The 42120-nt window shown below is 68.3% G+C and carries 36 protein-coding genes; 19 read left to right on the top strand and 17 right to left on the bottom strand.

Annotated elements, in window-relative coordinates; genetic code table 11:
- Positions 1-178, bottom strand: a 178-nt coding sequence (locus tag ACK59X_RS29460) for a formyltransferase family protein (RefSeq protein WP_409962171.1), incomplete at its 3' end; no start/stop codon positions are given.
- A 24-nt stretch (positions 179-202) separates the two neighbouring features.
- Between ACK59X_RS29460 and ACK59X_RS29455 the strand changes: the two genes are divergently transcribed.
- From ACK59X_RS29455 to ACK59X_RS29440, 4 genes are all read left to right on the top strand, one after another.
- On the top strand, positions 203-901 hold the full coding sequence (locus ACK59X_RS29455) for a YceH family protein (RefSeq protein WP_409962168.1): 699 nt from the start codon (positions 203-205) through the stop codon (positions 899-901).
- A 46-nt stretch (positions 902-947) separates the two neighbouring features.
- Entirely contained in the window at positions 948-2129 is a 1182-nt protein-coding gene (locus ACK59X_RS29450) for an acyl-CoA dehydrogenase family protein (RefSeq protein ID WP_409962166.1), read from the top strand.
- A 12-nt stretch (positions 2130-2141) separates the two neighbouring features.
- Positions 2142-3257, top strand: a complete 1116-nt coding sequence (locus ACK59X_RS29445; protein ID WP_409962164.1) for an acyl-CoA dehydrogenase family protein — start codon at positions 2142-2144, stop codon at positions 3255-3257.
- Positions 3258-3336: 79 nt separating this feature from the next.
- Positions 3337-4728 (top strand): alpha/beta fold hydrolase, encoded by a 1392-nt coding sequence (locus ACK59X_RS29440; RefSeq protein WP_409962162.1) that lies wholly within the window; start codon positions 3337-3339, stop codon positions 4726-4728.
- Positions 4729-4760: 32 nt separating this feature from the next.
- On the opposite strand, the gene ACK59X_RS29435 is transcribed toward ACK59X_RS29440, so the two are convergent.
- Positions 4761-5318, bottom strand: coding sequence for an HNH endonuclease (locus ACK59X_RS29435; protein ID WP_409962160.1), 558 nt, complete (start codon positions 5316-5318; stop codon positions 4761-4763).
- A gap of 169 nt (positions 5319-5487) precedes the next feature.
- Here ACK59X_RS29435 and ACK59X_RS29430 point away from each other — a divergent pair, with 169 nt between their 5' ends.
- The 10 genes from ACK59X_RS29430 to ACK59X_RS29385 all read left to right on the top strand — a co-directional run bounded on the left by ACK59X_RS29430 (position 5488) and on the right by ACK59X_RS29385 (position 17680).
- Positions 5488-6540 (top strand): bifunctional riboflavin kinase/FAD synthetase, encoded by a 1053-nt coding sequence (locus ACK59X_RS29430; protein WP_409962158.1) that lies wholly within the window; start codon positions 5488-5490, stop codon positions 6538-6540.
- 112 nt (positions 6541-6652) lie between these two features.
- Positions 6653-9511 (top strand): isoleucine--tRNA ligase, encoded by a 2859-nt coding sequence (gene ileS / locus ACK59X_RS29425; protein ID WP_409962156.1) that lies wholly within the window; start codon positions 6653-6655, stop codon positions 9509-9511.
- Entirely contained in the window at positions 9511-10014 is a 504-nt protein-coding gene (gene lspA / locus ACK59X_RS29420; RefSeq protein ID WP_409962170.1) for a signal peptidase II, read from the top strand. Before ileS ends, lspA begins: the two co-directional genes overlap by 1 nt.
- Before the next feature lie 128 nt (positions 10015-10142).
- Entirely contained in the window at positions 10143-11135 is a 993-nt protein-coding gene (locus tag ACK59X_RS29415; protein ID WP_409962154.1) for a LacI family DNA-binding transcriptional regulator, read from the top strand.
- Between the two features lie 37 nt (positions 11136-11172).
- Positions 11173-12186, top strand: a complete 1014-nt coding sequence (locus ACK59X_RS29410) for an ABC transporter substrate-binding protein (protein WP_409962152.1) — start codon at positions 11173-11175, stop codon at positions 12184-12186.
- Between the two features lie 5 nt (positions 12187-12191).
- Positions 12192-13007 (top strand): ABC transporter permease, encoded by an 816-nt coding sequence (locus ACK59X_RS29405; protein ID WP_409962151.1) that lies wholly within the window; start codon positions 12192-12194, stop codon positions 13005-13007.
- Positions 13008-13017: 10 nt separating this feature from the next.
- The gene (locus ACK59X_RS29400) at positions 13018-13815 is read left to right on the top strand and encodes an ABC transporter permease (protein WP_409962150.1); all 798 of its coding nucleotides are present in this window, start codon (positions 13018-13020) and stop codon (positions 13813-13815) included.
- Positions 13805-14860 (top strand): ABC transporter ATP-binding protein, encoded by a 1056-nt coding sequence (locus ACK59X_RS29395; RefSeq protein WP_409962148.1) that lies wholly within the window; start codon positions 13805-13807, stop codon positions 14858-14860. Before ACK59X_RS29400 ends, ACK59X_RS29395 begins: the two co-directional genes overlap by 11 nt.
- A 17-nt stretch (positions 14861-14877) precedes the next feature.
- A complete protein-coding gene (locus tag ACK59X_RS29390) occupies positions 14878-15705 on the top strand; it encodes a phosphodiesterase (RefSeq protein ID WP_409962146.1) in 828 nt (275 codons plus the stop codon).
- 319 nt (positions 15706-16024) lie between these two features.
- Positions 16025-17680 carry a Na/Pi cotransporter family protein gene (locus tag ACK59X_RS29385; RefSeq protein WP_409962144.1) on the top strand — a complete coding sequence of 552 codons (1656 nt, stop codon included), beginning with the start codon at positions 16025-16027 and terminating at the stop codon, positions 17678-17680.
- Here ACK59X_RS29385 and ACK59X_RS29380 read toward each other — a convergent pair.
- Positions 17667-18512 carry an NUDIX hydrolase gene (locus ACK59X_RS29380; protein WP_409962142.1) on the bottom strand — a complete coding sequence of 282 codons (846 nt, stop codon included), beginning with the start codon at positions 18510-18512 and terminating at the stop codon, positions 17667-17669. The two genes, ACK59X_RS29385 and ACK59X_RS29380, sit on opposite strands and share 14 nt — an antisense overlap.
- Positions 18509-19492, bottom strand: a complete 984-nt coding sequence (locus ACK59X_RS29375; RefSeq protein WP_409962140.1) for a quinone oxidoreductase family protein — start codon at positions 19490-19492, stop codon at positions 18509-18511. Before ACK59X_RS29375 ends, ACK59X_RS29380 begins: the two co-directional genes overlap by 4 nt.
- Positions 19493-19582: 90 nt before the next feature.
- Here ACK59X_RS29375 and ACK59X_RS29370 point away from each other — a divergent pair, with 90 nt between their 5' ends.
- Positions 19583-20482 carry a DMT family transporter gene (locus tag ACK59X_RS29370; RefSeq protein ID WP_409962138.1) on the top strand — a complete coding sequence of 300 codons (900 nt, stop codon included), beginning with the start codon at positions 19583-19585 and terminating at the stop codon, positions 20480-20482.
- Positions 20483-20498: 16 nt separating this feature from the next.
- On the opposite strand, the gene ACK59X_RS29365 is transcribed toward ACK59X_RS29370, so the two are convergent.
- From ACK59X_RS29365 to ACK59X_RS29315, 11 genes are all read right to left on the bottom strand, one after another.
- Positions 20499-23162, bottom strand: coding sequence for an EAL domain-containing protein (locus ACK59X_RS29365; RefSeq protein WP_409962136.1), 2664 nt, complete (start codon positions 23160-23162; stop codon positions 20499-20501).
- Positions 23159-24250: a TRAP transporter substrate-binding protein gene (locus ACK59X_RS29360; protein ID WP_409962134.1), complete on the bottom strand. Its 1092-nt coding sequence runs from the start codon at positions 24248-24250 to the stop codon at positions 23159-23161. Before ACK59X_RS29360 ends, ACK59X_RS29365 begins: the two co-directional genes overlap by 4 nt.
- Before the next feature lie 244 nt (positions 24251-24494).
- A complete protein-coding gene (locus ACK59X_RS29355) occupies positions 24495-25298 on the bottom strand; it encodes an SDR family oxidoreductase (RefSeq protein WP_409962132.1) in 804 nt (267 codons plus the stop codon).
- 92 nt (positions 25299-25390) lie between these two features.
- A complete protein-coding gene (locus tag ACK59X_RS29350) occupies positions 25391-26311 on the bottom strand; it encodes a DMT family transporter (RefSeq protein WP_409962130.1) in 921 nt (306 codons plus the stop codon).
- A 147-nt stretch (positions 26312-26458) separates the two neighbouring features.
- On the bottom strand, positions 26459-27763 hold the full coding sequence (locus tag ACK59X_RS29345; protein WP_409962128.1) for a DUF3422 family protein: 1305 nt from the start codon (positions 27761-27763) through the stop codon (positions 26459-26461).
- A 127-nt stretch (positions 27764-27890) separates the two neighbouring features.
- Complete coding sequence (locus tag ACK59X_RS29340; RefSeq protein WP_409962126.1) at positions 27891-29402, bottom strand: tripartite tricarboxylate transporter permease; 1512 nt, start codon at positions 29400-29402, stop codon at positions 27891-27893.
- Between the two features lie 18 nt (positions 29403-29420).
- On the bottom strand, positions 29421-29909 hold the full coding sequence (locus ACK59X_RS29335; RefSeq protein WP_409962124.1) for a tripartite tricarboxylate transporter TctB family protein: 489 nt from the start codon (positions 29907-29909) through the stop codon (positions 29421-29423).
- A 130-nt stretch (positions 29910-30039) separates the two neighbouring features.
- Positions 30040-31848, bottom strand: coding sequence for a GspE/PulE family protein (locus tag ACK59X_RS29330; protein WP_409962122.1), 1809 nt, complete (start codon positions 31846-31848; stop codon positions 30040-30042).
- A gap of 60 nt (positions 31849-31908) precedes the next feature.
- On the bottom strand, positions 31909-32673 hold the full coding sequence (locus tag ACK59X_RS29325; protein ID WP_409962120.1) for a spermidine synthase: 765 nt from the start codon (positions 32671-32673) through the stop codon (positions 31909-31911).
- Positions 32674-33222, bottom strand: coding sequence for a DNA-deoxyinosine glycosylase (locus ACK59X_RS29320; protein ID WP_409962118.1), 549 nt, complete (start codon positions 33220-33222; stop codon positions 32674-32676). It lies immediately after the preceding gene.
- A 70-nt stretch (positions 33223-33292) separates the two neighbouring features.
- Positions 33293-34153 carry a TatD family hydrolase gene (locus tag ACK59X_RS29315; protein WP_409962116.1) on the bottom strand — a complete coding sequence of 287 codons (861 nt, stop codon included), beginning with the start codon at positions 34151-34153 and terminating at the stop codon, positions 33293-33295.
- 99 nt (positions 34154-34252) lie between these two features.
- Here ACK59X_RS29315 and ACK59X_RS29310 point away from each other — a divergent pair, with 99 nt between their 5' ends.
- From ACK59X_RS29310 to ACK59X_RS29295, 4 genes are read left to right on the top strand one after another with little or no spacing between them, the layout of a single operon-like run.
- A complete protein-coding gene (locus ACK59X_RS29310) occupies positions 34253-35200 on the top strand; it encodes a S1C family serine protease (protein ID WP_409962114.1) in 948 nt (315 codons plus the stop codon).
- 30 nt (positions 35201-35230) lie between these two features.
- Positions 35231-36247 carry an AAA family ATPase gene (locus ACK59X_RS29305; protein WP_409962112.1) on the top strand — a complete coding sequence of 339 codons (1017 nt, stop codon included), beginning with the start codon at positions 35231-35233 and terminating at the stop codon, positions 36245-36247.
- Positions 36228-37232: a DUF58 domain-containing protein gene (locus ACK59X_RS29300; protein WP_409962110.1), complete on the top strand. Its 1005-nt coding sequence runs from the start codon at positions 36228-36230 to the stop codon at positions 37230-37232. The genes ACK59X_RS29305 and ACK59X_RS29300 overlap by 20 nt, the downstream gene beginning before the upstream one ends.
- Positions 37233-37252: 20 nt before the next feature.
- A complete protein-coding gene (locus tag ACK59X_RS29295) occupies positions 37253-38296 on the top strand; it encodes a VWA domain-containing protein (protein WP_409962108.1) in 1044 nt (347 codons plus the stop codon).
- Positions 38297-38300: 4 nt separating this feature from the next.
- Here the strand turns inward: ACK59X_RS29295 and ACK59X_RS29290 are convergent, their stop codons facing one another.
- Both ACK59X_RS29290 and lolD read right to left on the bottom strand, forming a co-directional pair.
- Complete coding sequence (locus ACK59X_RS29290) at positions 38301-41204, bottom strand: PAS domain S-box protein (RefSeq protein WP_409962106.1); 2904 nt, start codon at positions 41202-41204, stop codon at positions 38301-38303.
- A 139-nt stretch (positions 41205-41343) separates the two neighbouring features.
- Positions 41344-42072: a lipoprotein-releasing ABC transporter ATP-binding protein LolD gene (lolD, locus tag ACK59X_RS29285; protein WP_409962104.1), complete on the bottom strand. Its 729-nt coding sequence runs from the start codon at positions 42070-42072 to the stop codon at positions 41344-41346.
- Positions 42073-42120 lie beyond the last annotated feature (48 nt).

The following is a 42120-nucleotide window of genomic DNA, read 5'->3' as shown; positions in this document are numbered from 1 at the left end:
CCTCGGCGGCAATGCCTTCGCCGCGCGCGAAGGCCAGGCCCGGGGCATCGGCCTTGTTGCTCAGCACGGCCGCCACGCGGGCACCGTGGCGGCGCGCCCAGTCCTCCTGCTGCGCAGTGCGCACGATGGCAGCCATGTTGGAGCCGCTGCCAGAGATCAAAATCACGATGTTCTTCATAAATTGCCACGGATTATCCCAGCCATGCCCTTCGACCCCGCCAACCGCCCCCTGACCGCCAACGAAGCCCGCGTGCTGGCCACGCTGATGGAAAAGGCCCGCACCGTGCCCGACAGCTATCCGATGTCGCTCAACGGCCTGGTGACCGGCTGCAACCAGAAGACCAGCCGCGACCCAGTGATGACCCTGAGCGAGGCAGAGGTCCAGGAGGCCCTGGACTCCCTGCGCCAGCAGACGCTGGCCTTCGAGACCAGCGGCAACCGCACCACGCGCTGGGAGCACAACTTCCAGCGCGGCGTGGGCGTGCCCGAGCAGTCGGCGGTGCTGCTGGGCCTTTTGATGCTGCGCGGTCCGCAGACCGCGGGCGAGCTGCGCATCAATGCCGAACGCTGGTACCGGTTTGCCGACATCTCGTCGGTCGAGGCCTTCCTCGACGAGCTGCAGGAATGCAGCGCCGAGAAGGGCGGGCCGCTGGTCGTGCTGCTGCCCCGGGCTCCCGGAGCACGCGAACAGCGCTGGGCCCACCTGCTGTGCGGGCCGGTGGACACCACCGCCCCGGCCGCCGCCAGTGCCGCAGGGGGTGGAGCGCCGTCGGCCCTGCAGGCGCGTGTGACGGCCCTGGAGACCCAGGTGGCCGGCCTGCAGGCCACGGTGGAGCGGCTGTGCGCCGAGCTGGGCATCGCCCCGCCCGAGGCCCCGATGTCGCCACCCGGACAGGAATAAAACGAACGACCGTGCTACAAACAGGACTTCTCAGGAGACAAGCCGTATGGACCTCGCATTCACCCCCGAAGAGCAGGCCTTCCGCGAAGAAGTTCGCGCGTGGGTCCGCAGCAATCTGCCCCCCGAAATTTCGCACAAGGTGCACAACGCCCTGCGCCTGACCCGCGACGACATGCAGGGCTGGGCCAAGATCCTGGGCAAGAAGGGCTGGCTTGGCTTCGGCTGGCCCAAGGAATTCGGCGGCCCCGGCTGGACCGCCGTGCAAAAGCATTTGTTCGAAGAAGAGTGCGCACTGGCCGGCGCGCCACGCATCATCCCTTTCGGCCCCGTGATGGTGGCCCCGGTGATCATGGCCTTCGGCAATGCCGAGCAGCAAAAGCGCTTTCTGCCCGGCATCGCCAGCGGCGAAGTCTGGTGGAGCCAGGGCTACAGCGAGCCGGGTTCGGGTTCGGATCTGGCCTCGGTCAAGACCCGCGCCGAGCGCGTGGGCGACAAGTACATCGTCAACGGCCAGAAGACCTGGACCACGCTGGGCCAGCATGGCGACTGGATGTTCAACCTGGTGCGCACCAGCACCGAGGGCAAGCCGCAGACCGGCATCTCCTTTCTGCTGCTGGACATGAAGTCGCCCGGCGTGACCGTGCGCCCCATCAAGCTGCTCGATGGCGAGTGCGAGGTCAACGAGGTGTTCTTCGACAACGTCGAAGTGCCGGCCGAGAACCTGATCGGCGAAGAGAACAAGGGCTGGACCTACGCCAAGCACCTGCTGAGCCACGAGCGCACCAACATCGCCGACGTGAACCGCAGCAAGCGCGAACTGGAGCGTTTGAAGCGCATCGCCAAGGCCGAAGGCCTGTGGGAAGACACGCGTTTCCGCGACCAGGTGGCCCTGCTCGAAGTGGACATCGTGGCCCTGGAAATGCTGGTGCTGCGCGTGCTCTCGGCCGAGAAGTCGGGCAAGAACTCGCTCGACATCGCCGGCCTGCTCAAGATCCGCGGCAGCGAGATCCAGCAGCGCTATGCCGAGCTGATGATGCTGGCCGCGGGCCCCTTTGCCCTGCCCTTCATCGAGGAAGCCATGGAAGCCGGCTGGCAGGGCGACTTCCCTGGCGGCGAGGCGGCCAACGCGCCCCTGGCATCGACCTACTTCAACCTGCGCAAGACCACCATCTACGGCGGCTCTAACGAGTTGCAGCGCAACATCTTGGCGCAGACCGGTCTTGGCTAAGGAGACAAGAGCATGGATTTCGATTTTTCCGACGACCAGGAACAGCTGCGCGACGCCGTGCGCAAATGGGTGGACAAGGGCTACAGCTTCGAGCGCCGCCGTGCGGCCGTGGAGGCCGGTGGATTCTCGCGCGACGCCTGGAATGAACTGGCCGAGCTGGGCCTGACGGCCCTGACCGTGCCCGAGGCCCATGGCGGCCTGGGCCAGACCGCCGTGGATGCCATGGTGGTGGCCGAGGAGCTGGGGCGCGGCATGGTGCTGGAGCCCCTGGCCCAGGCCTTTATCGCGAGCGCCGTGCTCTCGGAGTTCGGCAGCGCCGAGGTGCAGGGCGCCTGGCTGCCGCGCATCGCCAGCGGCGAAGCGCTGGTGGTACTGGCCCAGCAGGAGCGCAAGGCGCGCTACCGCCTGGATGTGTGCGATGCCACGGCCACCGCAGCCGCGGGCGGCCATACGGTGAGCGGCACCAAGAGCATCGTGGCTGCGGGCGACCAGGCCGATGCCTTCCTGCTGCCCGCCCAACTCGACGGCAAGATCGCGATGTTCGTGGTGGAGCGCTCGGCCAGCGGCGTCGCCACGAAGGGCTACGTCACGCAGGACGGCAGCCGCGCCGCCGAGGTGGTGTTGGCCAACGCGCCCGCCACCCTGGTGACCACCGACGGCCTAGCCGCCCTGGAGCTGGCCGTGGACACCGGCATCGCCGCCACCTGCGCCGAGGCCGTGGGCGTGCTGGACAAGACCGTGGCCGGCACCGTCGAGTACATGAACCAGCGCAAGCAGTTCGGCGTGCTGATCTCAAGCTTCCAGGCCCTGCGCCACCGCGTGGCCGACATGAAGATGCAGCTGGAGTTGGCGCGCTCGATGAGCTACTACGCCAGCCTCAAGCTGGGCGCCCCCGCCGCCGAGCGCCGCGCCGCCATGGCCCGCGCCAAGGTGCAGCTGGGCCAGGCCATGCGCTTCGTGGGCCAGCAGTCGGTGCAACTGCACGGCGGCATCGGCGTGACCGACGAGTACATCGGCAGCCACTACTTCAAGAAGCTCACGCAGCTGGAGATGGCCTTTGGCGACACGCTGCACCACCTGGGCGAGGTGTCGGCGCGCATGCAGGACACGGCGGGCGTGTTTGCCTGACGCAGGCACGTAACACCCGCATGACATGCTCGTGGATCACCCGGTCCACGGGCATTTTTCATTTCTGGAGAAGGACACGATGACGACGATTTCCCTGCAACGCCGATCCGCACTGATTGCCGCAGCCGCCACAGCGCTGGCCCTTGCGGGCTGCGCCAGCCAGGCACCTTTGCAGGACAGCAGCCTTCCGCCCATCGTCTTCGTGCACGGCAACGGCGACACGGCAGCCCTGTGGCAGACCACGGTGTGGCGCTTCGAGTCCAACGGCTGGCCGCGCGAGCGCCTGCACGCCATCGACGTGCCCTACCCGCTCAACCGCGACGACGACACCAAGCCCCAGGCCGGGCGCACCTCGGCGGCCGAGCACATGGCCTACCTCAAGTCTGAGGTGGACAAGGTGCTCAAGGCCACCGGCGCGAAGAAGGTGGTGCTGATCGGCAACTCGCGCGGCGGCAACGCGATTCGCAACTACATCCAGAACGGCGGTGGAGACCAGACCGTGAGCCATGCCATCCTGGGCGGCACACCCAACCATGGCGTCTGGGCGATTCCGGGTTTTCGCGAAGGCAATGAGTTCGCGGGCACAGGCCCCTTCCTCAAGGGCCTGAACGCGCCCAAGAACGCCGCTGGCGACGAGGTCACCGGCCCCGTGCGCTGGATGACCGTGCGCTCGGACAGCAACGACAAATTCGCCCAGCCCGACGGCCTGTGGATCGGCCAGAAAGGCACGGCCACGAATGTCACGGCGGCCGGGCCCGAGCTCAAGGGCGCCACCAACGTGGTGATCCCGCGCATCGACCACCGCGAGACCTCGTTCTCGCCCACCGCTTTTGCCGCAGCCTACCAGTTCATCACGGGCAAGGCGCCGTCCTCCACGGCCATCGCCAACGAGGCGCGCGTGGCCCTGTCCGGCAAGGTCACGGGCCTCGGTGTGGACCCGCTGGACGCGAAAACCGGCAATTTCAGCAACAACCTGCCCCTGCCCGGCGCCCAGTTGGAGGTGTTTGCCACCGACCCGGCCACAGGCGCCCGCACCGGCAATGCGCTGCTGCGCACCACGGTCGCGGCCGATGGCCAGTGGGGCCCCGTGGCCGTGCCGACGGGCGCGCCGCTGGAATTCGCCATCACCGCCCCGGGCTATGCCACCACGCACATCTACCGCAGCGGCTTTCCGCGCAGCAGCGCCATCGTGCACCTGCGCGCCGAACGCATCGCCGACGCCGACACGGCTGCCGCCAGCGTGGGCAGCATGACCCGCCCGCGCGGCTACCTGGACCCGGCGCGTGACCAGATGCTGCTGGACGGCGCCCCGCCCGCAGGCGTGCCGGCCGGCGCTGGCGTGGCCTCGGCCAAGATCAAGCCCGAGGGCCCCCAGCGCAGCGTGGCCGCGCAGTTCAATGGCGAACGCGTGGTGGGCCAGACCTGGCCGGCCGCCAGCGGGCACCTGGTGTTTCTGGAACTGACGTATTGAACAGACAGGGCAGGTGCGGAGCCTGCCCTGCTCTATGCCAGCAAGCGCGAAGATTTCGGTACGTGAGCCATCAAAAATTCCATTTGATCGGCCAGGATGCGGCGGTTGCGCAGAATGAAGTCTTCCCACAGGCTGGGCACGTACGGGGCGTAGAGCAGCGGCATGTGCGCCTGCTCGGGAGTACGCGGGCCCTTCCTGTGGTTGCACGGCCGGCAGGCGGTGACTACGTTCATCCAGTGGTCCTGCCCGTTGCGGGCAAAAGGCACGATGTGCTCGCGCGTGAGGTTGTCTTCGTGGAAATGGCCGCCGCAGTAGGCGCACACATTGCGGTCGCGGATGAAGAGCTTGCTGTTGGTCAGGCCGGGCTTGAGGTCGAAGGGGTTGATGCTGGGCACGCCCTTGGTGCCGATGATGCTGTTGACCGCGATCACCGACTGCTCGCCCGTGACCGCGTTGTGCCCACCCCGGAAAAGCGCGACCTGGCCGCCGGATTCCCAGCGCACCTCGTCGGCAGCATAGTGGGTGACGGCCTGCTCCAGCGATATCCACGACTGGGGCAGCCCCTGGGCTGACAGCTTCAAGACCTTCAAAACACGCCTCCTGGAACAAGAATGAACACAAGGAATCGGAACGCGGATGTCTCGCGGACCCGGCTGCGCAGCCGGGCCCGTAGTACACAATATACTCTGTTTTCGTGACAGATTGGCGTCTGGTGCTTTACCCATATGCCCAAGCTGCTATCAAAAAGATAACAAGTCCATGAAGATCTTCCGCGGCTTCCACCACCCCGGCATCGCCCCCGCCTGCGCGCTGACCATCGGCAACTTCGATGGCGTGCACCGCGGCCACCAGGCCATGCTGGCCCTGCTCAACAGCGAGGCCGCCCATCGGGGGGTGGAAAGCTGCGTGCTCACCTTCGAGCCCCACCCGCGCGACTACTTTGCCGGGGCCCTGCACAAGCCCGAACTGGCGCCCGCGCGTGTGGGCACGCTGCGCGACAAGCTCACCGAGCTGGCACGCTGCGGCGTGCAGCAGACGGTGGTGCTGCCCTTCGATGCGCGCCTGGCCGCCCAGTCGCCCCAGGCCTTCATCGACGAGGTGCTGCTCAAGGGGCTTGGGGTGCGCTATGTGCTGGTGGGCGACGATTTCCGCTTCGGCGCCCAGCGCGCGGGCGACTACGCCCTGCTGGATACCACCGGCCAGGCCAAAGGCTTCGACGTGGCGCGCATGAACAGCTACGAGGTGCACGGGCTGCGCGTGTCGAGCTCTGCCGTGCGCCAGGCCCTGGGCCAGGGCGACATGGAGGCCGCGGCCCGCCTGCTGGGACGGCCCTACGCGATTTCGGGCCATGTGGTGCATGGCCGCAAGCTCGGGCGCGAACTGGGCGCCACGGCCGAGGGTGCGGGCGACGGCTTTCGCACGCTGAACCTGCGCTTTGCGCACTGGAAACCCGCCGCCAGCGGCATCTTCGCCGTGCTCGTGCATGGCCTGGGTGAAACGCCGTTGCAGGGGGTGGCCAACCTGGGTGTGCGACCCTCGCTGGACCCCGACGACGTGAATGGCGGACGCGTGCTGCTGGAGACGCACTGCCTGCAATGGCCCGCCGAACTGGGGGCCGAAGGGGCGTACGGTAAAATCGTCCGGGTGGAACTGCTGCACAAACTGCACGACGAGCTCAAGTACGACGGTCTGGATGCCCTGACAACAGGCATTGCCAAGGACTGTGCGGATGCGCGCGCCTACTTTGCGTCGGCCCACGCGCCCACCAACCACACCGAGACCCGGCGCCAGACCACGCGCGACCGAATTTAGGGGGCTGCCTGCGCAGCGCCTGCCCTGCAGGCCGGATACCGTCCCACCCTCCTTGTTGCTTCCCGCATTTGCTCCGGGCCTGCCCCGGAATGCCCCGTTTTAAGGCTCCCCCATGTCCGACAACGCCAGTACCCCCGAATCCACTGCACCGGATTACCGCAGCACCCTGAACCTGCCCGACACCCCCTTCCCCATGCGCGGCGACCTGCCCAAGCGCGAGCCGGGCTGGGTCAAGGAGTGGGAGGACAAGGGCCTGTACAAGCGCCTGCGCGATGCGCGCTGCGGTGCGCCCAAGTTCATCCTGCACGATGGCCCGCCCTATGCCAACGGCCAGATCCACATGGGCCACGCGGTCAACAAGATCCTGAAGGACATGATCACCAAGGCGCGCCAGCTCGAAGGCTTCGACGCGCTGTACGTGCCCGGCTGGGACTGCCATGGCCTGCCGATCGAGAACGCCATCGAGAAGAAGCACGGCCGCAACCTGAGCCGCGACGACATGCAGGCCAAGAGCCGCGCGTACGCCACGGAGCAGATCGCGCAGCAGATGGCCGACTTCCAGCGCCTCGGGGTGCTCGGCGAATGGGACAACCCCTACAAGACCATGAACTTCGCCAACGAGGCCGGCGAGATCCGGGCCTTCAAGCGCGTGATGGAACGCGGCTTCGTCTACCGGGGCCTCAAGCCCGTGTACTGGTGCTTCGACTGCGGCAGTTCGCTGGCCGAGTTCGAGATCGAATACGCCGACAAGAAGAGCACCACGCTGGACGTGGCCTTCAAGGCGCACGAGCCGGCGACGCTGGCCGCCGCCTTCGGCCGGCCCGCGCTGGCCAAGGACGCCTTCGTGGTGATCTGGACCACGACCGCCTGGACCATCCCCGCCAACCAGGCGCTGAACCTGAACCCCGAGATCAGTTACGCGCTGGTGGATGCTGGCGAGCGCCTGCTGCTCGTGGCCGAACCGCTGGTGGCCTCGTGCCTGGAGCGCTACGGCCTCACCGGCCAGGTGCTGGCCACCACCGCGGGCAAGAACCTGGGCGGCCTGGAATTCGAGCACCCGCTGTACGACGTGGACGCCGGCTACCGCCGCCTCTCGCCCGTGTACCTGGCCGACTACGCCACGGCCGACGACGGCACGGGTATCGTGCACTCCTCGCCCGCCTACGGCCTGGAAGACTTCAACTCCTGCCGCGCACATGGCCTCGCGCTCGAGGACATCCTGAACCCCGTGCAGGGCAACGGCACCTACGCGCCGGACTTCCCGCTGTTCGGCGGCCAGCACATCTGGAAGGCCGTGCCGGTGATCATCGAGGCGCTGCGCGACGCCGGCCGACTGATGGCCACCAAGGACATCAGCCACAGCTACCCGCACTGCTGGCGCCACAAGACGCCGGTGATCTACCGCGCCGCTGCGCAGTGGTTCATCCGCATGGACGAAGGCGAAGGCGTGTTCACCAAGGCCGGCGAGAAGCCCGCCAAGACGCTGCGCCAGATCGCGCTGGACGCCATCGAGCACACCAGCTTCTACCCCGAGAATGGCAAGACCCGCCTGCACGACATGATCGCCGGGCGGCCCGATTGGTGCATCTCGCGCCAGCGCAGCTGGGGCGTGCCCATCCCGTTCTTCCTGCACAAGGATTCGGGCGAGCTGCACCCGCGCACCATGGAGATCATGGACCAGGCGGCCGAGATCGTCGAGAAGGGCGGTATCGAGGCCTGGAGCCGCGTGACGCCCGAGGAGATCCTGGGCGCCGAGGACGCCGCCTGCTATACCAAGAGCACCGACATCCTGGAGGTGTGGTTCGACTCGGGCTCCACCTTCTTCCACGTGCTGCGCGGCACGCACCCCAACGTGCACCACGACACCGGCCCCGAGGCCGACCTGTACCTGGAAGGCCATGACCAGCACCGCGGCTGGTTCCACAGCTCGCTGCTGCTGGCCAGCGCACTGGAAGGCCGCGCGCCCTACCGCGGCCTGCTGACCCACGGCTTCACCGTGGACAGCCAAGGCCGCAAGATGAGCAAGTCGCTGGGCAACGGCATCGACCCGCAGGAGATCAACAAGAAGCTGGGCGCCGAGATCATCCGCCTGTGGGTCGCCGCGAGCGACTACTCGGGCGACATCGCGGGCGACGAGAAGATCCTGGCGCGCGTGGTCGACGCCTACCGCCGCATCCGCAACACGCTGCGCTTCCTCTTGGCCAACGTGAGCGATTTCGATCCGGCCACGGACACCGTGCCATTCGATCAGATGCTGGAGATCGACCGCTATGCGCTCACGCGCGCGGCCGAGTTCCAGGCCACGGTGCTCGCGCACTACAAGGTCTACGAGTTCCACCCCGTGGTGGCCAAGCTGCAGCTGTACTGCTCGGAAGACCTGGGCGGCTTCTATCTGGACGTGCTCAAGGACCGCCTGTACACCACGGCGCCCAAGAGCCTGGCGCGCCGCAGCGCGCAGACCGCGCTCTACCAGATCACGCACGCCATGCTGCGCTGGATGGCGCCGTTCCTGTCCTTCACGGCCGAAGAGGCGTGGAAGGTGTTCGGCTCGTCCGACTCCATCTTCGTGGAGACCTATGGCTCCATCGCCAGTGCCGACGAAGGCATGTTGGCCAAGTGGTCGCGCCTGCGCGAGATCCGCGACGTGGTGAACAAGCAGATCGAAGTGCTGCGCGCCGAGGGCCAGGTGGGCTCGTCCCTTCAAGCCTCGGTGGTGCTCACGGCGGCGCCCGAGGACCACTCGTTGCTCGCCAGCCTGGGAGATGACCTGCGCTTCGTGTTCATCACCTCGGCCGTGCAACTGGTGGCGGGCGATGCCCTGCAGATCAGCGTCAAGCCCAGCAGCGATGCCAAGTGCGACCGCTGCTGGCACTACCGCGCCGACGTGGGCCAGGATGCGGCCCACCCGACGATCTGCGGCCGCTGCACGAGCAACCTGTACGGCGCTGGCGAAAGCCGGGTGCACGCATGATGGCGGCCAACGGCAGCTCCTCCTCGGCCCTGGGCCGCATGTGGCCCTGGCTGGCCTGGGCGCTGGTGATCCTGGTCGCCGACCAGATCACCAAGTCGCTGATCCTGGACGCCTACCGCCTGGGCGATGCGACCCCCATCACCAGCTTCTTCAACATTGTGCGCGCGCACAACACCGGCGCGGCGTTTTCGTTCCTGGCGGACGCGGGCGGCTGGCAGCGCTGGGCCTTCACCGGCATCGGCGTGGCCGCCACGGTGTTCATCGTCTGGCAGCTGCGCGCGCACCCGGAACAGAAGCTCTTTTGCTTTGCGCTGTCGAGCATCCTGGGCGGTGCCGTGGGCAACGTGGTGGACCGCTTGATGCACGGCTACGTGGTCGACTTCCTGGACTTCTACGCACGCGGCTACCATTTCCCGGCCTTCAACCTGGCCGATTCGGCCATCACCGTGGGCGCGGTGTGCCTGGTGCTCGACGAGCTGCTGCGGATGAAGAAGGCCAAGTAACCGCCCCGCTCCCGCATTCCTGAACGGCCCTTGAGAGGGCCGTTTTTTATGGCCGGCGCTGCGCCTTGGTCACACGCGCGTCACACGGCTTCGCTCCAATGTAAACGTTTACATTGCAACGAGGTTCCATGAGCATCCAGGACGTGGCCCGCCAGGCGGGCGTGTCGGTCGCCACCGTGTCGCGGGTCTTCAACCTGCCGGACAAGGTGACACCCGCCACGCGCCTGCACGTGGAGCAGGTCGCCCAGGCACTGGGCTACCTGCCCAACGCCAGCGCGCGCACGCTGCGCACCCAGCGAAGCCGCGTCATCGGCGTGGTGCTGCCGACCCTGCTCAACCCGGTGTTCGCAGAATGCCTGCAGGGCATTGCCCAGGCGGCAGTCGGTGCCGGCTACGCGATCCTGCCCTTTGCCTCCGAGTACCTGCTGGCGCAGGAAGACCGTGCCGTGCACCTGCTGCTGGCGGGCAATGTGGACGGCATGATCCTGGTGGTCTCCGACCCTGCCACGTCCACCGCACTGCAGCGCCTGGCCGAGGCCGGCCTGCCCTATGTGCTGGCCTACAACCGGCACCCGGACCATCCCTGCGTCTCGGTGGATGGCGAGCAGGCCGTGGCCGAACTGGTGGAATACCTGGCATCGCTGGGGCACCGGCGCATCACCATGGTCAGCGGCCAGTTCTCCGCCTCGGACCGTGCGCAGCAGCGCTGGCGCGGATTCCAGCGCGGCATGGCGGCGGCTGGCCTGGCCGATGCACCGGTGCTCGAAGTGCCGTTTGTCGAAACCGCAGTGCAGGACGTCGCCACCATGCTGCAGCGCGCGGACCGGCCTACTGCGCTGGTCTGCTCCAACGACCTGCTGGCCATCCGCAGCATCCGCGCGGCCCACCTGGCCCGCCTGGCCGTGCCGCGCGACCTGAGCGTGGCGGGCTTCGACGGCATTGCACTGGGCGAAGACCTGACCCCCATGCTGAGCACCGTGGCCCAGCCCAATGCCGACATCGGCCGCTGCTGCGTGCAGTTGCTGGTGCAGGCCATGGCCGGCGGCACCCCGCTGGCGCCCGATGCCGGGCTGACCCTGGCGCACCAGTTTCGCACCGGCGAGTCCTGCGCGGCCGCCTGATTCTCCCCTCCCCACCCCCTGTCCACAGGAGTTCCCGATGACCTTCCCGCTCACCCACTTCCTGCGCGCTGCGGCGCTCGCCTTCGGCCTGGCGGCCACCGGCACGGCCATGGCCCAGACCGCCATCTGCTACAACTGCCCGCCCGAATGGGCCGACTGGGGCAGCCAGATCAAGGCCATCAAGGCCAAGACCGGCGTCACCGTGCCGCCGGACAACAAGAACTCGGGCCAGTCGCTCGCGCAACTGGCCGCCGAGAAGGCCAGCCCCGTGGCCGACGTGACCTACCTGGGCGTGACCTTCGCCATCCAGGCGCAAAAGGACGGCCTGGTCACTCCTTACCAGCCCGCGGCATGGAAGGACATCCCCGACGGCCTCAAGGACCCGGCCGGCCACTGGTTCACCATCCACTCGGGCACGCTCGGCTTCATGGTCAACGTGGACGCGCTCAAGGGCAAGCCCGTGCCGCAATCGTGGGCCGACCTGCTCAAGCCCGACTACAAGGGCCTCATCGGCTACCTGGACCCGGCCTCTGCCTTCGTGGGCTACGTGGGCGCCGTGGCCGCCAACCAGGCACGCGGCGGCACGCTGGAGAACTTCGGCCCAGGCATCGACTACTTCAAGGCGCTGCAGAAGAACGAGCCCATCGTGCCCAAGCAGACCTCGTATGCGCGCGTGCTCTCGGGCGAGATCGCCATCCTGCTGGACTACGACTTCAACGCCTACCGCGCCAAGTACAAGGACAAGGCCAACGTGCAGTTCGTGATCCCGGCCGAAGGCACGCTGGTCGTGCCGTATGTGATGAGCCTGGTGGCCAATGCGCCCCACGCCGCCGACGGCAAGAAGGTGCTGGACTTCGTGCTCTCCGACGAAGGCCAGGCCCTGTGGGCCAATGCCTACCTGCGCCCGGTGCGCGCCAGCGCCATGCCCAAGGAGGTGCAGGCGCGCTTCCTGCCCGCCAGCGACTACGCGCGCGCCAAGACGGTGGACTACGGCCGCATGGCCGCTGTGCAGAAGGGCTTCTCGGACCGCTACCTGGCCGAAGTGAAGTAACGCCCATGCGCCACGGCTTTGCTCCTTCACGCACGCTGCTGCTCGGCTGCGCAGCGCCGGCCGTGGCCTTCTTCGCGGCCTTCTGGCTGCTGCCCGTGGCCCTGCTGCTGGCCCTGCCGGCGGGCACGGGCTGGGCCACCTATTTCTCGGTGCTCACCAACGCGCGCTACCTGCAGAGCCTGCTGCAGACCCTGGGCCTGTCGCTGGCCGTCACGCTGGCCACGCTGGTGCTGGGCGCGCTGGTGGGCATCACGCTGGCGCGCCAGCGCTTTCGCGGACGCCAGCTGCTGCTGTCGCTGCTCACGCTGCCGCTGTCCTTTCCCGGCGTAATCGTGGGCTTCTTCATGATCCTGCTGGGTGGGCGCCAGGGCCTGGTGGCCGACCTGTCGGACGCGCTGGGCGCAGGCCGCACCACCTTTGCCTACGGGCTCGCAGGCCTGTTCCTGGCCTATTTGTATTTCTCGCTCCCGCGCGCCATCGCCACCTACACCGCCGCGGCAGGCGCCATGGATGCAGCGCTGGAGGAGGCAGCTCGGTCACTGGGCGCTTCGCGCTGGCGCGTGGCGCGCGACGTGTGGCTGCCCGAGCTGGCCGCCACCACGCTGGGTTGCGGCGCCATCGTCTTCGCCACCGCCATGGGCGCCTTCGGCACGGCCTTCACCCTGGCCAGCAAGTTCGAGGTGCTGCCCATCACCATCTACAACGAGTTCACCAACTACGCCAACTTCGCACTGGCCGCCAGCCTGTCGATCACGCTGGGGCTCATCACCTGGCTGGTGCTGTGGGCGGCGCGCCGCGCCTCCGGCACCCCGGCCTTCTGAAGCACCCATGATGAGAAACGCACGACAAGCCCCCTGGTCCCTCGTCGCCCTCACGGCGCTGGTGGCCCTGTTCATGCTCGCACCCATCGCGCTGTCGGTACTGGCCGGGCTGGTGAACAACTCCAGCACCGGCCTGAAGAGCGGGCTCACCCTGCGCTGGCTCGGCGAGGTGTGGGAGAACTATGGCGGCACCGTGGGTGCGTCGCTGCTGCTGGCGCTGGCTTGCGTGCTGGGCAACCTCGCCATCGGCGTGCCCTGCGCCTATGCGCTGGCACGCAGCCGATCGCGCTGGGCCCGGCTGTTCGAGGAACTGCTCACGCTGCCCGTGGCCGTGCCGGGCCTGGCCAGCGCGCTCGCGCTGATCCTGGCCTACGGCACGCTGCAGGGCTTTCGCCAGAGCCTGGCCTTCATTCTCGTGGGGCACATGGTGTTCACGCTGCCCTTCATGGTGCGCACCGTGGGCGCGGCCTTCCAGAAGGACGAACTGCGCTCGCTCGAAGAGGCTGCGCGTTCGCTGGGCGCCAGCTTCGCGCAGCGCTTTCTCGGCGTGTTGGTACCGGCCGTGCTGCCGGCCATCGTGGCGGGCTGCCTGATGGTGTTCACGCTCTCGGTGGGCGAATTCAACCTCACCTGGATGCTGCACACCCCGCTCACGCGCACCCTGCCCGTGGGCCTGGCGGACAGCTACGCCTCCATGCGCATCGAGAGCGGCTCGGCCTACACGCTGGTGTTCCTGATCGTCATCCTTCCCGTGCTGTGGGGCCTGCAGGCCGTCGGCAGCTTCATCGAGAAACACCATGGAACTTGAACGCACGCGCGTGGACATCGTCCGCTGCGCCAAGACCTATGCCGACGGCACGCGCGGCCTGCAACCCACCGACCTCACCGTGGAACCCGGCGAGGTGCTGGCGCTGCTGGGCCCTTCGGGCTGCGGCAAGACCACGCTGCTGCGCCTGATCGCGGGCCTCGAGTCGCCCGACGCAGGCAGCCGCATCGCGTTCGGCGGCTCCGACGTGACGCAGCTGCCCTTCGAGCAGCGCGGGATCGGCATGGTGTTCCAGCTCTACGCGCTGTTCCCGCAGATGTCGGTGGCCGCCAACATCGGCTACGGCCTGCGCATCCGCGGCACCGATGCGGCCGAGCAGCGCCGCGTGGTCGGCGAGCTGGTGGACCTGGTGCGCCTGAACGGGCTGGAAAACAAGCGCCCCGCCGAACTCTCGGGCGGCCAGCGCCAGCGCGTGGCCCTGGCGCGCGCGGTGGCCGTGCGCCCGCGCGTGCTGCTGCTGGACGAACCGCTCACCGCGCTGGACGCCAAGCTCAAGGAATCCCTGCGCGACGAGCTGGCCGAGCTGCTGCGCCGCCTGCACATCACGGCCATCCACGTCACGCACGACCAGCAGGAGGCCCTGGCCATTGCCGACCGCCTGGCCGTGATGCAGGCCGGCCGCATCGTGCAGGTGGGCGATGGCGAGACGCTGTACCGCGCACCGGCCCACCCCTTCGTGGCCACCTTTTTGGGCCGGGTCAACCGGTTGCAGCGCGACGAAGCGGCCCGCCAGCGCCAGGTGCTGCCGCTGGGCGGCATCGAGCTGCCCTGCCCTGCCCCCGACTCCGTACTGCTGGTGCGGCCCGAAGACATCGAGGTGCAGCCCGGCCACGCCGGTGACGGCTGGGGCCGCGCCGAGGTGCTGCGCCGCAGTTTCCTGGGCGAGCGCGTGCAGCTCACGCTGGCGGTGGACGGCCAAGGCCCGCTGCAGGCCGACGTGGCGCGCGATCACCCGGCCCGCCATGGCGAGAACGTGGCCATCCGCATCCGCCCAGAGTGCCTCATGCCCAGCCACGAAAGCCCCTGATCAGCCCTGCGACAACCATGACCACCCTGCTGCTGCAACTGTCCGACCTGCACATCCGCGAACCCGGCCGCCTGGCCTATGGGCGCATCAACACCGCGCCCTACCTCACACAGGCAGTGCAGACCATCCGGCGCCTGCCGCAGCAGCCCACGGCCCTGGTGATCACCGGGGACCTGACCGATTTCGGCCGCGCTGCGGAGTACGAGCACCTGCGCGGCCTGCTGGAGCCGCTGGGAGACCTGCCCACCTACCTGCTGCCCGGCAACCACGACGAGCGCCAGCAATTGCGGGCCAGCTTTCCTGAGCACCACTACCTGGGGACGGAGGGCTTCGTGCAGTACAGCGTGCCCGTGGGCGCACTGACACTGGTCGCGCTGGACACCGTGGTACCCGGCGCCAGCGAGGGTGGCCTGTGCGCCGAGCGCCTGGCCTGGCTGGCGCGTGAGCTGGAAACCCACCGCACGCGCCCCGTGGTGATCGCCATGCACCACCCACCGTTCCGCACGCTGATCGGCCACATGGACGACATCGGGCTGCTGCAGGGCGCCCGGGAGCTGGAGGCCCTGGTGGCCCGCTACCCCAATGTGGAGCGCATCGTCTGCGGCCACCTGCACCGCAGCATCCAGGTGCGCTTTGGCGGCACCCTGGCGATGACCGTGCCCTCGCCCGCCCACCAGGTCTGCCTGGACCTGGCGCCCGCCGCCGCCTCGGCCTGGACGCTGGAGCCCCCCGGGTTCGCACTGCATGCACTGCCCGCTGGTGGCCGGCTGGTCAGCCACCTGGTGGCCAGCGGCAGCTACCCGGGCCCCTTTCCCTTCCATGACGGCGGGCAGTTGATCGACTAGCGCGTGCCGGCCGGTCCTGTCCGAAGCGGACAACACACCGGTCGGCTCATGGGCATGCTTCCCGCGCTATGGATTCAGGAGTATGCTTGCGCGTCCGTTATATGTCATTTTTATGACAATGGCGGGTGCCTTTATTGTCTGCGAGCGCCCACTCCACCTCGGAGTCGCTCCGCGCCGCAGCCCTTCTCCGCGCCCGCCCAGGGTGCGGCAGCGCCCTGCAATCCCACAATGTGGAAATGAACGGATGGAGCCGGCCCGCGTGCGGGCACGGTGCATGCTTGGCAGTGCACGTCACAAGAAGAAAAGTTAGCGTTTACTAATGAAGCATCTCCTGAATCTGTTGGCAGCGGTTGCGCTGCTGGTATGGGGAACCAACCTCGTGCGAACGGGTGTGCTGCGCGTGTTCGGCGCCAACCTGCGGACCATGCTGGCGCGCAGCATGGGCAACCGCTTCACGGCGGCGCTCTCGGGCATGGGCGTCACGGCGCTGGTGCAGTCGAGCACGGCCACCTCTCTCATGACCTCGTCCTTCGTGGGCCAGGGGCTCATCACCCTGCCCGCGGCCCTGGCCGTGATGCGCGGCGCCGACGTGGGCACGGCCCTGATGTCGGTGCTGTTCTCGTTCGACCTGTCCTGGCTGTCGCCGCTGTTCATCTTCGTCGGGGTGGTGCTCTTCATCTCGCGCCAGGCCAGCACGGCCGGGCGCGTGGGGCGGGTGCTCATCGGCCTGGGGTTGATGCTGCTGGCGCTGGAGATGGTGGTGCAGGCCAGCGGGCCCATGCTGGCGTCGCCCATCATCAAGGCCATGCTGGGCTCGCTCAACAGCGATATCGTGCTGGAAATCTTCATGGGCGCGCTGCTGGCGGTGCTGGCCTATTCCAGCCTGGCCATCGTGCTGCTGCTGGCGGCCATGGCGGCGTCTCAGGTGGTGCCGCTGGACGTGGCCCTGGGCCTGGTGCTGGGTGCCAACCTGGGCAGCGGCCTGCTGGCCGTCTTCACCACGGCCAAGTCGGCCATCGAGGTGCGCCAGGTCACGGTGGGCAACCTGGCCTTCAAGCTGCTCGGCGTGCTGCTGGTGGCGCCCTTCATCGGGCTGTGGCTCACCTATGTGCAGCCACAGCTGCCGGGCCGGGGCCAGGGGGTGGTGCTGTTCCACCTGGGCTTCAACGTCATCATCAGCGTGGGCTTCATCGGCTTCACCCACTGGGTGGCCGACTGGGTGGCGCGCCTGCTGCCGCGCGAGAAGGCCCAGTCCGCGGCCGGCCGGCGGCCGCACCACCTGGACCCGTCGGCCCTGGCCACGCCCTCACTGGCCATCTCGTGCGCGGCGCGCGAGGCGCTGCACCAGGCCGATGTGGTCGAGTCCATGATGATCGGCCTGCACACCGTGATCCGCACCGACGACCTCAAGCTGGCGCAGGACCTGCGCAAGCTCGACGACGAGGTGGACGGCCTGTACTCGGCCATCAAGTACTACCTGACCAAGATCTCGCGCGAGGCCCTGGACGAGCGCGAAGGCCGGCGCTGGGCCGACATCATCAGCTTCACCATCAACATGGAGCAGATCGGCGACATCATCGAGCGCGTGCTGATTGACATCGAGGACAAGAAGATCAAGAAAGGCCGCCACTTCTCCGAGGCCGGCATGGAAGAGATCAACGAACTGCACGCCCGCCTGCTGGACAACCTGCGCCTGGCGATGAGTGTCTTCCTCAATGGCAACGTGCGCGATGCGCAGAAGCTGCTGGAGGAAAAAGCGCGCTTTCGCGACCTGGAGCGCGCCTACTCGGCCACCCACCTGGTGCGCCTGTCGGACAACACGGTGCAGAGCATAGAGACCAGCTCGCTGCACATCGACCTGATCAGCGAGCTCAAGCGCATCAACTCGCTGCTGTGCTCGGTGGCCTATCCGATCCTGGAGTCGGCCGGCGCGCTGGCACCGAGCAGGCTGCGGGCTGCCGTCACTCCTGATTGATTCGCGGCTGCGCCCCAGCCGCCGCGTTATCCAGGTAGCCACCGATCACCAGCCCGGCCTCCTGCGTGAACTCGCCGCGGGCCACCCGGTCCTGCACCTCGCCCAGGTCGAGCAACTCGAAACGCTCCACCTCGCCATCCTGGTTGGCGGGCACCACGCCCTCGGGCACGGTGGCGCGGAACCAGTCGATGCGCTCGACCATGTAGCCGATGCCGCCGCCCTCGCGGCTGGGCCGCGAGAACAGCACATGGCCGCCATGGGCCACGCCAGCCAGCTCGGCCGTACGCAGCCCGGCTTCCTCCCAGGTCTCGCGCGCGAGGGCCTGGTCGAGCGTATCCACGGCGGCGACCATGCCCCCCATCAGCGTGTCCCACATGCCCGGGTTGTTGGGCTTGGTGCGCGAGCGCAGTTGCACCCACATGCGCCCGTCGGGCACCAGGCCCACCAGGTGCACGGCGCGCGTGGCGATGCCCAGCACGCGCACGGCGCCACGCTCCACCGTGGCGATCACCTCGCCCTGGGCGTTGGGCACGGCCAGTTGCTCGTTGCGCCACGGGCCGCACTGGCCCCGGGCACGCAGCGCGGCGGCGATGGCATTGAGGCCGGCAGTGGCCTGCCCGGCTGGTACGTCGAGGTGCCAGCCGCCCGCCTGCCTGTGCAGGCGATGGCCGCCCTGCAGAGCAGGGGCCACCGTATCCAGTACGCCATCGGCCACCGAGCCCACCACCTGCCCTGCCACCTGCAGCGGCAGCCGGGCCTGTGCCGGCGGTTGCTGCGCGGCCACCCGGGCTGCCGCCAGCCACCCGGCAAAGGTCTGGGCGGGCGTGCTCACAGCGTGAGGATGGTGCAGCCGGTGGTCTTGCGGCCTTCGAGGTCGCGGTGTGCCTGCTGCACCTCGGCCAGCGGGTAGCGCTGGTCGATGTGGATCTTCACCTGACCGCTGGCCACCACGGCGAACAGGTCGTCGGCCATGGCCTGCGTGCTCTCGCGCGTGGCGATGTGGGTGAACAGCGTCTGGCGCGTGACGTACAGCGAGCCCTTGGCACCGAGCGCGCCCGGTGCGAACGGCGGCACGGGGCCCGAGGCATTGCCGAAGCTGGCCATGAGGCCGAAGGGGCGCAGGCATTCGAGCGACTTGTCCCAGGTGTCCTTGCCCACCGAGTCGTACACCACCTTCACGCCCTGCCCGCCGGTGATCTCCTTGACGCGCGCCGCAAAGTCCTCGGTGTTGTAGTTGATGGCGTGGGCCGCACCATTGGCCAGCGCCAGCTGGCACTTGGCATCGGTGCCGGCCGTGCCGATGAGCTTGAGGCCCAGGGCCTTGGCCCACTGGCTGGCGATCAGGCCCACACCGCCGGCGGCGGCGTGGAACAGCACATGGTCGCCGGCCACGAGGCCCTGCACCGGCAGCGTCTTCTTGAGCAGGTACTGCGCCGTGAGGCCCTTGAGCATCATGGCGGCACCGGTCTCGAAGCTGATCGCATCGGGCAGCTTGCAGACGCACTTGGCGGGCATCACGCGCTGCTCGCAGTAGCTGCCGGGCGGCTGGCTGGCATAGGCGGCGCGATCACCCGCCTTGAGGTGCGTGACCCCCTCGCCCACGGCCTCGACCACGCCCGCGGCCTCCATGCCGATGGTGGCAGGCATGGACAGGGGGTACAGGCCGGTGCGGTGGTAGACGTCGATGTAGTTCAGCCCGATGGCGTGGTGGCGGATGCGGATCTCGCCCGGGCCGGGTTCGCCCACGGTGACATCGGCGAGGTGGAGTTCTTCGGGGCCGCCATGCTGGCGGATCTGGACGGCGAGGCTCATGGTTCTGGTCTCCTGGTGGCTTGGAACGATCAGCGGCATCGTGCCATGAATCTGCAAGGCTTGCCCGGCATGGGCCGATACATTAGCGGGATGACACAAAGACTCACGCCCGGCACGGCGGCGATGCTGGTGGTGCCGCCGATGCTGTGGGCTGGCAATGCCGTGGTCGGCCGGCTGGTGCACGACCTGATTCCGCCCCTCACCCTGAACTTCATCCGCTGGGTCCTGGCCTTTTGCATCCTGCTGCCGCTGGCGCACGCCGTGCTGCGCCGGGACAGCGCGCTGTGGCCCCACTGGCGCCGCTATGCGCTGCTCGGCCTCTTCGGCGTGGGCCTGTACAACGCATTGCAGTACATGGCGCTGCAGACTTCCACGCCCATCAACGCCACGCTGGTGGGCTCCAGCATGCCCATCTGGATGCTGGCCGTGGGCGCGCTGTTCTTCAAGGCGCCGGTTACGCGCCGCCAGGTGGCGGGAGCCTTTTTGTCCATGTGCGGCGTGCTGCTGGTCCTTTCGCGCGGCGAATGGGGGCAACTGCTGGCCCTGCGCCTGGTGCCGGGCGACCTGTTCATGGTCTTGGCCACCATCTCCTGGGCCTTCTACAGCTGGATGCTCTCGGGTACGCGCGAACCTGCGGCCATCCGCGGCGACTGGGCAGCCTTCCTGATGGCGCAGATGGTCTTCGGCCTGGCCTGGTCTGGCAGTTTTGCCGGGCTGGAGTGGGCCAGCGGGCGCACGCATATCGAGTGGGGCTGGCCGCTCATCGCCGCGCTGGCCTTCATTGCGGTGGGGCCGGCCGTGCTGGCCTACCGCTTCTGGGGCGTGGGGGTGCAGCGTGCCGGGCCGGCGCTGGCGAGCTTCTTCGTGAACCTCACTCCGCTGTTCGCGGCCCTGCTGTCGGCGGCCTTCCTGGGCGACACGCCGCAGCTGTTCCACGGCCTGGCGTTCGCCCTCATCGTCGGCGGCATCGTCGTTTCGTCACGCCGGTGACGGCGGGCCTGGCCCGTCACGCCGTGAGCGCCGTGCTGCCCGCGCCAAGCAGGTCTTCGAGATCGGCCACGGGCACCGGGCGGCCCATGAGGTAGCCCTGGAAGAACTGGCAACCGTGCAGGGCCAGGAAGTCCTTCTGGGCCTGGGTTTCGACGCCTTCGGCGATCACGTCGAGTTCCAGGTTGCGCGCCATGCCGATGATGGTCTGCACGATCACATCGTCGGTGTGCTTGACGCCCAGGTTGCGCACGAAGGACTGGTCGATCTTGAGCTGGTCCAGCGGCAGCCGCGTGAGGTAGGCCAGCGAGGAATAGCCGGTGCCGAAGTCGTCCACCGAGAAGCGCACGCCCTTGGTCTTGAGCAGGCCCATCTTGGCGATGGTGTCGTCCACGTTGTCCAGCACCAGCGACTCGGTGAGCTCGAGCTTGAGCAGGTGCGGCCGGGCCCCGGTCTCGCGCAGCACCTCGACCACGCGGGCCACGAAATCGCGCTGGCGGAACTGCCGCGCACTGACGTTGACCGACAGCTGCACATGCCGGTAGCGCGCATCGCCCTGCCAGGCGGCCAGTTGCTCGCAGGCGGTGCGCAGCACCCAGTGGCCCATGGGCACGATGAGCTCGCTCTCCTCGGCCACGCCGATGAAGTGGCCCGGCCCGATCAGGCCGCGCTCGGGGTGGCGCCAGCGGATCAGCGCCTCGGCCCCGACGATGCGGCCATCCAGGTGGAACTGGGGCTGGTAGTGCAGCACGAACTGGCGGCCGGTCAGCGCGGCCTGCAGATCGCTTTCCAGTTGCGCGCGCTGGCTGATCGCGATCTGCATCTGCGGGTCGAAGAAGCACAGCGCATTGCGGCCCTGCGACTTGACCTGGTACATGGCGATGTCGGCCTGCTTGAGCAGGTCCACCGAAGGCTGCATCGCGCCGCCCATCAGCGTGGCGCCGATGCTGGGGGTGCTGTGGTAGGTGTGGGTCCCGAGCGTGTAGGGCTGGTTGAGCTTGCGCAGGATCTTCTGGCCCACCCGGCGCGCATAGGCCGCCGCCTCGCTGCTGTGCTCCGACAGGTCGCTGAGCATCACCACGAACTCGTCACCGCCCAGGCGGGCCACGGTGTCCTCCCGGCGCACGCAGGTCTTCAGGCGCTGCGCCACCTGGCGCAGCAGCATGTCGCCGACCTCGTGGCCCAGGGTGTCGTTCAGGGTCTTGAAGTGGTCCAGGTCCAGGAACAGCAGGGCCCCGTGCTGGCCGCTGCGCACACTGGCGGCCGTGGCCTGCTGCATGCGGTCCATCAGCAGGCGCCGGTTGGGCAGGTTGGTGAGGGGGTCGAAGAAGGCCAGGCTCTCGATCTCGGCGCTGGCCTGGCGCAGCTCGGTCACGTCGTGGTAGGTGATGACCAGGCCCGATTCGGGCGTCACGCGCTCGGTGATCTGGATCACCCGGCCGTCGGGCAGGGACTGCTCGTGCGGCCCCTGGGGCTGTGCCTGCAGGGCCAGGCGGTGCTCGATCCACAGCGCGCGCTCCGAATCGGAAGCGTGCGGCAGGTGGTGCCGCGCCTTCTCTTCGAGCACCTGGCGGAACGGGACCTGGGGTGCCAGCATTGGCTGCAGCCAGGGAAAGATTTCCTCAAAGCGCCGGTTCCACTGCACCACGCGCTGCGTACCATCGAGCAGCACGAAGCCGCTGACCATGGATTCAAGGGCCTGGTCCAGCGTGGCCTTGCTCTGGGCAATGGCCAGGCGGGCCTGCGTCATGCGGTCGATGTAGCGCAGCGCGAATCCGCCGGCCGCCAGGATCATGGCCAGGAAGGCCAGCGCCGTGAGGGCCACGGCATTGCGCTCGGTGCGCCAGGAGGCCAGGGCATCGCGCTGCGGGATGCTGGCCGAGATGCGCAGATCCTGGTAGAGGATGGGGCGGTACACCACCAGCGCGACCTCGCCGCTCAGGCGTGCCGGGGCGCGCCATTGCGGGCCCCGCTCGTCCAGGGCATCGAGCGGCGGTGACAGCGTATGGGTGCCCACGTCCTCGCGGCTGGGCACGCTCAGCAGCATCTGCCCGCCTGCCCGCTCCAGCGTGACCTGCAGGCCGCTGATGTCCACGCCCTGCACCAGCACCGAGCTGAGCGAGGCCACGGGCAGTTCGGCCAACGCCACCACGCGCGAGCTGTCGGCCATCTTGAGGTGGCGCGCAAAATACAGCACCCGCTCGGCACTGGCAAAGCTCACCACGGGCTGGCTGACCATGAGGGTGGAGACCGACTGGCGCAGCACCTCGTCCAGGAAGCCGGACGGCAGGTCCAGCGCCAGCCGGCTGCCCGCCGCGTCGGAAGACGCGATCACCTTGCCCTGGGCATCCACCAGCGCCACATAGCGCACCATGAGGTTCTGGCGCGCCGAGCTGCGCAGGCGCTGGCTCGCGCCTTCAGAGTCGATCCACTCCACCAGGGCGGTGGACAGGCCCAGCAGTTCGTCCATGCTGGCCAGCAGCACGTCCACCGCCAACAGCGAGCGATTGAGGGCCGCCTCCGCACCCGCCACGAAGCGCGTGGCCTGCGTGGCGCTGTCGGCCAGCGCCACCTGGCGTGCATTCCAGACCAGCGCAGCCGCCACCAGCACCACCGACGCGAGGAAGAAGGCCACCGCCCCCGAGACGAAGAACTTGATGCGCGCTGGCGAGGATGGGTTCATTTGCCAGGCGCCGCGACCAGGCCGCGCACGGGCCCGATGGTTCGGTTCCAGATGTCGGCGCAGCGCGGGCCGCAGCGCTGCACCCAGCGCGGCAGCACCGTGGAGGCCAGGATCTCGCGGCGGCTCTTCTCGTCCTGCTCGGAGACGGGCACGATGGCCATGTTGCCCTTGCGCCCGCCGGTGCAGCTGGCCGCCCCGCGGTTGCAGGCCATGCCGTCGGCGGTCTCGCGCTCGGCCTCTTCCCAGATCGCGGCCTCCAGCCGGGGCAGTTCGCGGCGCAGCAAGGCCCGCAGGTCGGGAGGCAGGGCCTCCCATGCTGCCTGGTTGGCGGCGAACACCGCCAGGCCCCAGGTCACCGGCAGCGCGTGCAGGTGGGAGGTCATGGTGTACAGGCCCAGGGTGTTGCCGGACATGGTGCCGGTGATCGCGCACTCGGTATTGCCGGCCGACAGGCTGGTGACGATCTGTGCAAAGCCCGTGAGCACGGGAATGCCCCCCAGCGCGCCGACGAAGTCGGCCTGGCTGGACGAGGAGACGCGGGTGCGCCGGCCCGACAGGTCGGCCAGGCTGCGCAAGGGCTTCTTGCAGAAGACCACCTGGGCCGGGTAGACGTAGATGGCCAGGGCTTCGACTCCGTGCTGGTCGCGCAAGGCCTTTTCCAGGTAGGGACGGAATGCGGCCACCGTGCTCTTGAGCGTGGCGATGTCGGGGTTCAGCCCCGCGAGGTCGGGCGCCGTGTACTCCGGGTACTGGGCCGAGAAGGAACTCATGAGCGTGGTCCCCAGGGGCACCACGCCGAGCTGCAGCAGGCGCAGCATCTCGCCGCCGGGCACACCGGCGCGGTCGAAGGGCACGATCTCGGCTTCGAACTTGCCGCCGCTCAGGCGGGCCAGGTCCTTGCTCCAGAACGGCTCTTCCTGCCGTGTGTACTGGTTGATGCCGGCCAGCCCCCCCACGATGCGCAGCTTGTACGGCGCAGCCGTCTTGGCCGCCTGCGCCCACGCAGCACCGCTGCCGCACGCCCACGCGCTTGCACCCAGCAGGGCCAGTGCGGCGAATCGGGCTGTCAGGACACGGGACAGGTTCATGGCATTGGTATCTCCGGCCTTATTTTTCGTCCTAGTTTCCCAAAGTATGGGAACAATGCGTGCAAAACACAACGGACTCTAATAGGGAAAGCAGTCCATTGTGCCTTTGCAGCCTCCATCCAATACCGGGAAAACACGCAGAAAAGCGCCCCCTGCAACACCCGGCCCCCGCCTCTTTCCACCGGTCTTGAGGGACATCAAGGCGCCACGCCTGCCACGCAGGGCGGCACGGACGCCGGACCGCTCAGAACGTGCCCTGGTATGCGCCGCCGTCCGCCAGCACGTTCTGGCCGGTCATGTAACCGGCCTGCACGCTGCACAGGAAAGCGCAGATGGCGCCGAACTCCTCGGCCGTGCCATAGCGGCCAGCCGGAATCTGGGCCTGCTGCAGCCTGCGGAATTCTTCCACGCTGACGCCGGCCTTGGCCGCCCCCGAACCGATGGTGCCGGCCAACCGGTCGGTATCGAATTTGCCCGGCAGCAGGTTGTTGATGGTCACGCCGCCGGCGGCCAGCTTGCTGCGCGCGACACCGGCCACGAAGCCCGTGAGGCCGCTGCGTGCGCCGTTGGACAGGCCCAGGATGTCGATGGGCGCCTTCACCGCACTGGAGGTGATGTTGACGATGCGGCCAAAGCCGCGCTCTGCCATGCCGTCCACCGTGGCCTTGATGAGCTCGATCGGGGTGAGCATGTTGGCATCCACGGCCTTGATCCAGGCATCGCGGTCCCAGTTGCGGAAATCGCCGGGCGGCGGGCCGCCTGCATTCGTCACCACGATGTCGAAGCCCAGCCCCGGACCGCCTGGCGCTGCAAACACGGCCGCACGGCCTTCGGGGGTGGTGATGTCGGCCGCAACGGCCACCACCTGCACCTTGGCGGCGGCGCCCTGCGCCTGCAGGCGGGCAGCGGCCTGCGCCAGCACATCGGCATTGCGCGCGTTGATGACAACGTGGACGCCCTCGCTCACCAGGGCCTGGGCGCAGCCAAAGCCCAGCCCCTTGCTCGCACCACACACCAGCGCCCACTTGCCCGCGATTCCGAGATCCATATCCAACTCCGTGTCTTTGATCTGCAAGCGCACACCGCGCTTGCGCTGGCCAAATCATAAGTGGAGCCGGACAGCCTTGCCCGCAACGGGGTTCACGCCGCCGGCTTGCGGGACATGCGCGTGAAGACGAAGATCCCCGCGACCACCAGCGCGGTGCCGCAGGCCACCCACACGGTGAAGGGCTCGCCCAGGATCCACACCCCCATGAGGATGGTGGACAAGGGCCCCACCATGCCGATCTGTGCGGCCATGCCGGCACCGATGCGCTCGATGGCCATCATCACCATGAGCACCGGAACGGCCGTGCACAGCGTGGCGTTGAGCACCGACAGCCAGATCACCTCCGGCGCCACCACGGCAGCGGACAAGGGCCGCAGCACCACGAACTGCAGCAGGCAGCACAGGCAGGCCACCGTGGTGGCCAGGCCCACCAGGCGCAGCGAACCGATGCGCTGCACCATCTCGCCGCTGTAGACCAGGTAGATGGCGTAGCTCACCGCGCTCAGGAACACCAGCACGGTGCCCAGCGCCACATTGCCGCCCTGCAGGGTGACCTCGTGGCCGAAGACCAGCACCACGCCGCAATAGCTCACCAGCATGCCCAGTGCCTGCGCGCCACGGATGCCGCGGCGGTACAGGACCCAGCCGAGCATCATCACCAGCGTGGGGTTGAGGTACAGGATGAGCCGTTCCAGGCTGGCGCTGATGTAGGCCAGGCCGGCAAAGTCGAGAAAGCTCGCCAGGTAGTAGCCGGTGATGCCCAGGCCGACGATGCCCAGCCAGTCCTTGCGCGACAGCGGCGCCTTGCCCCGGCTGGCCCACCAACCCATGGCGGCGAAGATGGGCAGCGCAAAGAGCATGCGGTACATGCTGAGCGTGACTGCGTCGACGCCGTGGCGGTAGGCCAGCTTGACGATGATGGCCTTGCCGCTGAAGGCGATGGAACCGAACAGGGCCAGCAGGAGGCCGGAGGCCAGGTGCCGGCCCGGCGGTGAAGGTGGGGTGTTGGACACGGGATCTTGCGCCGATGTTTCTGGGCATGCCGGCAAGGCAGGAACGGCCGGGTGCGGGCACGAGTGTGGCATGGGAGGAAAGACCCATGCCATCGGTCCTCTGTTCCACCGCCCCCGCGATACGCGATGGCCCTTGCAAGAGGCGTCTCAGTGGCCCAGGGGCTTGTGGAAGATCCGGTGGTGCAACTTGCGCAGCGACCACCAGGCGCCCACAGCCACCAGCGGGATGGCCAGGGCCGCCGTGGTCTCGGCCGAGAGCGGCCAGCCGATCTTCTGGGCGCCCTTGGCCAGGTAGCTCACCAGGCCCACGATGTAATAGGTGATGGCCGCCACCGAAAGGCCTTCCACCGTGGACTGCATCTTGAGCTGCAGGTCCTGGCGGTGGTTCATGGTGGCCAGCAGCGCCTGGCTGCTTTGCTGCTGCTCGATCTCCACGCGCGTGCGCAGCAGGTTGCTCATGCGCGAGACGCGCTGCGACAGCGCGTCCTGGCGCCGGGCCGCCCACTCGCAGGTGCTGCGCGCGGGCGTCAGGCGCCGGTCCATGAAGTCGCGGATGGTCTGCATGCCCGCCAGGCGCGATTCGGCAACGTCTTCGATGCGCTTGTCCAGCAGCGCGAAGTAGGCGCTGCTGGCCGAAAAGCGTGAATGCGTGGCCGCGTACTGGCTCTCGACCTGTCCGGCCAGGCGCGTGAGCCGGTCGAGCAATGCGGGCTCCGTGTCCCGGTCGGCGCTGCGGATCGCCTCTGCCAGTTCGGCCAGCTCGCGCTCGGCAAAGGCCAGCACGCTGGCAGCCTCGCGCGCGGCTGGCAGCCCCAGCAGCGCGGCCATGCGGTAGGTCTCGATCTCCAGCAGGCGCTGCACCAGGCGGCCCAGGCGCCGCGGCGTCATGCCGCCGGCCAGCAGCACCATGCGCGAGAAACCATCGGCATGGATGGCGAAGTCGGTGTACACCTCGCCATGGCCATCGGCCACGGTGGAGGCGACCAGCGTGTCCTCGTGCAGCACATGCTTGACCAGCGAGCCCGAACCAAAGGTGTGGGTGGGCAGCACCCACAGGTTCAGGCTGCACAGGCACTGGCCTGGCAATGCGGCCAGCCACTCCTGGGGCACGGCCTCGGCCGCGCCCACGGGATCCCGGTCGCCGAAGGCATCGACCTGTGCCGGCACCATGAAGGTCCAGGTGACGAATTCCGTGTGCATTTCCCAGCGCATGCGAAAGGCACCCAGGTCCATGCGCAGATGGGTGGTATGGGCATCGGGCAAGGCCATGTGGTGGTTGCGCAGCAGCGCGGCCACATGGGCGCGGCTGGCCTCGCGCCCCGCAGCGTCGGCCAGCATCACGATGTGGGCGATGGCCAGCGGCGCCGCCATGGCCTCCGGCGGGCGGGCATGGATCTCGTTGTGCAGCAGGGCCCGATGCGGGTGCTGCTGGAGGCTGGTAGGGGCAGGCATGCGTGGCTTGGGGAAGGTGTTCACGCCATTGTCCACGGGGTGCCCAGGGCCCCAGGGGGTGGACTCGCCAAAAAACAACGGCGCCCGAAGGCGCCGTTGTGTTGGCTCTCGAAGCAGGCCGGGAAGATCAGTCCTCGACGAAGGCCTCTTCGCGCTTGCTCTTCACCGCAGGCAGCAGCACGATCACCAGCAGCAGGGCGGCAGCCGCCAGCAGGCCGGCCGACAGCGGACGCGTGACGAACACGCTCCAGTCGCCGCGCGACAGCAGCAGCGCACGGCGCAGGTTCTCTTCCATCATCGGGCCCAGGATGAAGCCCAGCAGCAGCGGCGCGGGTTCCGTGCCCAGCTTGTGGAAGATGTAGCCCACCAGACCGAAGATGCCGACCATCCAGATGTCGAAGGTGTTGTTGTTGGTCGAGTACACACCGACCGCGCAGAACAGCACGATGGAGGGGTACAGCCAGCGGTAAGGCACGGTGAGCAGCTTGATCCAGATGCCGATCAGCGGCAGGTTCAGGATCACCAGCATCGCATTGCCGATCCACATCGAGGCGATCAGGCCCCAGAACAGCTCGGGATTGCTGGTCATCACCTGGGGACCAGGCTGGATGTTGTGGATGGTCATGGCACCGACCATCAGCGCCATCACGGCGTTGGGAGGGATACCGAGCGTCAGCAGCGGGATGAAGGAGGTCTGCGAACCGGCGTTGTTGGCCGACTCGGGCGATGCCACACCGCGGATGTTGCCTTGGCCGAACGGAACTTCGCCGGGCTTGAGCTTGGTCTTCTTCTCGATCGTGTAGGCAGCGAAGGCCGCCAGCAGCGCGCCGCCACCGGGCAGGATACCGAGGGCAGCGCCCAGGGCCGTACCGCGCAGCACAGCGGGAACCATGCGCTTGAAGTCTTCCTTGGTGGGGAACAGGCCTTCGACCTTGGCGGTGAACACCTCACGGTCGTCATCGGGGCGCGCGAGGTTGGCGATGATTTCACCGTAACCGAACACGCCCATGGCAATGGTCACGAAGCCGATACCGTCGGTCAGTTCAGGGATGTCGAAGCTGAAGCGGGCCACGCCCGAGTTCACGTCGGTACCCACCAGGCCCATCAGCAGGCCCAGCACGATCATGGCCACGGCCTTGAGCAGCGAACCCGATGCCAGCACCACAGCACCGATCAGGCCGAGCACCATCAGCGAGAAGTATTCGGCAGGACCGAACTTGAAGGCCACTTCGGTCAGCGGGGGCGCGAAGGCCGCCAGGATCAGCGTGCCCACGCAGCCGGCAAAGAACGAACCCAGCCCGGCCGCCGCAAGCGCCGGTCCCGCTCGGCCCTTGCGCGCCATCTGGTAGCCGTCGATCACCGTCACCACCGAGGACGATTCGCCCGGCAGGTTCACCAGGATGGCGGTGGTGGAGCCGCCGTACTGGGCGCCATAGTAGATGCCGGCCAGCATGATCAGCGCAGCCACGGGAGGCAGTGCATAGGTGGCGGGCAGCAGCATGGCGATGGTGGCCACCGGACCGATGCCGGGCAGCACGCCGATCAGCGTGCCCAACAGGCAGCCGATGAAGCAGTAGATGAGGTTCTGGAACGTGAACGCTACGCCGAAGCCCAGCGACAGGTTGTTGATCAATTCCATGGTGTGGATGCTCCTGGCTTAACCGGAAATGAAACTGGGCCACACCGGGAACTGAAGCTTCAGCGCCCAGACGAATGCCACATAGCTGCCCACGGCCAGCACGGTGGCGAGGATGAACACGTCGCGCGCCTTGAACTCGTTGCCGGCCAGGCTGGCGATGAAGGTCAGTGCATAGATGCCGACGATCAGGCCCATGGCCGGAACCCCGATGCTGGGCAGGCCGCCCAGCAGGATGCCGAAGGCCAGGTTGGCGGCGAGGATGAAGAACAGCGGCTTCCAGGCCCACTTGCCGATCTTGTCGCCGTCCACCGTCTCGACCGTGGTGGCCTTGAAGGTGATCACGGCACCGATGATGGCCAGCAGGATGCCGAGCAACAGGGGGAAGTAGCCAGGGCCCATGCGGGCGCCGTTACCGACGTTGTACGTGGTGGCACCCCACGCAAACGCGACCCCGACACCCATGAACATGAGGCCGGAAAAAAAGTCTTTCTGACTTTTGATTTGCACGATTTGTCTCCTATGCGGATTTCACAACCGTGCGATTGTGCTGGCAACAGGAGGCTTGCCGGATGTGGATTCCACCTACACCCGGTAACACTCGGGACTGCGCGTTTTCCCTATGTACAGCGCATGCAAATCAGTCCATGGGAGGGGTTGCGGACATCACCTCTTCGATGGTGGTGATGCCCTCGGCCACGCGCAGTGCACCGGCCAGGCGCAGGGGCCGCATGCCATCGGAAATCGCCTGCCGGCGCAGTGCCTCCATCGACGGTGCGGTGGTGATCTTGTCCTTGAGCGCCTCGCTCACAGTAAGAAGTTCGTACAGGCCCATGCGGCCCTGGAAGCCGGTCATGCGGCAGTCCACGCAGCCCACGGCCTTGTAGGGCTGGTAGGCACCGCTGAGCTTCCATGGCTTGATGAAGGCACCCAGCGCCTCGCGGTCGGCCGACTCGTCCTTTTGCTTGCACTGCTTGCAGAAGGTGCGCACCAGGCGCTGCGCGAGCACGCCGAGCAGCGTGGCATTGATGAGGTAGGACGGAACCCCCAGCTCCATCATGCGGGTGATGGCCGAGGGCGCGTCGTTGGTGTGCAGCGTGGAGAACACCAGGTGGCCCGTGAGCGCCGCCTGGATGGCCATTTCGGCGGTTTCCAGGTCGCGGATTTCGCCGACCATGATGATGTCCGGGTCCTGGCGCATCAGCGCGCGCAGGCCTTCGGCAAAATTGAAGTCGAGCTGGGGCTGCACCTGGGTCTGGTTGAAGCTCGGTTCGATCATTTCGATCGGGTCTTCCACCGTGCTCACGTTGACCTCTTCCGTCGCCACGCGCTTGAGCGTGGAGTACAGCGTGGTGGTCTTGCCCGAGCCTGTGGGCCCGGTCACCAGGATGATGCCGTGCGGGCGCTTGACCAGCGACTCCCAGCGCGTCGCATCGTGCTGCGCGAAGCCCAGCGCGTCGAGGTCCTTGACGGTGTTGTCGGGATCGAAGATCCGCATCACCATCTTCTCGCCGAAGGCCGTGGGCAGCGTGGACAGGCGCATTTCCACTTCGTCGCCACGCTGGTTGCGGGTCTTGATGCGGCCATCCTGCGGCCGGCGCTTTTCCACCACGTCGATGCGCCCGAGCAGCTTGATGCGTGAGATCATGGCGTTGTGCACGCCCATGGGCATCTGGTAGACCGGGTGCAGCACGCCGTCGATGCGAAAGCGGATCACCCCCTGCTCGCGCCGCGGCTCCAGGTGGATGTCGCTCGCACGCTGGTCGAAGGCGTATTGCCATAGCCAGTCCACCACCTTGACCACGCCCTGGTCATTGGCGTCGAGCTGCTTGTTGCTGCGCCCCAGCTCCACCAACTGCTCGAAACTGCTGCCACCCGATGCGCCGCCTGCCTTCTGCGCGGCGCGCACGGATTTGGCCAGCGCGAAGAACTCCGCCGTGAAGCGGTGGATGTCCTGCGGGTTGGCGACCACGCGGCGCACCGTGCGGCGCGCCTGGCGCTCGACCTCGGCCACCCAGTCGTCGACAAAGGGTTCGGCCGTGGCCACCACCACCTCCTTGGGCGTCACCTGCACCGGCAGCACCTTGTGGCGCTCGGCATAGGTGGCGCTCATGGTGTCGGCCACGCGGCCTACATCGACCTTGAGGGGGTCGATGCGCATGTAGGGCAGGCCGCTGCGCTTGGCCAGGTACTCGGTGAGCAGCTCGATGTCCAGCGGCTTGCCGTCGGAGGCACGCGTCATGGCCACGGCCGCCAGCCGCACCAGGGCCGGCTGCGAGCTCTCGGCCTGCGAGCAGCGGGCAATGGTGCGCTGCGCCTCCTCCTGGGAGATCACGCCATCGGCGCTCAGCCACTCGACCAGGCGGCGCCAGTCCACGGGGCCGATGTGGTTGGCCGGTTTGATCGTTGCCTTGGCAGCGGGGACGGGCGGGGTGAGGGTGGTGCTCATGTCTGCGGGCCTCTCAGAGGGGATGGACGGGGCAGGACGGATGGGTGGGATGCGGCAGGTTCAGGCCGCCACCGGCTTGAAGGCCCGCAGCCACTTGGTGGTGGGCAGGTCCCAGCGGGCCTGGATGGCCTCGGCCCGGGCCGCCAGTTCGGCGCGCTTGGGGCGCGTGGGCGTGCGCTGGGCCAGCACCACGGTATTGCCTTCGCGCGTGGGCTTGAAGGCCCACAGGGCGTCTTCGCCAAAGGCGCTGGCCATGCTTTTGAGGCTCTTCTCGTAGCTTGACGAACGGCCGAACAGGTTCACGGTCATGCTGCCGTCCTCGGACAGCAGGGCCCGGCAGTCGGCATAGAAGTCGGGACTGTCGAGCACGGGCGCCGCGGCGTCGTGGTCGTACAGGTCCACTGCGAGCGCATCGACGGTGCCCAGCCACATCGGGTTTCGGATCTCCTGCGCCGCATCGGCCAGCACCACACGCAGCTTGGGGCCGTCGGGCGGCAGCTTGAACCACTGGCGGCACACGGCCACCACCTGCGGGTTGAGTTCGATGGCCGTGGCGCACAGGCGCAGCTTCTTGTGGCAGAACTTGGTGATGGCGCCCGCGCCCAGGCCCAACTGCATGGCGTGGCGCTTGCTGACCGAAGCGGGCTCGACGAAGAGCAGCCAGGCCATCATGCGCTGCACGTATTCCAGTTCCAGCGCGAAGGGCTCGTCCACCCGCATGGAGCCCTGGATCCAGGGCGTGCCCAGGTGCAGGTGGCGCACTTCGCCATCGTCGGAGACGCTGACTTCGGGCAGTTCGGCGGTGCTGTTCTTCTTGCGGGTCATTCAGGTCAGTCGGTAGCGGGCCATCAGTTCGGCCCACGCGTTCAGTTTGCGCTCAAAACTCCACGAGGCGTTGGCCGGACTGGTGGAGGGAAGTTTGTGCACCGGCACGCCCAGGGCCGCGGTGCGCGCCGCGTGCTTGTAGCTTTCGCCCCCATTGTGGGCGATGGCGGCCAGGCGCGGCGCCACGGTGCGCAGCGACGCGAAGTCGTTCACCACGGCATGGCGAATGTCGGCGTCCAGGCTGCCTTCGCGCTCGCAGCTGGCGTACACATCCCACAACCCCAGTCCGCGCTCGAGCAGCCATTCGCAACGCTCGGCATAGCTGGCGGGCCCGGCAGACCCCGGCAGAGGATGCTGCGGCCAGAGGGCCTGCAGGATGCGCCAGAAGTGGTTCTGCGGGTGCCCATAGTACTGCTGCGCACGCAGCGAGGCCGCGCCGGGAAAGCTGCCCAGCACCAGCACGACGGTACTGGCGGACACCACGGCGGGCAGTCCGGCCAGGCGGGCGGCGGGGGCGTCCAGTGGCGAGGCAGGGGCGGTCGAGGGCATGGGGCAAGGGGGTTCGGGACCGGATCGCCCGGTTACTATCAAATATATAGCTAAAACCCGAGAGCGAACGTCAGGAATCGGTAAAAGACCGTGACGGAGCCGGCCCGCTCTGCAGCAAGGGCGCCAGCCGCGGCAGGGCTGCCAGCGCATTGGCGGTAGAGGCCTCGGCCAGCGCCTGCGCGGGCATGCCGCGCAGTTCCGCCACCACCGCGCCGATGCGCGGCAGCTCGCCCGGGGTGTTGCGCCCCTGGGGCCGGCCCGCCTCGCGCTCGGCGGCGGTGGTGTAGAGCCAGTGCGGCGGGATGTCCGGGGAGTCGGTCTCCATCACCAGGCAATCGAGCGGCAGCTCGGTGGCCAGGCGGCGCAGTTGCAGGGCCCGGTCGTAGGTGACCGCCCCGCCGAAGCCGAGCTTGAAGCCCAGGTCCAAGAAGGCCTGGGCCTGCTGCGCGCTGCCATTGAAGGCATGGGCGATGCCCGACAGGCCCCGAACCTCGCGCAAGCCCTTGAGCAGCCTGTCGGCCGAACGGCGCACGTGCAGGACCACCGGCAGCCCGAAGCGCCGCGCCAGCTTGAGCTGCCCGCGGTAGAAATGCTCCTGCCGCTCCGGGTCGAGGCCGTCCACGAAGTAATCCAGGCCGATCTCCCCGACGGCGACGAGGCGCGGATCGCCCTGGCGCTCTTCGAGCTCCCGGGCCAGCCATTCCAGGTCGTCGTCCGCCGCCGTGCGGGTGCACAGGGGGTGGATTCCCAGGGCATAGCTGTCCCCATGCTGGTGCGCGAGTGTGCGCACAGCGTCCCAGTTGGCGCGCTCTACCGCAGGCAGCACGCAGTGCGCCACGCCGGCCTCACGGGCCTGGTTGCGCACGGTGTCCACGTCGCTCGCCAGTTCGGGCGCATCGAGGTGGCAGTGGGTGTCTATCCAGAAGCTCATGCAACATGATGCACGATGAAGCCCCCGATGTGCACAAGGGCGCGATCCGTGCTACTGTGAAACCATGCACCGCGCCAAGGTGTACCGGAAGGTGACAGGATGCCCAGACCCACTGTCTACAGCAGCTCCCGCCCCGCCCGCCGCCCTGCCGGGGCCGCGGCCACGAGCAGCGCTGTGCCCTCGGAACCGGCCCGCCCGGCGGAGTCCGTGGCTGCGCCAGCCCCCAGCCAGCCCGCCGGCAGGCCCCAGGCGGTGGTTCTCTCGCGCCGCAACCTCTATGCCCTGTGGGCGGCCCTGCTGCTGCTGGCCTCCCTGCTGGTCGCCAGCGTGTGGCTGAACCAGCGCAGCGTGCCCCGCAAGCTCACCCAGGAAGACATCGACCAGGCGGTGCTGCGCACGCTGGAAACCACCACCCTGCCCTCGGCGGCGGCACGCGCCGTGGAAACCATCGCGCCCTCGGTGGTGCGCGTGGTCGGCTTCGGGCGCAGCAAGAGCGGCAAGGAGGAGGTGGAGCGCGGCGTGGGCACGGGCGTGGTGATCGTCGACAAGGGCGTCATCCTCACCAACCTGCATGTGGTGCAGGGGGCCGACCGCATCCAGTTGACCTTCCACGACGGGCTGCAGACCACGGCCACCATCACCGGCGTGCAGCCCGAGAACGACCTGGCCGTGCTGCAGGCGCACAAGGTGCCCGACGATCTGGAGGCCGCCTCCCTGCGCTCCACGAATGACCTGCGCCCCGGTGACCAGGTCGCCGTGGTGGGCTTTCCCTTCGGCATCGGGCCTTCGGCTTCGGCCGGCGTCATTTCCGGGCTGGGGCGCCAGTTCACCTCGCCCGAGGGCAAGCGCGAGCTCGGTAACCTGATCCAGTTCGACGCCGCGGCCAACCCCGGCAACTCGGGCGGCCCCCTGGTCACCATGGACGGCGAGGTGATCGGCATCGTCACCGCCATCCTGAATCCCACGCCGGCACGCACCTTCATCGGCATCGGTTTTGCCGTGCCCATCGCGAACGAGGCCTCGGCCGTGGGCATGTCGCCTTTCTGACCTGAACCTTCACCCCTCGCAAGGAGCCCCATGGAACCGACCCCGCTGCCTTCCGCATCGAACGCCGCCACCGCCACCTTGATGGAGCAGGTGCTCTACGAAGTCAAGCGCGTCGTGGTGGGGCAGGACCGCTTCCTGGAACGCGTGATGGTGGCCATGCTGGCCCAGGGCCACCTGCTGGTCGAGGGCGTGCCCGGCCTGGCCAAGACGCTCACGGTGAAGACCCTGGCCAGCACCATCCAGGGCAGCTTCAAGCGCATCCAGTTCACGCCCGACCTGGTGCCCGCCGACCTGGTGGGCACGCGCATGTACAACCAGAAGACCGGCGAGTTCAGCACCTCGCTGGGCCCGGTGTTCACTCACCTGCTGCTGGCCGACGAAATCAACCGCGCGCCCGCCAAGGTGCAGAGCGCCCTGCTCGAGGTGATGCAGGAGCGCCAGGTGACGATTGCTGGCGAGACGCACAAGGTGCCCTCGCCCTTCCTGGTGATGGCCACGCAGAACCCGATCGAGACCGAGGGCACCTATGCGCTACCCGAAGCCCAGGTGGACCGTTTCATGATGAAGGTGCTGATCGACTACCCGACCGAGGAAGAGGAATTCGTGATCGCCCAGCGCGCGCTGGACAAGCCCGTGCAGGTGCTGCCCGTGGCCACCACGGCCCAGCTGGCCGCACTGCAGGCCGAGTGCCGTGAGGTCTATGTCGACCCCTCGCTGCTGCAGTACGCCGTGAAGCTGGTGGCCGCCACGCGCGCCCCGGCACGCCACGACCTCAAGGACCTGGCCCCCTTCATTGCCTGTGGTGCCAGCCCGCGCGCCACCATCTGCCTGGCCGAAGGCGCCCAGGCCCTGGCCATGCTGCGCGGGCGCAGCTACGTGCTGCCCGAGGACATGACCGACCTGGCGGCAGACGTCTTGCGCCACCGGCTGTCGCTGTCGTACGAAGCGCTCTCCGAGGGCCTGGACGCCGATGCGCTGATCGCCCGCATCATGGCCAAGGTGCCTGCCCCTGCCAAACCTTTGCACCATGAGCCCAAAGCCGCCTGACACCGGGGCCGCGCCCGTGCGCCCGCTCCCCACCCTGCCCGGCCAGGCTGACCGCCTGCTGCGCCAGCTGGAGTGGAGCGTGATCCGCCGGCTCGACGGGCTGCTGCAGGGCGACTACCGCACGCTGATGCGCGGGGCCGGCCTGGACTTGGCCGACCTGCGTGAATACCAGCCGCACGACGACGTGCGCCACATCGACTGGAACGTCACGGCGCGCCTGAACATGCCCCATGTGCGCGTGTTCACGGAAGACCGCGAGATGTCGGCCTGGTTCCTTCTGGACCTGAGTCCTTCGGTCAACTTCGGCCCCCAGGGCAATGCCAAACGCGACATCCTGACCGGCTTCGTGGCCGTGCTCTCGCGCCTGCTCACACGCCACGGCAACCGCGTAGGCGCCATGCTCTACGGTGCCGGTGGCGCACCCTCGCGCGCGGTCGATACGGTGCTGCCCCCGCGCAGCAGCCGCGCCCATGTGCTGCACCTGGTGCACCAGTTGCTCCAGCCCGCGCCCAAGCTGCAATCGGGCAGCACCGAGCTGCACCTGCTGCTGCAGGGCGCGCTGGGCACCTTGCGCCGGCGCTCGACGGTGTTCGTGGTGTCCGACTTCATCAGTGCCCCCGGCTGGGAAAAGCCGCTGGCCCAGCTGGCGCGCCGCCACGACGTGGTGAGCGTGCGCCTGCTCGACCCGCTGGAGCTGGAGTTGCCCGACGTGGGCATGGTCACGCTGCGCGACGCCGAAAGCGGCGAACAGCTGCAGGTGGACACGCACGACAGCGGCTTTCGCCACCGCTTTGCGCGCCTGGCGGCCCAGCGCGAGGCCGTGCTGCGCGAGGGCCTGGCCAAGGCGGGCGCGGACACGCTGGAGCTGCGCACCGACGATGACCTGGTGGATGCCCTGCTGCGCTTCATGGACCTGCGCCAGCGCCGCGTGCGGCCCGCCACGCACCCCTCGTTCCAATGGACGGCCGCGCAGGCCGCCGCCTGACAACCACAGGACACGCCACCATGGTCTTTCTCTGGCCCTCCCTGCTCTGGCTGCTGCTGGCCGTGCCGCTGCTGGTACTGCTGTACTGGTGGCTGCTGCACCGGCGCAAGAAAACCGCGCTGAGCTATTCCAGCCTGTCGCTGGTGCGCGAGGCCATGGGCCCGGCGCAGCACCTGCGCCGGCACATTCCGCCCTTTCTTTTCCTGCTGGCGCTGGTGGCCCTGCTGCTGGCCGCGGCCCGGCCGCTGGCGGTGATCACCCTGCCCTCGCAGGACCAGACCATCATGCTGGCCATGGACGTCTCGGGCAGCATGCGCGCCACCGACGTGCAGCCCGACCGCATCACCGCCGCGCAGGACGCGGCCAAGGCCTTCATCGCAGAGCTGCCGCGCCATGTGCGCGTGGGCATCGTGGCCTTTGCCGGCAGCGCCCAGCTGGCGCAGCTGCCCACGCAGAGCCGCGAAGACCTGGTCAAGGCCATCGACAGCTTCCAGCTGCAGCGCGGCACGGCCACGGGCAACGGCATCATGCTGTCGCTGGCCACCCTCTTCCCCGATGCCGGCATCGACATCTCGGCCCTGGGCGGGCGCCAGGCCATGAAGCCGAAACCACTGGAAGACCTCAACAAGCAGGACCCCGCCAAGCCCTTCACGCCCGTGGCACCGGGCTCCTACAACTCGGCCGCCATCATCATGCTGACCGACGGGCAGCGCACCACCGGGGTGGACCCGCTCGAAGCCGCCAAATGGGCCGCCGAGCGCGGTGTGCGCGTGTACACCGTGGGCGTGGGCACGCTGCAGGGCGAGACCATCGGCTTCGAAGGCTGGTCCATGCGCGTGCGGCTCGACGAAGAGACCCTGAAGGCCGTGGCCACCCGCACCGCGGCTGAATACTTCCACGCCGCCACGGCGGCGGACCTCAAGAAGGTCTACGAGACCCTGAGCTCGCGCCTCACGGTGGAGAAAAAGGAAACCGAGATCTCGGCCCTGTTCGCGCTGGTCGGCGCCGCCCTGGCGCTCCTGGCGGCAGGCCTGTCGGTCTGGTGGTACGGGCGGGTGATGTAGGGCATCAGCCGCCCTGGAACTGCCCCCGGCCGGACCGCTTGGCCAGGTAGAGCTTTTCATCGGCGCGGGCCATGAGGTCGGCCCAGCCCCTGGCCGCGTCCGTGCCCAGCGCCAGCCCCGCGCTGGCCCCCACCGACAGCCGCAAATTGCCGATCTCGAACGGCGTGTGCGCCGCCTCCAGGATCTTGTGGGCCACGGCCTCGGCATGGGCCGGCTCGCGCACGCCGGCCAGCACCACGGCAAATTCATCGCCGCCCAGCCGCGCCACCGCATCGCTGGGCCGCACCAGGGCCAGCAGGCGCTGCGCGAAGGCCTGCAGCAGCAGGTCCCCCACAGGATGGCCGTGCGCGTCGTTCACCGGCTTGAAGTGGTCCAGGTCGATGTACAGCAGGGCCAGCAGCGGCCCCTCCACCGCCAGGTCCTTCTGGCCCACATAGGCCTGCAGTCCGGCCCGGTTGAGCAGGCCGGTGAGGGGATCGTGCTGCGCCAGTTCCAGCAGCCGCCCGGCTTCCTGGTGGTAGCTGGTGACGTCCTGCGCCATGGAGACGAAGCCATCGACCGCCCCCGGCTCGGACCACAGCGGAATGAAGTGGATGGTGACATGGCTGGCCGGCACGCGCTGGGGATGGTCCTGGTCGAAGGTCAGGGTCTCGCCCCCCAGCACCTTCTGCACCATGGGCCGGGTGCGCGCGTACTCCGCCGCCCCCAGGAAATCCTCCATGCTGTGGCCCAGGATCTGCTCGCGCGGCACGCGGTGCCAGCGCTCGAAGGCGCTGTTGACGAACTGGTAGCGCTCGTCCGGCCCGACCACCGCGACCAGCGAGGGCAGGGCCTCGGTGATGGAACGCAGGGTGGCCGTCTGTTTGAGCAGGGCGGCGCGCGCCTGCGCAGCTTCAGAAATGTCACGCATGATGGCCGAAAAGTGCTGGATGCGCCCCTCCCCATCGCGGTGCGCAATCACCATGTGGCTCACCGGCACCACGCGTTGCCCGGCCGCATACACCGTGGTCTCGCCCACCCACATGCCGCCGGCCCTGACAGCCGGCAAAATGGCCTCCCCATACAGCACATTGGTCTCGGGGGTGTTGAATTCCGTGAACATGTGGGTGCCCACATCCTCGTCGGGGGAGAAACCGAGGGCCCGCCGCGCCGCGGGGTTCATGTAGGTGACTCTGCCCTTGAGGTCGGTCTGCACCACGAAATCGGAGGTGTGCTCCAGGATGGCCGTGAGCACGCGCAGGCCGCGCTCGGCCGCCGCGCGCTGGGTGATGTCGACACCCGTGGAAAAGAAGCCCCGCACCTGGCCATCGTCGGAGATGTCGGGCACCAGCTGGCTCTCGATGCGGTGCGCGACACCATCGCGCACTTCGTCGCGCTCGTAGCTCTGCACGGTGCCCGCCAGCACCCGCTGGACCCGCTGCACCGACTCGGGCGACGCGGGTTCCCCGAGCAGTTCTTCGCGCGTGCGGCCGATCACCTCTTCCCGGCTCACGCCAAAGCGCTGGCACTGGGCCAGGTTGGCAAAGCGAAAGCGCAGCTCCCGGTCCACGTAGGCGATGCGGATCGGCAGACCGTCGGTGACCAGGCGCACGAAGCGCTCGCTGTTGGCCAGTTGCTGCGCCATCCGCCGGCGTTCGGTCACGTCCTGGAAGGCACCGAACAGGCGCACCACGGCGCCCCCTTCGTATTCGGCCTCGCCGACCGCGCGCACCCAGATGCGCTGCCCGGCGGCGGTCACCAGGGGCACCTCCAGGTCCCACGAGGCGCCCGTCATGGTGGCCTGGCGCACGGCGGCCGACATGGCACGCTGCGCATCGGGCGTGTAGAAATCGAGGGCGTTGTCCAGCGTGGGCGTAAAGTCCGCGGGCACCTCATGGATGCGCCGCGTCTCGGCCGACCAGGAAACGCGGCGGCTGCGCAGGTCCAGTTCCCAGCCACCCACCCGCGCCACGCGGCCAGTGCGCTCCAGCAATTGCTGGCTGGCCAGCAGCGCCCGTTCCGCCGCCTTCTGGGCCGTGATGTCACGCCCCACCGAGTGCAGGTAGGGCCGTTGCTCGCTGTCGCGCAGAAAGCTGTTGGTCCAGGCCATCCAGCGCTCCGAGCCATCGGCGCTGACCATGCGGTTCTCGCCCTGGGTCGTGCCCTCGGTGCGGAAGACCTCGGCAATGCGCGAGCGCACCGCCTCGCGGTCGGCCGCATCGACGTACGAAAACAGGTCCTTGCCCACCATGTCGCCGGGCTGCAGCCCGAAGTGGCGCGCATAGGCCGGGTTGACGTAGAACACCTCGCCCTGCGGCCAGGCCAGCGACATCATCTCGGTCTGCGCCTCGACCATGGTGCGGTAGCGCATCTCGCTTTCGGACAGGGCTTTTTCGTACTCCTGGCGCACCGAGAACGCGCGCGCGATCAGGTCGCGGCGCATGTCCAGCGCCTGCGACACCATGGTCGACAGCGAGTGCAGCGTGGCCCGCTGCTGCTCGGTGAGTTCGCGCGCCCGGCGGTCGATGACGCACAGGGTGCCCACACGGTCGCCATCGCCACTGGCGTGCAGGGGGGCGCCAGCGTAAAAGCGGATGTCGGGAGCACCCGTGACCAGGGGATTGCGCGCAAAGCGCGCGTCCTGCGTGGCGTCATGCACCTCCATGAGCTCGTCCGAGAGGATCGCATGGGAGCAGAAGGCCACGTCGCGCGGCGTTTCGTTGACACCGGGCAGGCCGACACTCGCCTTGAACCACTGGCGCTCGGCATCGACCAGGCTGATGAGCGCGATCGGCACGCCGCAGACCTCGGCGGCCATGCGGGCGATCGAGTCGAACAGCGGCTCGGCGGGGGAGTCCAGCACCATGAGGGCGCGCAGAGCCTCCAGCCTGCGCACTTCATCGGAGGGGATGGATGCCGGAACCGTCATCGCGCGAATCTCCAGAAGCCAACTGCGAGCATCTTAAAACGGGTTCATGCCCATCCGAACCATCCCGTGCCACCGCAGCGTGCCGCGATGGTAACCAGCAGTTCCCGCACAACCGGCCACCGGCGGGCGGGCCGGCTGCTCAGCCGAGCTTGCCCAGCACCAGGTGCACCACCCGGTCGCAGCGCGCGGCCAGCGACTCGTCGTGCGTGACCATCACGAAGGCCGTGCCCTGTTCGCGCGCCAACTGCAGCATGAGCGCGAAGACGCCGTCGGCCGTGGTGCGGTCCAGGTTGCCCGTGGGCTCGTCGGCCAGCACGCAGGCCGGGCGCGTGACCAGGGCGCGGGCAATGGCCACGCGCTGGCGCTCGCCGCCCGACAGCTCGGCGGGGCGGTGGTGCAGGCGCTCCTTGAGGCCCACCGAAGTGAGCACGCGCGCGGCCTCCTCATGGCACTGCGCCTGCGGCATGCGGCGGATGCGCAGCGGCATGGCCACGTTGTCCAGCGCCGTGAACTCTGGCAGCAGATGGTGGAACTGGTAGATGAAGCCCAGGTGCTCGTTGCGTAGCCGGCCCTGCTCCACCGGAGACAGCGACGACAGCTGGTGGCCCTTGAGGCGCACACTGCCGGACGTGGGGGCATCCAGCCCGCCCAGCAGGTGCAGCAGGGTGCTCTTGCCCGAGCCCGAAGCGCCGACGATGGCCAGGGTCTCGCCCGCATGCACCTGCAGGTCCACGCCATGCAGCACGGTCACGTCCAGCCGGCCTTCGGTGAAGCGCTGCGTCCGGCCCTGGGCCTGCAGCACCCCCAGGCCACGCGAGGGCGGGGCGGCCGGCAGGGGCAAGGAGGATTGAACGTTGGACTTATTCATAGCGCCGCGCGTCTGCTGGGTTCACGCGGCTGGCGCGCCAGCTCGGGT

It is taken from the genome of Acidovorax sp. (assembly GCF_046339755.1).
Taxonomy (GTDB): Bacteria; Pseudomonadota; Gammaproteobacteria; order Burkholderiales; family Burkholderiaceae_C; genus Acidovorax.
This window is presented reverse-complemented; position numbering and strand designations above follow the sequence as displayed.

What these genes read in the sequence shown, in the direction of transcription:
- ACK59X_RS29455 (WP_409962168.1), top strand. Translation starts at nt 203, where the DNA reads ATGCCCTTCGACCCCGCCAACCGCCCCCTGACCGCCAACGAAGCCCGC.
- ACK59X_RS29450 (WP_409962166.1), top strand. Translation starts at nt 948, where the DNA reads ATGGACCTCGCATTCACCCCCGAAGAGCAGGCCTTCCGCGAAGAAGTT.
- ACK59X_RS29445 (WP_409962164.1), top strand. Translation starts at nt 2,142, where the DNA reads ATGGATTTCGATTTTTCCGACGACCAGGAACAGCTGCGCGACGCCGTG.
- ACK59X_RS29440 (WP_409962162.1), top strand. Translation starts at nt 3,337, where the DNA reads ATGACGACGATTTCCCTGCAACGCCGATCCGCACTGATTGCCGCAGCC.
- ACK59X_RS29430 (WP_409962158.1), top strand. Translation starts at nt 5,488, where the DNA reads ATGAAGATCTTCCGCGGCTTCCACCACCCCGGCATCGCCCCCGCCTGC.
- ileS (WP_409962156.1), top strand. Translation starts at nt 6,653, where the DNA reads ATGTCCGACAACGCCAGTACCCCCGAATCCACTGCACCGGATTACCGC.
- lspA (WP_409962170.1), top strand. Translation starts at nt 9,511, where the DNA reads ATGGCGGCCAACGGCAGCTCCTCCTCGGCCCTGGGCCGCATGTGGCCC.
- ACK59X_RS29415 (WP_409962154.1), top strand. Translation starts at nt 10,143, where the DNA reads ATGAGCATCCAGGACGTGGCCCGCCAGGCGGGCGTGTCGGTCGCCACC.
- ACK59X_RS29410 (WP_409962152.1), top strand. Translation starts at nt 11,173, where the DNA reads ATGACCTTCCCGCTCACCCACTTCCTGCGCGCTGCGGCGCTCGCCTTC.
- ACK59X_RS29405 (WP_409962151.1), top strand. Translation starts at nt 12,192, where the DNA reads ATGCGCCACGGCTTTGCTCCTTCACGCACGCTGCTGCTCGGCTGCGCA.
- ACK59X_RS29400 (WP_409962150.1), top strand. Translation starts at nt 13,018, where the DNA reads ATGAGAAACGCACGACAAGCCCCCTGGTCCCTCGTCGCCCTCACGGCG.
- ACK59X_RS29395 (WP_409962148.1), top strand. Translation starts at nt 13,805, where the DNA reads ATGGAACTTGAACGCACGCGCGTGGACATCGTCCGCTGCGCCAAGACC.
- ACK59X_RS29390 (WP_409962146.1), top strand. Translation starts at nt 14,878, where the DNA reads ATGACCACCCTGCTGCTGCAACTGTCCGACCTGCACATCCGCGAACCC.
- ACK59X_RS29385 (WP_409962144.1), top strand. Translation starts at nt 16,025, where the DNA reads ATGAAGCATCTCCTGAATCTGTTGGCAGCGGTTGCGCTGCTGGTATGG.
- ACK59X_RS29375 (WP_409962140.1), bottom strand. Translation starts at nt 19,492, where the DNA reads ATGAGCCTCGCCGTCCAGATCCGCCAGCATGGCGGCCCCGAAGAACTC.
- ACK59X_RS29370 (WP_409962138.1), top strand. Translation starts at nt 19,583, where the DNA reads ATGACACAAAGACTCACGCCCGGCACGGCGGCGATGCTGGTGGTGCCG.
- ACK59X_RS29365 (WP_409962136.1), bottom strand. Translation starts at nt 23,162, where the DNA reads ATGAACCCATCCTCGCCAGCGCGCATCAAGTTCTTCGTCTCGGGGGCG.
- ACK59X_RS29360 (WP_409962134.1), bottom strand. Translation starts at nt 24,250, where the DNA reads ATGAACCTGTCCCGTGTCCTGACAGCCCGATTCGCCGCACTGGCCCTG.
- ACK59X_RS29355 (WP_409962132.1), bottom strand. Translation starts at nt 25,298, where the DNA reads ATGGATCTCGGAATCGCGGGCAAGTGGGCGCTGGTGTGTGGTGCGAGC.
- ACK59X_RS29345 (WP_409962128.1), bottom strand. Translation starts at nt 27,763, where the DNA reads ATGCCTGCCCCTACCAGCCTCCAGCAGCACCCGCATCGGGCCCTGCTG.
- ACK59X_RS29340 (WP_409962126.1), bottom strand. Translation starts at nt 29,402, where the DNA reads ATGGAATTGATCAACAACCTGTCGCTGGGCTTCGGCGTAGCGTTCACG.
- ACK59X_RS29330 (WP_409962122.1), bottom strand. Translation starts at nt 31,848, where the DNA reads ATGAGCACCACCCTCACCCCGCCCGTCCCCGCTGCCAAGGCAACGATC.
- ACK59X_RS29325 (WP_409962120.1), bottom strand. Translation starts at nt 32,673, where the DNA reads ATGACCCGCAAGAAGAACAGCACCGCCGAACTGCCCGAAGTCAGCGTC.
- ACK59X_RS29320 (WP_409962118.1), bottom strand. Translation starts at nt 33,222, where the DNA reads ATGCCCTCGACCGCCCCTGCCTCGCCACTGGACGCCCCCGCCGCCCGC.
- ACK59X_RS29315 (WP_409962116.1), bottom strand. Translation starts at nt 34,153, where the DNA reads ATGAGCTTCTGGATAGACACCCACTGCCACCTCGATGCGCCCGAACTG.
- ACK59X_RS29310 (WP_409962114.1), top strand. Translation starts at nt 34,253, where the DNA reads ATGCCCAGACCCACTGTCTACAGCAGCTCCCGCCCCGCCCGCCGCCCT.
- ACK59X_RS29305 (WP_409962112.1), top strand. Translation starts at nt 35,231, where the DNA reads ATGGAACCGACCCCGCTGCCTTCCGCATCGAACGCCGCCACCGCCACC.
- ACK59X_RS29300 (WP_409962110.1), top strand. Translation starts at nt 36,228, where the DNA reads ATGAGCCCAAAGCCGCCTGACACCGGGGCCGCGCCCGTGCGCCCGCTC.
- ACK59X_RS29295 (WP_409962108.1), top strand. Translation starts at nt 37,253, where the DNA reads ATGGTCTTTCTCTGGCCCTCCCTGCTCTGGCTGCTGCTGGCCGTGCCG.
- ACK59X_RS29290 (WP_409962106.1), bottom strand. Translation starts at nt 41,204, where the DNA reads ATGACGGTTCCGGCATCCATCCCCTCCGATGAAGTGCGCAGGCTGGAG.
- lolD (WP_409962104.1), bottom strand. Translation starts at nt 42,072, where the DNA reads ATGAATAAGTCCAACGTTCAATCCTCCTTGCCCCTGCCGGCCGCCCCG.